The organism is Fundidesulfovibrio magnetotacticus (genome assembly GCF_013019105.1).
GTDB lineage: Bacteria > Desulfobacterota > Desulfovibrionia > Desulfovibrionales > Desulfovibrionaceae > Fundidesulfovibrio > Fundidesulfovibrio magnetotacticus.
Map to the genome: position 1 here is coordinate 112,188 of NZ_BLTE01000001.1, position 53,757 is coordinate 165,944.

The 53,757-nt window shown below is 65.1% G+C and carries 61 protein-coding genes and 1 other RNA gene (2 of these 62 running past the window's edge); 52 read left to right on the forward strand and 10 right to left on the reverse strand.

What is annotated here, in order from left to right:
• Positions 1-269, reverse strand: the beginning of a protein-coding gene (locus NNJEOMEG_RS00480; RefSeq protein WP_173080256.1) for an efflux RND transporter periplasmic adaptor subunit. 931 nt of this gene lie to the left of the window's left edge; only the first 269 of its 1,200 coding nucleotides appear in the window; the start codon lies at positions 267-269; the stop codon falls past the left edge of the window.
• 166 nt (positions 270-435) lie between these two features.
• Here NNJEOMEG_RS00480 and NNJEOMEG_RS00485 point away from each other — a divergent pair, with 166 nt between their 5' ends.
• From NNJEOMEG_RS00485 to NNJEOMEG_RS00495, 3 genes are read left to right on the forward strand one after another with little or no spacing between them, the layout of a single operon-like run.
• Positions 436-1,734, forward strand: coding sequence for a M23 family metallopeptidase (locus tag NNJEOMEG_RS00485; protein ID WP_173080258.1), 1,299 nt, complete (start codon positions 436-438; stop codon positions 1,732-1,734).
• A gap of 58 nt (positions 1,735-1,792) precedes the next feature.
• Entirely contained in the window at positions 1,793-2,782 is a 990-nt protein-coding gene (locus tag NNJEOMEG_RS00490) for a zinc-dependent alcohol dehydrogenase family protein (protein WP_173080260.1), read from the forward strand.
• A gap of 56 nt (positions 2,783-2,838) precedes the next feature.
• Positions 2,839-3,252: a hypothetical protein gene (locus NNJEOMEG_RS00495; protein WP_173080262.1), complete on the forward strand. Its 414-nt coding sequence runs from the start codon at positions 2,839-2,841 to the stop codon at positions 3,250-3,252.
• 254 nt (positions 3,253-3,506) lie between these two features.
• Here the strand turns inward: NNJEOMEG_RS00495 and NNJEOMEG_RS00500 are convergent, their stop codons facing one another.
• Both NNJEOMEG_RS00500 and NNJEOMEG_RS00505 read right to left on the reverse strand, forming a co-directional pair.
• A complete protein-coding gene (locus NNJEOMEG_RS00500) occupies positions 3,507-5,171 on the reverse strand; it encodes an AMP-binding protein (RefSeq protein WP_173080264.1) in 1,665 nt (554 codons plus the stop codon).
• A gap of 13 nt (positions 5,172-5,184) precedes the next feature.
• Positions 5,185-5,745 (reverse strand): helix-turn-helix domain-containing protein, encoded by a 561-nt coding sequence (locus NNJEOMEG_RS00505; RefSeq protein ID WP_173080266.1) that lies wholly within the window; start codon positions 5,743-5,745, stop codon positions 5,185-5,187.
• Between the two features lie 127 nt (positions 5,746-5,872).
• Between NNJEOMEG_RS00505 and ssrA the strand changes: the two genes are divergently transcribed.
• The 23 genes from ssrA (at position 5,873) to NNJEOMEG_RS00615 (ending at position 24,726) form a co-directional block, all read left to right on the forward strand.
• Positions 5,873-6,223, forward strand: a transfer-messenger RNA (tmRNA) gene (ssrA, locus tag NNJEOMEG_RS00510).
• Between the two features lie 519 nt (positions 6,224-6,742).
• Positions 6,743-8,269, forward strand: coding sequence for an AAA family ATPase (locus NNJEOMEG_RS00515; RefSeq protein WP_173080268.1), 1,527 nt, complete (start codon positions 6,743-6,745; stop codon positions 8,267-8,269).
• Between the two features lie 271 nt (positions 8,270-8,540).
• Positions 8,541-9,692 (forward strand): EAL and HDOD domain-containing protein, encoded by a 1,152-nt coding sequence (locus tag NNJEOMEG_RS00520; RefSeq protein ID WP_173080270.1) that lies wholly within the window; start codon positions 8,541-8,543, stop codon positions 9,690-9,692.
• Positions 9,693-9,803: 111 nt separating this feature from the next.
• Positions 9,804-9,989: a hypothetical protein gene (locus tag NNJEOMEG_RS00525; protein WP_173080272.1), complete on the forward strand. Its 186-nt coding sequence runs from the start codon at positions 9,804-9,806 to the stop codon at positions 9,987-9,989.
• Positions 9,982-10,782, forward strand: a complete 801-nt coding sequence (gene mamA, locus NNJEOMEG_RS00530) for a magnetosome protein MamA (protein WP_173080274.1) — start codon at positions 9,982-9,984, stop codon at positions 10,780-10,782. Before NNJEOMEG_RS00525 ends, mamA begins: the two co-directional genes overlap by 8 nt.
• Before the next feature lie 52 nt (positions 10,783-10,834).
• Positions 10,835-11,767, forward strand: coding sequence for a hypothetical protein (locus NNJEOMEG_RS00535; RefSeq protein ID WP_173080276.1), 933 nt, complete (start codon positions 10,835-10,837; stop codon positions 11,765-11,767).
• 42 nt (positions 11,768-11,809) lie between these two features.
• Positions 11,810-12,145 (forward strand): hypothetical protein, encoded by a 336-nt coding sequence (locus NNJEOMEG_RS00540; protein WP_173080278.1) that lies wholly within the window; start codon positions 11,810-11,812, stop codon positions 12,143-12,145.
• Positions 12,146-12,184: 39 nt separating this feature from the next.
• The gene (locus NNJEOMEG_RS00545; protein WP_173080279.1) at positions 12,185-12,916 is read left to right on the forward strand and encodes a LemA family protein; all 732 of its coding nucleotides are present in this window, start codon (positions 12,185-12,187) and stop codon (positions 12,914-12,916) included.
• Between the two features lie 17 nt (positions 12,917-12,933).
• Entirely contained in the window at positions 12,934-13,434 is a 501-nt protein-coding gene (locus NNJEOMEG_RS00550) for a hypothetical protein (protein ID WP_173080280.1), read from the forward strand.
• A 13-nt stretch (positions 13,435-13,447) separates the two neighbouring features.
• Positions 13,448-13,576, forward strand: a complete 129-nt coding sequence (locus tag NNJEOMEG_RS20840) for a hypothetical protein (protein WP_268885667.1) — start codon at positions 13,448-13,450, stop codon at positions 13,574-13,576.
• Entirely contained in the window at positions 13,576-14,460 is an 885-nt protein-coding gene (locus NNJEOMEG_RS00555; RefSeq protein ID WP_173080281.1) for a cation diffusion facilitator family transporter, read from the forward strand. The genes NNJEOMEG_RS20840 and NNJEOMEG_RS00555 overlap by 1 nt, the downstream gene beginning before the upstream one ends.
• Positions 14,461-14,464: 4 nt before the next feature.
• Entirely contained in the window at positions 14,465-15,676 is a 1,212-nt protein-coding gene (locus tag NNJEOMEG_RS00560; RefSeq protein ID WP_173080282.1) for a magnetochrome domain-containing protein, read from the forward strand.
• 31 nt (positions 15,677-15,707) lie between these two features.
• Positions 15,708-17,351 carry a PDZ domain-containing protein gene (locus NNJEOMEG_RS00565; protein WP_173080283.1) on the forward strand — a complete coding sequence of 548 codons (1,644 nt, stop codon included), beginning with the start codon at positions 15,708-15,710 and terminating at the stop codon, positions 17,349-17,351.
• Between the two features lie 2 nt (positions 17,352-17,353).
• Complete coding sequence (locus NNJEOMEG_RS00570; RefSeq protein WP_173080285.1) at positions 17,354-19,543, forward strand: TSUP family transporter; 2,190 nt, start codon at positions 17,354-17,356, stop codon at positions 19,541-19,543.
• The gene (locus NNJEOMEG_RS00575; RefSeq protein WP_173080287.1) at positions 19,540-20,421 is read left to right on the forward strand and encodes a S1C family serine protease; all 882 of its coding nucleotides are present in this window, start codon (positions 19,540-19,542) and stop codon (positions 20,419-20,421) included. The genes NNJEOMEG_RS00570 and NNJEOMEG_RS00575 overlap by 4 nt, the downstream gene beginning before the upstream one ends.
• Before the next feature lie 214 nt (positions 20,422-20,635).
• Entirely contained in the window at positions 20,636-21,097 is a 462-nt protein-coding gene (locus NNJEOMEG_RS00580; protein ID WP_173080289.1) for a hypothetical protein, read from the forward strand.
• A gap of 70 nt (positions 21,098-21,167) precedes the next feature.
• Entirely contained in the window at positions 21,168-22,016 is an 849-nt protein-coding gene (locus NNJEOMEG_RS00585; protein ID WP_173080291.1) for a 4Fe-4S binding protein, read from the forward strand.
• The gene (locus NNJEOMEG_RS00590; protein ID WP_173080293.1) at positions 21,997-22,398 is read left to right on the forward strand and encodes an OadG family protein; all 402 of its coding nucleotides are present in this window, start codon (positions 21,997-21,999) and stop codon (positions 22,396-22,398) included. The genes NNJEOMEG_RS00585 and NNJEOMEG_RS00590 overlap by 20 nt, the downstream gene beginning before the upstream one ends.
• A 95-nt stretch (positions 22,399-22,493) precedes the next feature.
• The gene (locus NNJEOMEG_RS00595) at positions 22,494-22,766 is read left to right on the forward strand and encodes a lipopolysaccharide assembly protein LapA domain-containing protein (RefSeq protein ID WP_173080295.1); all 273 of its coding nucleotides are present in this window, start codon (positions 22,494-22,496) and stop codon (positions 22,764-22,766) included.
• A 5-nt stretch (positions 22,767-22,771) separates the two neighbouring features.
• A complete protein-coding gene (locus NNJEOMEG_RS00600; protein ID WP_173080297.1) occupies positions 22,772-23,698 on the forward strand; it encodes a cation diffusion facilitator family transporter in 927 nt (308 codons plus the stop codon).
• Complete coding sequence (locus NNJEOMEG_RS00605; RefSeq protein ID WP_173080299.1) at positions 23,695-24,096, forward strand: hypothetical protein; 402 nt, start codon at positions 23,695-23,697, stop codon at positions 24,094-24,096. The genes NNJEOMEG_RS00600 and NNJEOMEG_RS00605 overlap by 4 nt, the downstream gene beginning before the upstream one ends.
• 3 nt (positions 24,097-24,099) lie before the next feature.
• Positions 24,100-24,453: a hypothetical protein gene (locus tag NNJEOMEG_RS00610; RefSeq protein WP_173080301.1), complete on the forward strand. Its 354-nt coding sequence runs from the start codon at positions 24,100-24,102 to the stop codon at positions 24,451-24,453.
• 6 nt (positions 24,454-24,459) lie between these two features.
• The gene (locus NNJEOMEG_RS00615) at positions 24,460-24,726 is read left to right on the forward strand and encodes a hypothetical protein (protein WP_173080303.1); all 267 of its coding nucleotides are present in this window, start codon (positions 24,460-24,462) and stop codon (positions 24,724-24,726) included.
• Here the strand turns inward: NNJEOMEG_RS00615 and NNJEOMEG_RS21125 are convergent.
• Positions 24,695-25,120, reverse strand: a complete 426-nt coding sequence (locus tag NNJEOMEG_RS21125; RefSeq protein WP_173080304.1) for a 4Fe-4S binding protein — start codon at positions 25,118-25,120, stop codon at positions 24,695-24,697. The genes NNJEOMEG_RS00615 and NNJEOMEG_RS21125 overlap by 32 nt on opposite strands.
• A 92-nt stretch (positions 25,121-25,212) precedes the next feature.
• Here NNJEOMEG_RS21125 and NNJEOMEG_RS00625 point away from each other — a divergent pair, with 92 nt between their 5' ends.
• From NNJEOMEG_RS00625 to NNJEOMEG_RS00705, 17 genes are all read left to right on the forward strand, one after another.
• Positions 25,213-27,138 carry a FeoB small GTPase domain-containing protein gene (locus NNJEOMEG_RS00625; RefSeq protein WP_173080305.1) on the forward strand — a complete coding sequence of 642 codons (1,926 nt, stop codon included), beginning with the start codon at positions 25,213-25,215 and terminating at the stop codon, positions 27,136-27,138.
• A gap of 1 nt (position 27,139) precedes the next feature.
• Positions 27,140-27,871, forward strand: coding sequence for a metal-dependent transcriptional regulator (locus NNJEOMEG_RS00630; RefSeq protein ID WP_173080306.1), 732 nt, complete (start codon positions 27,140-27,142; stop codon positions 27,869-27,871).
• 43 nt (positions 27,872-27,914) lie between these two features.
• Complete coding sequence (locus tag NNJEOMEG_RS00635; RefSeq protein ID WP_173080307.1) at positions 27,915-28,469, forward strand: hypothetical protein; 555 nt, start codon at positions 27,915-27,917, stop codon at positions 28,467-28,469.
• A gap of 24 nt (positions 28,470-28,493) precedes the next feature.
• Positions 28,494-29,549, forward strand: coding sequence for a MamK family actin-like protein (gene mamK, locus NNJEOMEG_RS00640; RefSeq protein WP_173080308.1), 1,056 nt, complete (start codon positions 28,494-28,496; stop codon positions 29,547-29,549).
• Between the two features lie 46 nt (positions 29,550-29,595).
• Positions 29,596-29,937, forward strand: coding sequence for a hypothetical protein (locus NNJEOMEG_RS00645; RefSeq protein ID WP_173080309.1), 342 nt, complete (start codon positions 29,596-29,598; stop codon positions 29,935-29,937).
• Positions 29,938-30,035: 98 nt separating this feature from the next.
• Complete coding sequence (locus NNJEOMEG_RS00650; RefSeq protein ID WP_173080311.1) at positions 30,036-30,929, forward strand: hypothetical protein; 894 nt, start codon at positions 30,036-30,038, stop codon at positions 30,927-30,929.
• A 9-nt stretch (positions 30,930-30,938) separates the two neighbouring features.
• Entirely contained in the window at positions 30,939-31,985 is a 1,047-nt protein-coding gene (locus tag NNJEOMEG_RS00655) for a coiled-coil domain-containing protein (protein WP_173080313.1), read from the forward strand.
• Positions 31,982-33,136: a coiled-coil domain-containing protein gene (locus NNJEOMEG_RS00660; RefSeq protein ID WP_173080315.1), complete on the forward strand. Its 1,155-nt coding sequence runs from the start codon at positions 31,982-31,984 to the stop codon at positions 33,134-33,136. The genes NNJEOMEG_RS00655 and NNJEOMEG_RS00660 overlap by 4 nt, the downstream gene beginning before the upstream one ends.
• A gap of 78 nt (positions 33,137-33,214) precedes the next feature.
• Complete coding sequence (locus tag NNJEOMEG_RS00665) at positions 33,215-34,753, forward strand: HEAT repeat domain-containing protein (protein ID WP_217270457.1); 1,539 nt, start codon at positions 33,215-33,217, stop codon at positions 34,751-34,753.
• Complete coding sequence (locus NNJEOMEG_RS00670) at positions 34,750-35,331, forward strand: hypothetical protein (RefSeq protein ID WP_173080319.1); 582 nt, start codon at positions 34,750-34,752, stop codon at positions 35,329-35,331. The genes NNJEOMEG_RS00665 and NNJEOMEG_RS00670 overlap by 4 nt, the downstream gene beginning before the upstream one ends.
• Positions 35,318-36,022, forward strand: coding sequence for a hypothetical protein (locus tag NNJEOMEG_RS00675; protein ID WP_173080321.1), 705 nt, complete (start codon positions 35,318-35,320; stop codon positions 36,020-36,022). Before NNJEOMEG_RS00670 ends, NNJEOMEG_RS00675 begins: the two co-directional genes overlap by 14 nt.
• Positions 36,023-36,061: 39 nt before the next feature.
• On the forward strand, positions 36,062-36,568 hold the full coding sequence (locus tag NNJEOMEG_RS00680) for a hypothetical protein (RefSeq protein ID WP_173080323.1): 507 nt from the start codon (positions 36,062-36,064) through the stop codon (positions 36,566-36,568).
• 45 nt (positions 36,569-36,613) lie between these two features.
• Positions 36,614-37,804, forward strand: coding sequence for a disk-shape morphogenesis protein volactin (locus NNJEOMEG_RS00685; protein ID WP_235956779.1), 1,191 nt, complete (start codon positions 36,614-36,616; stop codon positions 37,802-37,804).
• A gap of 80 nt (positions 37,805-37,884) precedes the next feature.
• On the forward strand, positions 37,885-38,370 hold the full coding sequence (locus NNJEOMEG_RS00690; RefSeq protein ID WP_173080325.1) for a hypothetical protein: 486 nt from the start codon (positions 37,885-37,887) through the stop codon (positions 38,368-38,370).
• Positions 38,371-38,374: 4 nt separating this feature from the next.
• Entirely contained in the window at positions 38,375-39,289 is a 915-nt protein-coding gene (locus tag NNJEOMEG_RS00695; RefSeq protein ID WP_173080327.1) for a nucleotide-binding protein, read from the forward strand.
• Between the two features lie 35 nt (positions 39,290-39,324).
• Entirely contained in the window at positions 39,325-39,843 is a 519-nt protein-coding gene (locus tag NNJEOMEG_RS00700; RefSeq protein WP_173080329.1) for a hypothetical protein, read from the forward strand.
• Positions 39,844-39,867: 24 nt separating this feature from the next.
• Positions 39,868-41,514 carry an OmpA family protein gene (locus NNJEOMEG_RS00705; RefSeq protein ID WP_173080331.1) on the forward strand — a complete coding sequence of 549 codons (1,647 nt, stop codon included), beginning with the start codon at positions 39,868-39,870 and terminating at the stop codon, positions 41,512-41,514.
• A 73-nt stretch (positions 41,515-41,587) separates the two neighbouring features.
• Here NNJEOMEG_RS00705 and NNJEOMEG_RS00710 read toward each other — a convergent pair whose 3' ends face one another.
• The 3 genes from NNJEOMEG_RS00710 to NNJEOMEG_RS00720 all read right to left on the reverse strand — a co-directional run bounded on the left by NNJEOMEG_RS00710 (position 41,588) and on the right by NNJEOMEG_RS00720 (position 45,349).
• Complete coding sequence (locus NNJEOMEG_RS00710; RefSeq protein WP_173080333.1) at positions 41,588-42,418, reverse strand: EcsC family protein; 831 nt, start codon at positions 42,416-42,418, stop codon at positions 41,588-41,590.
• Positions 42,419-42,440: 22 nt separating this feature from the next.
• Complete coding sequence (locus NNJEOMEG_RS00715; RefSeq protein ID WP_173080335.1) at positions 42,441-43,337, reverse strand: sulfite exporter TauE/SafE family protein; 897 nt, start codon at positions 43,335-43,337, stop codon at positions 42,441-42,443.
• Between the two features lie 86 nt (positions 43,338-43,423).
• The gene (locus tag NNJEOMEG_RS00720; protein WP_173080337.1) at positions 43,424-45,349 is read right to left on the reverse strand and encodes a potassium transporter Kup; all 1,926 of its coding nucleotides are present in this window, start codon (positions 45,347-45,349) and stop codon (positions 43,424-43,426) included.
• A 480-nt stretch (positions 45,350-45,829) separates the two neighbouring features.
• On the opposite strand from NNJEOMEG_RS00720, the gene NNJEOMEG_RS00725 reads away from it, so the two are divergent.
• The 8 genes from NNJEOMEG_RS00725 (at position 45,830) to NNJEOMEG_RS00760 (ending at position 50,661) form a co-directional block, all read left to right on the forward strand.
• Entirely contained in the window at positions 45,830-46,036 is a 207-nt protein-coding gene (locus NNJEOMEG_RS00725) for a hypothetical protein (protein WP_173080339.1), read from the forward strand.
• Between the two features lie 146 nt (positions 46,037-46,182).
• Positions 46,183-46,620, forward strand: coding sequence for a hypothetical protein (locus NNJEOMEG_RS00730; protein ID WP_173080341.1), 438 nt, complete (start codon positions 46,183-46,185; stop codon positions 46,618-46,620).
• A 96-nt stretch (positions 46,621-46,716) separates the two neighbouring features.
• On the forward strand, positions 46,717-46,971 hold the full coding sequence (locus tag NNJEOMEG_RS00735; RefSeq protein WP_173080343.1) for a hypothetical protein: 255 nt from the start codon (positions 46,717-46,719) through the stop codon (positions 46,969-46,971).
• A 150-nt stretch (positions 46,972-47,121) separates the two neighbouring features.
• Complete coding sequence (locus NNJEOMEG_RS00740; protein ID WP_308464624.1) at positions 47,122-48,507, forward strand: sigma-54 interaction domain-containing protein; 1,386 nt, start codon at positions 47,122-47,124, stop codon at positions 48,505-48,507.
• Between the two features lie 186 nt (positions 48,508-48,693).
• On the forward strand, positions 48,694-49,068 hold the full coding sequence (locus NNJEOMEG_RS00745) for a hypothetical protein (protein WP_173080345.1): 375 nt from the start codon (positions 48,694-48,696) through the stop codon (positions 49,066-49,068).
• A 9-nt stretch (positions 49,069-49,077) separates the two neighbouring features.
• Positions 49,078-49,293, forward strand: coding sequence for a hypothetical protein (locus NNJEOMEG_RS00750; RefSeq protein ID WP_173080347.1), 216 nt, complete (start codon positions 49,078-49,080; stop codon positions 49,291-49,293).
• A gap of 59 nt (positions 49,294-49,352) precedes the next feature.
• Positions 49,353-50,222 (forward strand): hypothetical protein, encoded by an 870-nt coding sequence (locus NNJEOMEG_RS00755; protein WP_173080349.1) that lies wholly within the window; start codon positions 49,353-49,355, stop codon positions 50,220-50,222.
• Between the two features lie 40 nt (positions 50,223-50,262).
• Entirely contained in the window at positions 50,263-50,661 is a 399-nt protein-coding gene (locus tag NNJEOMEG_RS00760; RefSeq protein WP_173080351.1) for a hypothetical protein, read from the forward strand.
• Between the two features lie 247 nt (positions 50,662-50,908).
• Here the strand turns inward: NNJEOMEG_RS00760 and NNJEOMEG_RS00765 are convergent, their stop codons facing one another.
• The 3 genes from NNJEOMEG_RS00765 to NNJEOMEG_RS20845 all read right to left on the reverse strand — a co-directional run bounded on the left by NNJEOMEG_RS00765 (position 50,909) and on the right by NNJEOMEG_RS20845 (position 52,519).
• Positions 50,909-51,346 (reverse strand): phosphatase PAP2 family protein, encoded by a 438-nt coding sequence (locus NNJEOMEG_RS00765; protein ID WP_173080353.1) that lies wholly within the window; start codon positions 51,344-51,346, stop codon positions 50,909-50,911.
• 80 nt (positions 51,347-51,426) lie between these two features.
• The gene (locus NNJEOMEG_RS00770; protein ID WP_173080355.1) at positions 51,427-52,266 is read right to left on the reverse strand and encodes a hypothetical protein; all 840 of its coding nucleotides are present in this window, start codon (positions 52,264-52,266) and stop codon (positions 51,427-51,429) included.
• A 118-nt stretch (positions 52,267-52,384) separates the two neighbouring features.
• On the reverse strand, positions 52,385-52,519 hold the full coding sequence (locus NNJEOMEG_RS20845; protein WP_268885668.1) for a hypothetical protein: 135 nt from the start codon (positions 52,517-52,519) through the stop codon (positions 52,385-52,387).
• A 738-nt stretch (positions 52,520-53,257) separates the two neighbouring features.
• On the opposite strand from NNJEOMEG_RS20845, the gene NNJEOMEG_RS00775 reads away from it, so the two are divergent.
• Positions 53,258-53,757, forward strand: the 5' end (the start) of a protein-coding gene (locus NNJEOMEG_RS00775; protein WP_173080357.1) for a tyrosine-type recombinase/integrase. The gene runs 730 nt beyond the window's last position; the window shows 500 of its 1,230 coding nt (coding positions 1-500); its start codon is at positions 53,258-53,260; its stop codon lies beyond the right edge, outside the window.

Consider the following 53,757-nt stretch of genomic DNA (forward strand, 5'->3'; position numbering starts at 1 on the left):
GCCAGCTGCTGGCCCTCGCGCACCCAGTCGCCCTCGGCGAAGTGCATGGCCAGGAGCTTGCCCGTCACCTGGGGGGTCACGGTCACGGTGCGCATGGCCGTCACGTGTCCCACGCCGCGCACCGCGAGGGGGGCGTCCGCCAGCTCGGCCCGGACCACGCCCACGGGGGCGGGACGCTGGGGCGGGGCCACCTTCTTCCTGTCGCACCCGGCAAGGCAGGCCAGGCACAGCGTCAGGGCCAGCAGCAGGGGCAGGACGGTTCTGGGCATGCGTTCCCTCCGGCGGACAATGCACCGGGAATTATCCCCTTTCGCACACGGCGTCCAGAAGCGCGGCCCCGCACTTGTGGTTCGCGCCCGCGCGGGCTACAAGACGCGCAAAGAAGCGGCCCCGGGGGGCCGCATCGCAAGCCGGAGCACCGGAACCTCTTCGCTTATGGGCAAACTGATCTCTCTCCTGCTGTTGATCGTCCTCGTCGGCCTGGGCGTCGGCGCCTATCTTTTCACGCGCGACATGGCCGCCCCTGAAGTCTCCCTCACGCCGGAGCGCGCGGCCACGGGGGCCAAACGCGAGTTCACCCTCCAGGCCAGGGACCAGGCCTCGGGCATCAAGACCGTGAAAGTCTCCGTGCTCCAGGCCCAGAAGGAGACCACCGTTCTCCAGAAAACCTTCGACCCGGCCCCCGCCGAGGTCCGCGAGGCGTTCACCCTGGAGCAGGCCGGGCTGCGCGAGGGCCAGTTCGACATCATCGTGGTTGTCACGGACAAGTCGGTGTTCAACTTCGGGGCGGGCAACACCACGCGCGTCACGCGCACCATGGCGCTCGACAACCGCGCCCCCGTGATCTCCGTGCTCTCCCAGGCGCACCACATCAAGCAGGGCGGCGCGTGCGGCGTGGTCTACCAGGTGAACAAGGACGTGGAGCGCTCCGGCGTCTTCGTGGGCGATCGCTTCTACCCCGGCTACAAGCTGCCCAGCGGCAACTACGCCTGCATCTTCGGCTTCCCCTGGAACATGGACATCAAGGCCTTCCAGCCCAGGCTCTACGCCGAGGACCAGGCGGGCAACGAGCGCGCCATCAGCTTCCGCTTCAACGCCAAGCCCACCAAGTTCAAGCACGACTCCATCAACATCGGGGACGACTTCCTGCAATCCAAGATGCCGCAGTTCGAGGCCATCTACCCCGACATCAAGGACCCGATACAGCTCTACGTGAAGGTCAACCGCGACCTGCGCAAGGAGAACGTGGCCAAGCTGGGCGAGTTTGCCAGGAACTCCGCGCCCCAGATGCTCTGGGAGGGCGTGTTCCTGCGCCTGCCCAACGCCGCGCCGCGCGCGGGCTTCGGCGACGGCCGCACCTACCTCTACAAGAACCAGAAGATCGACGAGGAAACCCACCTGGGCGTGGACCTGGCCTCCCTGGAGAACGCCCAGGTGCCCGCCGCCAACTCCGGCCGGGTGATCTACACGGGCTTCTTCGGCATCTACGGCAACGCCGTGATCATCGACCACGGTTGGGGCCTGCAGTCCATCTACTCGCACCTCTCCCAGATCACCGCCAAAGAGGGCGACACGGTGCGCAAGGGCGACATCATCGGCAACACCGGGGCCACGGGCCTCGCCGCCGGCGACCACCTGCACTTCGGCCTGATCCTGGGCGGCATCGAGATCCAGCCCATCGAATGGTGGGACCCCCATTGGATCAAGGACAACATCACCGACAAGTTTCAATAGCCTTCCCAGAAGGCCTCCCGGATGGTATGGATGCGCATCCATACGTCCGGGAGGCTTCATGCGCGCCCAGCTCCTCAAATCCTTCGGCGACACGCCGGACTTCCAGGCCGCCGACATCCCCGTCCCCGCCGTCACCCCGGGCCACGTGCTCGTGAGGGTGGCCGCCTCGGGCGTGAACCCCATCGACCTCAAAATCCGCAAGCTCCGGCCCGCCTTCGCCCCCCAGCTGCCCGCCGTGCTGGGCATGGACATGGCCGGCGTGGTGGAGGCCGTGGGCGACGGCGTTGCCGACTTCGCCCCCGGCGACGCCGTGTTCGGCTGCGTGGGCGGCGTGGCCGGGCTCCAGGGCACACTGGCGGAATACGTGTCGGCCGACGCCCGGCTGTTGGCGCGCAAGCCCGCCTGCCTCTCCATGGTCCAGGCCGCCGCCCTGCCCCTGGTGACCATCACCGCCTGGCTGGCCCTCTTCGACCGCGCCCGCATCCAGCCCGGCCAGCGCGTGCTCATCCACGCCGGAGCGGGCGGCGTGGGCCACGTGGCCGTGCAACTGGCCCGCGCCTTCGGGGCGCGGGTGGCCGCCACCGTCTCCGGGCCGGAGAAGGCCGCCCTGGCCGAGCGCTTCGGCGCCCAGGACATCGTGGATTACCGCCGGGAATCCGTGGAAGCCTGCGTGGAGCGCCTCACCGGCGGCCAGGGGTTCGACGCCGTGTTCGACACCGTGGGCGGCAAAACCCTGGACGACTCCCTGCGCGCGGCGCGCGCCGGGGGGACCGTGGTCTCCATCAACACGCGCTCCACCCATGACCTTTCGCCCCTGCACGCCAAGGGGCTCACGCTTTCGGTGGTGTTCATGCTCCTGCCCCTGGTCACGGGTCAGGGCCGGGAACGCCACGGGGAGATCCTTCGCCGGGCGGCCGCCCTGGCCGAGGAAGGAAAGCTCACGCCGCTTCTGGCCGCCCGGCGCTTCCACCTGGAGGAAGCGGCCCAGGCCCACGACTACCTGGACTCGGGCCAGGCCGTGGGCAAGGTGGTGGTGGAGGTGGCCTGAAACGGCCCGGCGGCCCCGGCGCATCGCGAACGACACCCCAAACCACGGAGACCCCCATGAGACTTCTCGCCACGGCAGCGCTTTTCGCCCTTCTCCTGGCCGCCCCGGCCCTGGCCCAGCAGCCCGGCCCCATCCCCAACCTGGTGGGCACGTGGGAGGCCGGCCCCTTCGAACTGCATCACAAGAGCCACGGTTTCATCATGAACAAGGGGCAGTCGGCCAAACTGGTGGTCACGGCACAGGAGGGCCGGGTGTTCCACGGCTCGGTGGAATGGGGCAACAAGGCGCCGGGCAAGGACACCTTCTCCGGCGTGATCGACAAGGACAACGTCACCTTCTACCTCGCCGGGCACGAAGAAGGACTGCGCCTGGGCAAGCTCGACGGCCCGGACGCCTTCACGTTCTACTACCTCGTCCCCGGCGGGAAGAACCCCAGGGCCGGATTCGTGGAATACAAACGCAAGAAGTAACGAAACCGGGGCCGCCGGAAACCCCGGCGGTCCCGGCATCGGAGCGACACCCCCGGCACGGGCCGGACGGCCCGTCTCATGCCGGGCATGGGAATGCGCGCCCCCGGCGCTCCGGGGACACCCCCGCCAACCGCGCCGCCGTGGGAGACCAAGCCCTCACGCAGGCAGGCCGCGCATCGGGCCTGCCATGTCCCGCGCGCCGCGCCGGAGCGCATTGCTGAACGGGCAGCGCCATCGTCCGCCGCACCGGGCTGCTAGAGCGTGGGCTCCGACGTCTTGCCCTCGTCCTTGGCGCGGATCTCGGCGCGTTTGATCTTGCCGCTGATGGTCTTTGGCAGCTCGGCCACGAACTCCACCACGCGGGGATACTTGTAGGGCGCGGTGACGCGCTTCACATGGTCCTGCAGCTCCTTGACCAGGGCGGGCGACGGCGAGTAGCCGGAGGCCAGCACCACGGTGGCCTTCACGGCCTGGCCGCGCTCGGCGTCGGGCACGCCGGTGACGGCGGCCTCCACCACGGCCTCGTGGGTGATGAGCGCGCTTTCCACCTCGAAAGGACCGATGCGGTAGCCGCTGGACTTGATGAGGTCGTCGTTGCGGCCCAGGAACCAGAAGTAGCCGTCCTCGTCCATCCAGGCCTTGTCGCCGGTGTGGTAGTAGCCGCCGAACATCACGGAGGCGGTCTTCTCGGGTTCGTAGAGGTAGCCGTCGAAGAGTCCCACGGTCTTGCCGTCGCCCAGGCGGATGCAGATCTCGCCCTCGTCGCCCGGGGCGCAGACGCGGCCCTTCACGTCCAGGAGCACGATGTCCCATCCCGGGCAGGGTTTGCCGATGGACCCGGGCTTCACGGGCATGTTGGGGAAGGCCGCGATCTGGAGGGTGGTCTCGGTCTGGCCGTAGCCCTCGAAGATGGTCAGGCCGGTGGCCTTTTTCCATGCGTGGAACACGCCCTCGTTGAGCAGTTCGCCCGCCGTGGTGCAGTGGCGCAGTCTGGAGAGGTCCCAGTCGGCCAGATTCTCGCGGATGAGAAAGCGGTAGATGGTGGGGGGGGCGCAGAAGGTGGTCACGCCGTGCTTGCTGATCACGTCCAGCAGCTCGGCGGGCACGAACTTGCCCCGGTAGTCCCAGGTGAAGACGCAGGCCCCGGCCATCCACTGGCCGAAGAACTTGCCCCAGATGGACTTGCCCCAGCCGGTGTCGGCCACGGTGAGGTGCAGGTCGCCGGGGCGCAGGTCGTGCCAGTGGACGCCGGTGGTGATGTGCCCCAGAGGGTAGTTGTGGTTGTGCACCACCATCTTGGGCATGCCCGTGGTGCCCGAGGAGAAGAAGATGAAGGACACGTCTTCTCCGCCTGCCGCGCGTTCAGGGCGGGGAAAGGCGTCGGGGTGCGCGTTCTCCAGGGCCTCCCAGGCCAGCCAGCGGCCCTCGGCGGAGCGTGCGCCCACGCGAACGAAGCACTTGAGCGAGGGGCAGGCGGCGGCCACGGCGTCCACGCGCTCCATGAAGTCCTCTTCCACCACGCAGGCTTTGATGCCGGCCTTGTTCACCCGGTATTCCACGTCGTGGGCGGTGAGCAGATGCGGCGAGGGCACGGGCACGGCCCCCACCTTTTGCAGGGCCAGCACGGCCAGCCAGAACTCCACGCGCCGCTGGAGCACGATCATCACCTTGTCGCCCTTGCCCAGCCCCATGGCCTTGAAGGCGTGCGCCATGCGCGAGGAGCCCTTGCTGAAGAAGGCCAGGTTCAGTTCGCGTCGGGCGCCGTCTGGCCCCACGTGCACCATGGCGGGGCGTTCAGGGTCCTGGGCGGCCTGGGCGTCGAGGAAGTCGAAGGCGAAGTTGTAGGCCGGGGGCACGTTGACGGCGTAGTTGGCGCGGAAGTCCTCGAAGGTGTCGAAGCGTTGGTATTGGGGCAGCATGACCTTGTCCTCGTTAGTTGATCACGTCGAGAAAGAGGGCTTCCTTGCCGTCGAGTCCGCGCATGGCGTGGGGAATGGTGGAGCTGAAATAGAGGCTGTCGTGCGGGTTCATCACCACCACGTCCTTGCCCAGGAGCAGCTCCAGGCGGCCTTCCAGGAGGTAGATGAACTCCTCGCCCGCATGGTGGTTGAACTCCAGCTCCTCGCGCTCGCGGGGCGGCACCGTGACCAGGAAGGGCTCCATGGAGGGGCGGTTGAAGCGGTAGGCCAGGGCCTGGTACTTGTAGGCCTTGCGCCGCGTGACGGCGAGGCCCTGGTTCTTCTTCACCAGGCAGTATTGGTGGAGCTTGGCCTCCGAGCCCGTGATGAGGGCCGTGAGGTCCACGCCGGTGGCCTTGGCCAGGGCGTAGAGGTAGCTGACGGGCACTTCTCCCGATCCGGACTCGTAGTTGGTGATTTCCTCGGGGGTGCAGCCGACGCGCTTGGCGAGCTCATCCGGCGTGATGTCGAGGGCGTCCCGGAGATCCTTGATGCGCCGGGAGATGTCGCGGTCGAAGGTCGAAGGCAGGCTCATGGTGCTCCTCCTTGTGGTGCTCGGAGGGGGGTTAGCGCAAAACAGTCACAATTTCGAGTTTTTTCGTCCGCGATCCCCCTTGCGCCAGAGGCGGCTGGTCTTATAAGAAGGGGCGTGACACATCCCTGGGGGCGCACCGGTTTCGACGGGGATAGTGACGTCAAGGTTGCAGGCCGAGGTTCCGCGTGGCCTCGTTAAAAACGCGGAAACAAGATAATCGCCAACGATTACGACTACGCCCTGGCCGCTTAAGGCCAGCCTCCGTCCGGCCCACGCCTGGTAAGCTGGAACCGGGGGACACCCCATCAGGCTGGCGCGCTCCGTTGTCCGTTGAGGCGCGCGCGAGAACCTAAACGGTCTGGGATCGGGATGCCCGTTAGGGAGGCACGTCCGAGCCGAGATCAAATCCCTTACTAAGCCTGTAGACGCTTTGCCCGAGCGTTCTCGGACGGGGGTTCGACTCCCCCCGCCTCCACCACCAACAAGTCCGGAGCAGTCCGGCAACGTTCCAATCCCCCAGGTACTCTTGAAGAAGGCGGCTCCGGTGGGCCGCCTTCGTTCGTTTTGGGGCGTAAAGTCCGAGGACGCCCGCCTTTGCGCCGACGCTGCGGCGCGTTACGCGGGCGTCCGCGGAAAGGGCATGCTTGCAACACTCCGCACCGCGACGAAGCTCGCCGCCCGACGGCCCGGGGCATCGCCTCCGCCAGTGACCCATGACAGGGAAGACGCTGGACCGTTGCGGCACGACACTGCTACAGGTCGCCCGAGAAGTTACGGGAAACGCTCCTTGCAGACCCCGGCAAGGCGGTTTGCTACTGGCGGCGAACTGTCCAATAACGCCGGTCCGCTCCATCGTCGTCCAACGCGGCCGCAACGGACTCGTCAGGTCGATTCTCGGATCGTGTCCCGCCCTCCTCCCCGGTTCGCCAGGGGGGACGGCCGCATCGGATGCAGCTCCTGTTGCTCCCCCCCGGCGATCGTGAGGTAACATAACACAATGCGCGATTTTCGTCTCGACATCTATGATCTCGACTCCAAACGCCTGGAATCCCTTCCGGTAAGCCACCGGGACGTGGACCGCATCCGGGAGCAGGCGAGCGACGAGCCGGTCTCACCACTTCTCGCCAGCTGGATTGAAAACCTGCTCGACCAGGCCGGATATCGCCTGGACGGCAAGGCCCAGCTGATGGAAGCGGCGCGGCTCATACTCGGTCAGGACGCCCGCACGCTCCAGCTGAGGGCGCGCCGCAAAACCGCCGCGCAGCGCCCGCCGGAGCGCGAAGCAGCCCCCCCCGTAAGCGTGCTGCGCTGCAAGGACCCCGCACAGGAGGCCAGGCGTTTGGCCCGCGAACTTGCCGCCCAGGGGCACGTGCCGGTCTTCTGGAACATGCGGGCAGGCCTGCGCTTCGAGCTGGACTACGCCGCGCCGGAAACCGGCGGTCAGGATACGCCGGTGCTTACGGATCTCGCCGACCTGCTCTCGTTCATCCTGCGTGCACCCAACCGGAGGTTGGCCTACATCCTGGAGGACTACCAGGAAGCCCTTGACGCGGCGGACGCGGCGGGACGCGCCAAGACGAACCGACTGCTGGAAGAGGTTCGCACGGCGCTTGCCGACCGCGATGAAAAGGTGGTGGCCCTGGTGCGGGAAGCGCCCCCCGCGCCCGTCTTCGCACCGTCGGCTGAGTTGTCGCCTGGTCCGGAAGTCGCGCCCGGGGGCTCGCTGCTCGCCCGCCACGCCGTCAACCTCACCGACCCGCGACGCCTGGCCCAGGCCAAGCCCGTGATCGCCATGGAGGCCTACATCCGCAGGGCGGCCCAGATCCTCATACAGATGGAGACCAACAACCCGCTCCTGGTGGGGCATCCCGGCGTGGGCAAGACCGCCGTGGCCGAGGGACTCGCCCGGCTCATGGCCCAGGACGACTGCCCCCCGAGGCTCAAAGGCCGCAGCCTGTACAGCCTTTCCCTGGCGAGCCTCATCGCGGGAACCCGCTACCGGGGCGACCTGGAAGACAGGGTGGACGCCCTGCTCCGCGAAGTGACCGCCAACAAGGACCGCGTCATCGTCTTCATCGATGAAATCCACACGCTGATGAACGCGGGCGCGTCCGAAGGCGGGCTCGGCCTTTCCGAAACGCTGAAACCGGCACTGGCCAGGGGCGACTTCCCCTGCATGGGCGCCACCACGCGCGAAGGCGCTGCCCTCCTGGCGGAGGACCCCGCATTGGCCCGCCGATTCAAGCTTATCGCCGTTTCCGAGCCGGACCGGGACACGGCCGTGGCCATCGTCACGGGCGTTGCCGCCTGTTTCGAACGTCACCACGGACTGTCCATCGCACCCGGCGCGTTGGCGGCGGCCGTCGACCTGAGCATCTCGGGACTTGCCGATGCATTCCTACCAGGAAAGGCGGTTTCTCTCCTCGATGGAGCGGCGGCTTACTGCGCGATGTGCGGCTCCGGGCATGTCACGGAAGAAGACATCGCGGAAGAATTGAGAAGAATAATCAGCTTCAGGATGTGATGTGCCCAGCACAGACCTACTCGATACAGATTCTCTTCGCGCATCAAAAGCAATCAAAGGGTGGATATAACGCATATCGATTGACAATAATAATTTTCCTTACTAGTTTGCACTTCATGAAGGTCACACCGGTGGTTGTTCAGCCGGCCAATCCGATGGAAGGCGTACTCCCATGTTGTATCCGACCGAGCACTCCGACAATCAGGAAGCGATCTGGGTAACCACTCCGGTCTTCTCATCTTCCCGGAAGGTTTGCGGCAGGAAGTTGCACATGCTGGTGCCACAAAGCGCGTGCGCCCCGGGAAATGCCACAGGCATGGACCTCGCGCCCTCGGCGGCGCAACCCTCCAGGGGCAACGGCGGTGTGGGCGGCAACCAGTTGACCATTGTGGACATCCCCTTCCCGCTCCTGGACGATGGACTCCTGGCTGAACTCCCACCAGCGGACACCGTGCTCAGCCTGAGGCCGGACGACGCGACATCCACGGAAACGCTTGCCCGCGCGAGGGCGGCCAAGGCTCGCGGCTTCCGCTTCATGCTCTCTCGCTGCAGACGCGAGACCAAAGTTGGCGCGTTCATTCCCCTGTGCGAGTTTCTGAGCATCGACTTCGCCAGCGACCACGGCATCAACCTCGACATCGTCAAGGCGCTCAAGCGCTACAGTCTCACGGCGGCCGCAAGCAACCTCGCCTCCTGGGAGGAATTCGATCTTGCCGTTCGCTGCGGGTTCGACCTTTTCGGCGGGTCGTTCTTCCACAAGGTGGAGCTGGGAAGCAACAAGGTGAAAACCCTTCCGCAGGTCAAGCTCAACCTCATGCGGCAGCTCTCCAAGAGCATTGACGAGATCGACATCAACGAGGTCATCAAGACCGTATCGCTTGATGCCAATCTGTGCATCCAATTGTTGCGCATGGTGAACTCCGCCGCCTTTTCCTTGCCATCACCTGTTGACTCCATCAGCCACGCTGTCCGGGTGCTCGGCATGGCGGCTTTGAAGCAGTGGATCAGCGTCGCCATGCTCTCCGAGCTGGATTCCAGCGACAAGGGGCAGGAGTTGATGTTCCGCGCACTGCACCGCGCCACCTTCCTGAGCCAGCTCTCGCAGGCAGGAGCCCTGCAGGGCATGGACACCGACCGGCTCTTTCTGTTAGGCATGTTGTCTTGCGCCGATGCGCTTTTTGGCGTGGAAATGGTGGATTTGACGACAGAACTCCAATTGCCTGAAGACTTGTCCGACGCTCTTTGCGCAAAGCAGCAGTCGGAATGGGCCTGGGTCGTCTCCATGCTTCAGGCGATTGAAGACAACAGACCCGAAGAAGCGCGACGGCATGTGGTGTTCAGGGGGCTTGACCCCATGCTGACCGCGCGACTCTACATGTCATCCTGTCGTCTCGTGGACTGCATGCTCAAGGGACTTGCCTAGAATGATGCCCCCCCCCCGCATTGCAGCAGGCTTACAGCACGACAAGGTTGCGTACGCCGTACAGTTGATAACCACTATCAAGCTTGACCTAAACAACACAGGAGGACCATAATGGTTCACATCATTCTGGGGCTTTTGCTCATGGCGCTGGGCGTCTGGGGCCTCTATGACGAGTATTATTACGTTGTGGACTTCCTGAAGGGCAGCATCCCGTTGGCACTGATGGCGGGCGGACTCCTTGCCGCACTGGCGGGGTTCGTGCCGGTCAAGCAAGAGGAGGAATTGTGCGATGAGTAAGGGCGATCGCAGCAAGAGCGAGTTTCCCGAAGAGGATATTCTCGAGGACGTGGCCGAACCCGTGGAGGCGGCCGACGAGGACGAACAGCCCGAGCCCCCCAAGAAGGGCAAGGCAAAGCCGAAGAAACCGCGCCGCGAGGAAGAATCCGGCGTGGGAGAATCGCCCAGCCTGTACCTGCATTCCGCGCTGCTCCTGAGCGGCAGGCTGCTCAACAGGATGCTCAACTGGTACAACAGCATCTTCAGCCTGACCCCCAAGGACAAGGCCAAGATGTACCGGAACCTGAGCCGCCGCGCCATCGTTGCCGGCGAGCCCTCCGAGGCCATCCGCTACCTGAAGGAGTGGGCCAAGAACGATCGAACCGACGTGGAACCCGTCTATCAGATGGGCGTGGCGCTCTCCATGATGGGCGACTACGCGCGGGCCACCGGCGCTTTCGACAAGGTGCTCAAGCTGCGCCCCAACCACGTCATGGCCGCCTACCGCAAGAGCGCGGTGCTGCTCAAACTCAAGAAGTTCCCCGAAGCCGCCGAGAACCTCGAGCGCGTGGTGGAGGCCATGGCCGACGACGCCCGCGCCTATTATCTGCTCGGCCTGGCCTACGAGGGCATGGGCAACCTGGAGAAGGGCGTGGCCGCCATGAGCAAGGCCGTGGAACTGGACCCGGAAGAGATCAAGTACCACCAGCACCTGGGCTTCATGAACGTCCGCCGCGACGACCACAAGACGGCGGCGGAGCACTTCACCAAGGTCATGGAGCTGGAGCGCGAGCACAACGGGGAAGAGTCCTGATCCGGACGAGACCCGTCTTGCCATGAAGATACGCTTTTTGGGAGCGGCGTTCTTGGTCGCGGCTTGGTGGGTGGCGGCAATCGCGGCCGAACCCGTCTACTACGACCCGACGATCAAGAACATCATCAGTAAAGACTGCAGCCGTTGTCACTCCGGGCCTCTGCGCAACCTCATGGACTACTCCAGCGTGAAGGCCTACGCGGACAGCGGCATGCTGGAGGCCATGCTCGTGGGACTGATGCGACAATTCGCCGGCGCGGACGGCCCCGTGATCCTGGACTGGATCGCGGCGGGAGCCCCCAAGGCGCCGCCGAAACCGGCGTCGGGGGCCGTCGCCGCCGCCGCAACGCAGGTCTACTACGAGCCGACCATCCGCGACATCATCCGCAAGGACTGCCTGCGCTGCCACACCGGCGGAACAAGGGACCTGCGGGACTGGGACAGCGTTCGGGCCTATGCGCAAAACGGCATGCTGGAGGCCATGGTGTTGGGCTCCATGCGCCGCTTCGCCAACCAGGATGCGGACATCATCCTGCAATGGCTGCGCAACGGCGCCCCGGAGAATCCCCCGAGGGCGGGGCGCGCCGCCCCCGCCGTGGCCGCAGCAACGCAACCGCTGCCCCAGGGACAGGGCCTCGCGCCCGCGCCGCCCTGCCCCCCGGGAGCCGGTCCGGGCAACGCGCCCGGCGGCGGTCTGGGCCAGGGGCACGGCCCCGGCGGCGGGGCCGGAAGACATCCGGGAGCGGCCCCCGTCGCCCCAGGTCAGCTGACTTACGAGGGGACCATCCAGGGGCTTCTGGCGCAGGACTGCATGCGCTGCCACCTGGGTCCGTTCCGGAAGATGACGACCTACGAAGACGTGAAAATGTATGTGGACAACGGCCTGTTCGAGGCGCTGGTCATGCCTGGCGGCCAGATGCACCGCTTCGCGGGCCCCAATACGAGAATCTACCTGGCCTGGGTGCGCGCGGGCGCGCCGAGATAGTGCGGTTGATTCATCCCAGCAGATGAAGGGCGAGAGGAAACCATGAGAATCCCCCACATCGTATGCGGCCTGCTTGCTTTCGCGGTCGGCCTGTTCCTGACCTACCTTTGGAGCCCGCTCGTCGTGGGCGTGTTCAAGGGGGCCGTGCAGCCCATCGCGCTGATCATCGGCCTGCTCGCGCTGCTCTCGGTGGTCTTCGACAAGACCCAGTACAAGAAGATCAACCTCGTGGCGGCCGTTCTGCTTCTGGCGGTGGGTGGATACGGGCTCTACGACGAATGGATCGCCACGAAGGATTTCTGCATCGGCTTTGCGCCCGTGCTTCTCGTGGGATTCGGTCTTCTGGCCGTCATGCACGGGATCCGGAACCACAAATAATTCGCGAGACACTCCATGGGTTCCAACCGCATATCCCGGATGATCGTGAAAGCGTACGGCAAGAAATTCAATCTTGTCCAGCGCACCGAGCCATCCTCCAACAACTTCCAGCACTACTGGGACATGCTGGTTGAGCGCATCCCGCAGCTTGCGAACTACAAGTTTCAGATCATACTCGCCCTCACCTGCGGATCGCTGCTGCTGGCCTGCATCATCTACTTCAACATGCTCACCACCGCCGACCACGCCTGGCAACGCAGCGCGGGACAGGTTGAAGTGTTCATGCAGCGTCGCAACGACATTTCCATCAACCTCTCCAAGGCCGTGCAGGGTTACTCCGCCTACGAGCGGACGGTGATGACCGAGGTCGTCAAACTGCGCAGCCTGATCCGCCCCGGCGACCTCAAAAGCGGCAAACTGGACGATGTGCTCAAAGGCATGCGGGAAAACCAGGCCGCGGTCGGCAAGGACCCGGTCGCGGGCAAGGACGCCGCCGCCCTCATGGGCAGCATGGTCGGCCTGTTCGCGGTGGCTGAACAATACCCGGACCTGAAACTCTCCGCCAACTTCCAGAGCCTTATGGCCGCCCTCATCGAAGTCGAGAAGGACCTCGCCCAGGAGCGCGTCAAGCTCAACGAGGCCATCTTCGCCTACGCCGAACTGACGGACCACTTCCCTTCGCGCTATTTCGCGGCGCTCTTCGGCTTCAAGGCCCCCGATTATTTCAAGGCAACTCAGGACGCCAGGGCGCTTAACCCCGTGCAGTTCTAAGACAACTCGAAAGCACCATGTCGGAAGACACCTACCTTGACAGCCTCCCCATCTTCGGATGGGGCCCCATCCGCAAGAGGCTGGCCTATCTCGGCGTGTTCCTCTTCCTGTGCACGGTGTACGCGGTCAATTCCGACTACAACTTCGCTACGGGGAGCGGCAACCTGAGCATGGTGCTGTTTCTCGCGGCCAACGTGTACTTTCCGGTCAAGCGGATCGTTTTGCATTACAGGCTGAAGGGCACCCAGGAGATCATGCGCCAGCTTCTGATTTATCACATCTGGCTCAACACTTTCTCCTTCCTGGCTGCATGCGTGCATTGCTATGTTGCCCTGTGGGGCAACTTCTGGCTGATGGTTGCACTTTCACTTATGGGATTCCTGACTTTTTTTGGCTTTCTCATGTGGATCAAGTATCAGCCGAACAGAATGAAGAAAGGCATTTACATTTTGCATACGCAGCAGTTCCTGTTCTTCATCATGATTTTTGCAATGCTCAAAGGGCATTACGTCGTCTAACGAGGAGAAGTCCATGGCGCTTATACACACCATAGGCATCCTGATCGGCCTTGGCACGTTGGTGGCCTCCGTGATTTTGTACAGGGGCGCCCACAACCTGGAGCAATCCATCCGGGACGAACTGAGCGACGTGGACGAGTAATGAAGTACAAAGCCTGCGAGCGTTGCTTCCGTTCCGTCGGAATGGTGAACATCATCGGAAACGTGATGATGATCGTGCTGAAGGCCTACCTTGGTGTGGTAGGCGGCAGCAAAGGTCTCATCGCGGACGCCATCCATTCCGTGGCGGACCTTTTGGCTACCTTCGTCATGATCATCGGCATGCGCCTTTCGGCTCAAAAGCCCGACGAGGACTATCCGGACGGCTACGGCAAGACCGAATACATGATCGCGATCTGCATCTATCTGTTCCTTTTCGTGATCGGCCTCTACATCATGCACGACGGCTACGTGACCATCATCGAAAAGAAGATCGTGCACCCGTGCTGGTTCGCGCTCTGGGGCGCTTTCTTCGCCATCGCCATCAACGAGTTGATGTTCCGCCAGAGCGTCTGCGCCGGAACACAGGCGGGCAGCCCTTCCATGATCGCCAAGGCCTGGGAGAGCCGCTCGGACGTTTACGCCTCCATCGCCGTGCTCATCGGCATCCTCGGGGCCATGATGGGCTTTTCCTGGATGGACCCTCTGGCTGCGCTGATCGTTGGCGTTGTCATCATCAAACTGTGCATCGAGTCCATCTACGAATCCGTGCTGAAGCTCATGGACCAGGCGGCAGAGGGCGACGAACCCGACGAGGCCAGGGCCGCCATCGAGAAGGAACTGCCCGAGGCGGCGTTGCACAAGCTCGTGGCGCGAGAACTCGGCCCCGTGCTCGACATGAGAATCTGGCTGGCCATCGACCCCGCCATGACCATGGAAGAGGCCGAAGCCCTCAAGGCCAAGGCCGAACGGGTGATCCGGGCCGCCGTCAAACGCAACAAGATGAAGCTTTCCGTCAATCTGGTTCCCGCCGGGAGCGAAGGGTAGAGTCATGAAGCAATATGAAAATGATTTCTGCATGAAGCAGTTCAAGCCCGCCATCGCCGTCATGGCCGCGCTCGTCATCGTGATTGTCGGCTGGACGCTGTGGAGGCTATGCCCTGGCTCGTTCATCACCTACACTCCCGTTCCCGCCGGGAAGCAGCAGCCCGCACTGGCGGCCGCCAAGACCCCCATGGGACCGCCCATCGACGTCAACACCAAGATGACCCACGCCGATTGGGGCAACTGCAACAAATGCCATGTCACCACCGGCGCCGCGGGTCCCGTCTCCAAGGTGATGACCGGGCCTCCCGTCATCATTTCGCAGAAGGCCACCCACAAGTACTGGGGCAACTGCATGCTCTGCCACAAGGTGACAGACGGCTGGCAGGCCAACGGCAAGTGGATCGAGCCCAAGGCGGCCCCCGGCGCCGCCGCCAAGGCCGCAGGCCTTCCCTGGATGACCGCCGAGTCGCTGGGCCTGAGCGTGCAGCCCGTAACCGGGGCCATGATGGCCAAGTTCAGCCTTGCCAAGGAGGACGCCCTGCTCGTGCTCGACGTGGCCCCCGGTTCGCTGGCCGAAAAGGCCGACTTTAAGCCCGGCGACGAGATCGTGCGGGTGGGCAAGTCCCCCACGGCCACCGTGTCCGCCTTTGAAGCCGCGCTCAACGACTTCGGCGCTGGCGACGACGTGAAGTTCGCGGTCTACACCGGCAAGAAATCGCGCAACATCATCATCACCCTGCCCAAGAACCTCGATCCGCTTTTCAACCAGCCCTCGGCGCAGGCGAAGGCCGTGTCCCCCCAGGCCGGCCTCGCCGGGACGCCCTCTGCCATCGTGGCCCTGGCGGTGAACGGCTCCACATTGGATTCGCCCGTGGCGCAGCAGTTCGACAACGCGCCCTTCTTCGTGCTGGTGGACCAGGTGAACCGTTCCTACCGGTTCGAGGCCAACCCCAACACGGGCCTTGCGGGACGCGGCGTTCAAACCAGTCAGCTCATGGCCAACCTGAAGGCGGGCGGCGTCATCGCGGGCGGATTCAGCCCGGACGCCACGGCGACGTTGGGCAACCTGCGTATCGTCACCTACCCCGGCGTCACCGGCACGGCCCGACAGGTGATCGAACTCTACCAGGCGGGTGCGCTGCGCGCCGCCCAAATCCCTCAGGTCGCCCCGGCGCCTTCCGCTGGCGCTTCCGGCCGCACGGTTACCTTGTACTAGCCAGGACGAAGCCGTTGCAGGAGATGGTCTCATGACAGACAGAGAAAGCCAGGAACCTCGGCACAACGCCGCGGACCCCCGAGAAATGCAGAAGGCGTTTCTCTGGGCGGGCGCGTTGATGTTCGTCTGCATACTGGCAATGCTTGTGATTCTCTTGAAGTTCACAGGCGTCGGTGCGCCCGGGAGCAAAAGCGGCGAAGACGGAACCGAGCTCAGACTGGCCGCGCAGGCAGCCGGACAGGCGCAGCCCGCACACCAGATCATCACCCTCCCGTCCGGCCTGGGCAATCAGCAGATGCAGCTCATCGACACGCCCCTACCCTCGGGCTTTGGCAACCAGCAGATGCAACTCATCGCCCAAAGCGGCGTGTACCTTGGCCTGGGCCTTTCCGACCTGCAGCCTACGCCCGGTCAGCAGTCTCCCGGCGGGGCTTACGTCACGACCGTCATCCCCGGCTCGCCGGGCCAGAAGGCCGGCATCGAGGTCGGCGACGTGCTGCTCTCCATCGACCGCACCGCGCTCATGACCCCGGCGGATCTCGGCGGCATCCTCTCCGGAAAGCGCGCGGGCGACGTGATCAAGGCTGTCTACTCGCGCAACGGCGTCATCACGAGCGCCCACATCACCCTTGCCAACGTTCCCCTCGGGGCCTCGGTGGGCGACCCCGGCGATTCGGTGTGGCTGGGCGCAGACATCCAGAACATCGACGCGATCATACGCATCCAGTTCAACCTTCCCGACGCTAACGGCGTCATCGTAAGCTACGTGGCGCCGCGGTCTCCGGCCGAAACGGCCGGCCTCGCCACGGGCGACGTCATCAAACGCATAGGCGAGACGCGCATCAGCGACGTCAAGCAGCTCTCCGGAATCATCGCCAAGAGCGCACCGGGCCAGCAACTGCGCATGGTGGTCGAACGCGGCGCAAAGCCCATGAACGTCACCGTGACCTTGTCGCGGCGGCCTCCCCCGCCTGCGGTGGTGCCCATGGTCGCCCCGCCGGACATCACCATCGAGGCCACCTGGATCGGCATGGGCACGGCGGAACTCACCGGCAAGGACGTTTCGGCCCTGGGGCTCCCCCCCGGCACCAAGGGCATCCTGGTCACCGACGTGGAAGGCCGGGCCATGGCCGCTGGTTTCCAGAGCGGCGACGTGATCCTGGCGGTCAACAACGTGCCCACCCCGACCATGGACGCCTTCGTCGGCGCGGCCAGCCAGCAAGCCGGCGCCGTGGCGGAGATACTTCGCGCGGGAAAGCACATGTTCCTTTCCGTGCCGCCTCCGGGCTTCACGGCGCAGGGCACGCAGCTCAACGCCGGAACCAACCAGAAGTTCCAGCAGGTCGCGGCCACGCGACCGGCCATGGTGGGCGTGCTGGTCCAGCACAAGACCGTGGACTCGGCCGTGGGCTCCGAAGGCGTGAGCAACGGCCTCATCATCGTGGACGAGGCCAGGCGCACCTACGCCATCGTGGAGCTCAAGCGCGACAGCATGCTGCCCCCCCTGCTGCAGCAGCTGGGCGTGGCGGCGCTCATCTGCGCCGACGTGACGCCCCAGACGGCCAACGTGCTGAACAGCTCGCGCATCGCCGTGTACAGCGGGGTTTCAGGAACCGTTCTCGGCGCCGTCAACCTCTACGAGCAGCAGGGCCTGGTCCCCTACGGCGGCAAATAGGAATGTCCGCCCGGGTTTTCGTTTTCCTGCTGCTTGCGGCGTGGCTCGCTGCCGCGTCGGCGCACGCGGCCCCGGGCGGCAAGCCTGGCAACCTCGCGGAGCTGCAGGACGCCATCACGCGAAGCGTGGCGGCCAACAAGGACTCCGTCGTCAGCGTCAAGGCCCGCAAAAAGGCCGCGACCCAGGGCGGAGGCGAAATCTGGTACGAAAGCATAGGAACGGGTGTCGTAGTGGACGAGCGCGGTTACATCCTGACAAACTCCCACGTCGTGCGCGGCGGGGAGGGCATCCTTGCGGGCTTCTGGCGGCAAGGGGCTCAGGAGGTTGCCGCAGTGATCGTGGACGAAGACCCCCAGCTGGACCTGGCGCTGCTGCGCGTCACCCCGCCCGTCGACCTGCGCAAGGCCGTGTTCGGCGATTCCACCCGCCTCGCCCAGGGTGACTGGGTGGTGGCCCTGGGCTGCCCGCTCGGATACGAATTCTCGGCAAGCTTCGGCATCATAAGCGCCCTGCAGCGCGACCTGAGCATCGACGGCGTGGCCTACAGGAACATGCTCCAGACCGACGCCGACATCAACCAGGGCAACAGCGGCGGCCCGCTCCTCGATCTGAACGGCAGGATCGCCGGCATCAACGTGGCCATCTACTCGCCCGACAACGCCTATACGGGCGTGGGCTTCGTCATCCCCGCCAACAAGGCCCGCAATTTCGTCTCGCAGACCGTGGGCGTGGTTTCAGCCATCCCCGCAGCGCAGGTGACCCCCGCCCTCCCGGCCATGCCTGCGCCTGTCCTGCCCCAGGTTCAACCGAATCCTCAGAGGCTGTCGGCGCAGCCCGACCAATCGGTTGCGCAGCTTCCGTCGGCGCAAGCAACGCCTGAAGCACCCGCTCCCGCCACGACGCCGCAGCCGGGCGGAGCCCCGGGCCAATGGACCGCACTGCCCGCCGCGCAGACCGCTGTCGCGCAGCCGCAGACAGGCGCGGCTTCCACGCCGAGCCCCACGGCGCAGGACCAGTGGACCCCGCTGCCCGACGCCCAGCAGGGCCCGAGCCAATCCACGGTCCAGCAGGCTCCGGCGCCTGCTGCACCCCTGCAGCAGGCGGCCGCGCAGGCTCCCGCCGCCCCGGCGGCCGACCCGGCCAAGCTCCTGCCCCTGGACGTGACCAAAAAGATGCCCAAGGACGCCACCCACAAGGACTACCCTCCTTGCGCCACCTGCCACGTGGTCACCAAGAAAAGCGTGGTGAACATCAACAAGCCCATGCCGCATCCGCAGCTCGGCTCCTGCTCCACCTGCCACGACATCATCCAGGAAAAAGTGGCCCAAGGCCCCGTGACCGTAGCCTGGGAACGGGTGATCGAGCGCGTTCCCGCGGCATCGTGGGTTCCCGCATCGCACGTGTCCGCCTGCCTGTGGCTTCTCCTGGCCGCTCTGGCCGCCATGGCCATCCGGCTCGACCCCGGCCTCCTGGGTGTTCCGACGCTTCTTCTCATGGGCTACGACGTGGTCACTGCCATCCAGGCGGGTCTCGCGCTGTCGGCCGCGACCGGCCTGGTCGCCATGCTGCGCTCAGGCGTGAAGGGCATGATCGACCTGCGCCTGATCGGAGCCGTTGCTCCGCTGGCCATCTTGTTCGCCTTCGCAGGCGGCATCGGCCTTCGCTTCCTGCCCGGGCAGACCATCCCGATGGCTCTTGCGGCCGTGCTCATGGCGACCGCGCTCCTGCAACTCTCCGACTTGCGCCTGGCCTCTGCACTGGCCGGGAAGGACGCGGGCGGGCTGGCTTGGCGCAAAACGTGCGACGGCCACGAATACGCCGTCGGCCTGGGCATGTGCGCTCTCATCACCATGCCTGCGGCACTGGCGGGCGCCATGACCGGCACCGGGGGAGTCTGGCTGTTCATGCCGCTCTTCGTCACGGTGTTCAGAACGCCGATGCCCATGGCTGAGGCCGCAAGCTCGGTTCTCGCCGTGTGCGTGGGCCTCGCGGGCTTGCTCGGCGCGTCCATCGGCACGGCGCAGCCCTCCTTGCCCTTGCTTGGGGCGGTGGCCTGCGCCGCGGCCACAGGGGCGCTGGCGGGCCTTGTTTCAGGCACCTTCCGGCATGGCCGGGCCGCGCGCCTGTGCGGCTTCACCCTGCTCGTTTTCGCCGCGCTTGGCCTCACGGCGCGGATCATGGGTTACCTATGAAGCCACTTCGCAACAATACCGTCCGAAATCTCTTCTGGCCCGGCCTCTTCATGCTGGCGCTGCTGGTTTCCATGCTCGCCAGCAACATCGCGGTGTTTCAAAACGCGCCACCACTGCTGCCCACCCCCGCGGCACCCATCCAGATGTCGGCCGGAACCGCCCCGCAGCAGGCCATGCCGCAGGTCCAGGTCCCAGCGCCACAGCTTGAGGCCCACCGCGCGGTGCAGGAGGACGTCAGCCAGGTCATCGCGGCAGTCATGCCCGCCGTCGTCAGCGTGAGCAGACCCGGACAGGCGCAGGACGCGCAACCCGCGGGGCCGGTCACCTACCTGACGCCCGGCGGCAACCCGGCCGCTCCGGCTGGCTCCGGCATCGTGGTGGACGAGCGCGGCTACGTGCTGACCACGTTCCAGTCGGTGGGCAAGGCGAGCGTGGTCAAGGTGACTGTCTTCTCCGGCTCGCAAAAGGAGTACCTGGCCGATGTCGTGGGCATCGACTCCACTTGCGACCTGGCGCTTCTGAAGGTTCGCGCCAACAAGATGTTCGCCGCCGTGCCCCTCGGCAACTCCGACGCCGTAAACGTGGGCGACATCGTTTTCGCCGTGGGCAATCCCTTCGGCTTCACTGGAACGGTGACCATGGGCATCGTCAGCAGCGCCAGCCGCCAGGTGACCATCCAGGGCGTTCGCTACCCCGACCTGATCCAGACCGACGCGGCCATCAACGACGGCAACAACGGCGGCCCTCTCATCAACATCAGGGGCGAGGTCGTCGGGGTGAACATGGCGACGCTCATGCCGGACCACAAGTACTCCGGAATCGGCTTCGCCGCCCCCATCAACAATGCTGCCAACCTTCTCTCGGGAAGGACTCGCTGAGGACTGGCCATGGCGCGAAGGACACTGTTCATCATCGCCGCGACGGCAAGCCTGACCCTGCTGTTTCTCGGCGCCTGGCGCGGTGAATTCAGGGAGATCTGGTTCAACGGTTCAACCCTCTGACTGGCCTGTCTCGGACTGGGCTAGTCCGAAAACAGGCGGAAGCGAGCGCAACCGATCCCCGAGAGGGGAAAGACAACGAGGATACGGTCATATGGGAATCCTGAAAGAAATTGAAAGCACGGTGAAGAACCTGGAAGCCTACCTGGGCGTGAAAACGTCCACTCTGGCCGCCTTCGGCGGTTCGGTGGCCCTGGTGGCCCTGGTCTCCACCGCTGCCTACTGGGGCGTGTACGGATTCGGCCACTGGAAGAACGAAATGAGCGTGGCCAACAAGATCATGCTGGCGGCAACTGCCCAGCCCCTGGCCGGACAGCCCGTCCCGGGGCGGCCCGCTCCCCAGGCAGGCCAGACCGCCCTGCAGGCCGCGCCCTCCCAGGCCGGACAATATGTCTGCAACACGCACGGCGTGGTTGGCCTGCCCCGCGTGGGCGCCAACGGTCAGCCCGTGTGCCCCATTTGCGGACAGACCATGCAGTTCCGCTGCCTGCCCACCGCAGGCGCCCAGCAACCCTCTCCTCCCGCAGCCGCAACGGTAGCTGCGTGGGCTGGCTGAGGCGGTCCTGCCGGCCAGGTTGGCCAGCAAACCACCGTTCGCTAGTTTCTTTTGTTGATGTGAGGAAAGCATGCAGTTGCCGCAGTTACGAACGTTCATCCAGGCCGCCAGCGCCATTTTGAGCAACGGATACGTTGGCTCCCTGGTCACGCGCTACGTGAACACCAATCAATTGAAAGGTGTATGCGTTCCGTATCTCAACTGCTATGCATGCCCGTCTGCTCTGTATTCGTGTCCGATCGGCACGCTGCAACATTTCATGGCCATACGTAGCGTGCCCTACATGTTGCTCGGCATGATCGGGCTGGTGGGAGCCATCACCGGACGCATGGCCTGCGGTTGGGCCTGCCCGTTCGGCTTCTTCCAAGAGTTGCTGCACCGCTTCCCATCGCCCAAATTCCAGATTCCCCGCGCATTCAGGCACGTGAAGTGGGCCGTGCTGGCCGTGACCGTGCTTTTCGTGCCATGGCTCACGGCCTCGACGCTCTTTTGCAAGCTCTGCCCGGCGGGTGGCCTCCTTGCCGCGGTGCCCTGGGTGGCGTGGAATCCCGTCAATCCGTTCACCGGCGCACCGGTCTTGCCTGTGGCGCCCGACATCCAGTATGTAGCGGTCGTACTCGGCGTGGCGGCGTTCCTGGTTGCGTTCGTGTTCGTGAAACGCATATTCTGCAAGATGTTCTGCCCTATGGGAGCGATTCTCGCGCTGTTCAACAGCATAAGTTTCGTCAGGCTCGAAATGTCGCCCGACTGCGACGACTGCTCCGCCTGCAACGCGAGTTGCCCCATGGACCTGGACGTGCCAGTGGAGCTCAACTCCACAGAGTGCATCCGCTGTTTCGAATGCACCAAGTGCGGCCATGTAAAGATTGTCACTTCGCTCAACGCCCGGAGCCGGTCGGATGCAGAAATCGTATCGTAGCGTGCCCGGCGGCCAGAACACCTTCATAGCGATCGGGGTCGTGTTCCTGATTCTTCTGGCCGTGGTCTTCTTCGTGCTGCACAAGAGCACCAGCAAGCCGCAAAGCCCGCAGGCCATGGTCGCCGCGGCGGTGTCGGATTGGTTCTCGCCAGCGCCCAGGGAGTGGCAACCGGGCATGGGGCCTCAGCCGCTCATCTACCATCCCGCGGCGCAGCAGCAGCTGGTGTGGGAGCCCCTCCCCGGTTCGCCGCAGGCTCAGAAACCCAAATTCGAGACAGGATGGCGGGCCTTGCCCGGCCAGCAGCCTGCCGCGCCGAACGTGCCCGGAACGCCTGGGACGCCAGGAAACGGGATACGTGCCTACACGGGCCCGGTGCAATGAAGACAGGAGCTCTGGTCGCGCACAGCGCCTACGCGGTTCATGCGGCGTGAGCCGAGCAGTTTTCGAGAAGAGCGCATTGATCGACGGAGACAAAGATGCTGAGAACCGTTTTGACAGTCTTAGCCACCGTACTCGGTGTGCTATTCACCCTGAACAACTTCGACCACGTCCAGGTGCATTTGCTCATGGGCAAGGCCGTGGAGATCAGGGTGATTTTTCTCATCTTCATCTCCTTCGGCCTGGGCTTCATCGTGAGGCATTTCATAGGCATTTCGCGGGAGGAAGAGCTGAAGCGGCGTCTCTTGCTCATGCGGAGCAGGAAGAAGAAGGACTCCTCCGGCGACAACCTGTTTGACGAATTCGAGTAGCCATCATGAAAGATTCGTATTGCTCCGTTTGCATGCAAAAAGCCGCCTGGTACTCCATCTGGGCAAGCCTCCTCCTCGCGCTGCTGCAGACGCTTGTCGGCTTCGTTGCCGGGAGCACGGCATGCCTTGCCATCGCCATACAATCTGTATCGAACATTATCTCGTCGTTTAGCATCATCATCACCCAGAAGGTGACCGCCAAGGAAGCAGACGAGCATTTTCCATTCGGTTACGGCAAGGCTGAATACATCGCCGCGGGATTCACCTGCATCATCTTTGCCGTGGTCACGCTTGCCATAACCTGGATAGCCGTGAAACAGTTCATGAACGCCCCTGCGGCGCTCATGGACTTCTCCCCTTTCCTGGTTGCGGTCGCCTCCATCATCGGAAACGAGATATTGTACCATTACCTGCGCTGCGTGGCCGTCCACGCCAAGAGCCCCGCCATCATGGCCAACGCCATGGCCAACCGCGCCGACTCCTACGCGGCGGGCGTGGTGGCCGTGTGTTCGCTTGGCGCTTGGTGGGGTCTGCCCAGGCTCGACGCGGTGGCCACGCTGGTGGTGGCGCTGCTCATCGGCCGCGTACTCTACAAGGTGTTCCTCGACGCCTTGGCCGGCCTCCTCGACAAGTCGGTCAACGGAGCGTATGAACATAAAATCTACGAACTCGCCCACGGCGTGCCCGGCGTGGGGCTCGTGAACTCACTCAAGACCCATCGCACGGGGCGCAAGGTCAAAGCCGAACTCGAAATCCTCGTGGAGCGTTCCAAGACGGTCCAGGAGGCGTACGCCATAGCCGAAGGTGTACGCACGAAGCTTGCGGCTTCGCTTGCTGACCTCGATGATGTCGTTGTCGTATTCAAAACCGGAAAACTCGGCGCTTGCTGTAAATCTGCCGGAAGCTCCCAGCCGGCAGGGGAGATGATATGAGTTCCAAAGCCGATTGCCTCAACTGCGCCATCAGGGGTTACAGCCCCGAGGTTTGCGCCCTGCATCTGCGCATGGCCAAAGGCGGCGAGGACATGGACGCAACGACCAAAACCTGCGGCTCGTGCGCGCAGGGCAATTCCAGGAACCACCTGGGCAAAACCCTTGCCGCCGGCGCCTGCGTGGGCATGGTGGCCTCGGTGGCGGGGCTCGGCGCGGCGGTGGCGGTGGGCGTCAAGGGCGTCATCGAAACCGTGCTGGCCGCCAAGCTCGTAGCGGGAATGGGCATTGCCGGAGCCGCCACTTCGGCCGCCATCAAAAACAAAGCGGACAAGCAGGACGGCAAGGGCAACGGCCACCTGGGCTATTCGGTGCCGATTCTCTACGTCAAGGAGGAATAAGCCATGAACGACTTCACCTCTGATTACGAAGCCAGGAAGAATGAAATCCGCCTCCGCAACGGCTCTGCCTCCTTCAAACGGGCAAAGCGCTGCGACGACGATCTCATCCCGCTCGACGACCTCGAAAAACCACGCCAGGTGGGGGTCATGGACGTGCTCAACCTCGGCTCCAAAGTCGTCATCGGCACGGGCGTCGGCCTGCTGGCCGGCGTGGCCACCATCGCCATCGTGGCCAGCGCGGGCGAACTCATCCTCGCCGGCGCCGTGACCAAAGTCGCGGGAGTGGTCGGCGGGGCCATGGGTCTGTCGCTGGGCCTTGGCTCAATGAAGAAGAAAACCCCCGCGCGGGTGGAGTAGCCCCCTATGCGTACGGTTCTCGCGCGCGGCGCGGGCGCGAAATGCAAGCAGTGCGACACGGCCATGGACATCATCCAGGCCGACAAGTTCGACAAGAAGTGGGCCTACGGCACCATCGCCTTCGGCGCGCTGTTCACGCTTTTCGGCGGCCTGTTTCTGGGGATCATCATCGTTGTTGCAGGAATCTACATGGCGGGCGCCAAGGAGACCATCAGCTGCTGCACGCGTTGCGGCTACTACTTCAAGACCCGCTACGGGGACCTTGATCCGTGATGGTTATGGCGTTCATGATGCACAATTTTTTGCACTCACCACAACCGAGACATCTTTCCGGGTCGACACGACATGCAGCGCCTACAAGCAGACCACCTCTTTTGTATAGGATGGCTTCCTGTGGGCAGTGCAAGAGACACGTTTTACATGCTGCGCAAATGTTAGGTTCAATTTGAGCAATTCTCTTGATCTTTTTCCCCTTCGCCGGGGGCCTGATCCCGTTGGGGTCTTCGATTGCACCTTTCGGACAGGAACTGAAGCACGTTCCGCATTCTGTGCAGAACAGGCTCTCGATGTGATGCTGCTGCTTGCGCTCTCCACTAATGGCGTGTTCAGGGCATTTTTTCGCGCAAGCGCCGCAGCCGACGCAGTCGGATGTGATCGTGTAGGGCATGATGACCGTATGTCGTCGAATTGCTTGGATGAAGCGAGAAGAATTGTTCTTTCGTCTACTTGGTATTCTTATTCATGGATGTCGGATTGTCAATGAGCAATGCAACACAAGCCAGACGGGCGGTCATCCTGGGCCTGCCCAACAGCGGCAAGAGCCATCTTTTCACACGCCTGACGGGACGCTATGCCGAAGTGGCCAATGCACCCCTCACCACCATCGATCTCAACGAAGCACCAATCACAGGTGAGGGAAGGTATTCGACCCTCGTCGACACACCGGGCATCTACACACTCTTTGGAGACGACGACAGCCTTGGCTGCATCCGCAAAGCACTCAGTTCTCCTCGCCCCGACGTCATCCTTTTCTGTATCGACGCCAACAGGCTCAAGCAGTCGCTGGGCCTCGCCCTTGAGGTCGCAACGCTGGGCCTGCCCACCGTGTATTCGTTGAACATGCTCGACGAAGCGAGCCGTAACGGCCTCCACATCGACATTGAGGCCCTCAAACGTACGCTGCAGGCCCCCGTGGCCACGATTTCCGGCAAAAACGGCAACGGAATCGCCGGACTTCTCGACAGGGCCAGATCCGCCGTCCCCGACGGCGTGCGGCACACCCGCTCACTGCGCCAGGCGCTCTCGACCGTCCTCGAGGCCATGCCGTCGGGCGTCGCCTACCCCGAAGCCGAAGCGCACGCCCTGTTGCTGTCCGGCACGGGCGGTTGCCGCTTCGGGTGTTCTCCTGGAGTGAACCCGGACGAACCGCTGCGGCAGACCCTCGGGGACGTCAGGCGTACCATGCGCGGAGACCCAGGCGTCAAACTTCGCGCGGCCTGGCACGCCTGGCTGGATGGTTGTTTCAAACGCGTCGCGCGCAGGAGCCCCCCGCCAGCAAACGCCGCCCTGAGCCATCTTGGGCACCTTTGCCGCTCGGTGACGGCCGGGCCGCTCATATTGATAATGATTCTGTATATTACCTTCAAGTTAGTGGTGGACGGCGCCAATGCCATTGCCGAGGCAATGAACAACCACCTCTGGCAACCGGTGCACGATGCCCTTCAAGCTGTTCTGCCCACGGGATTCTGGACCGAGCTTCTGATCGGGGATTACGGCATGCTCTCCATGGGCGTGGCGAATGCATTGCTTACGGTCGTGCCCATCCTTACTGTTTTCTACTTTATTTTCAACACACTGGAAGAGATCGGCTACCTTCCGAACCTCTCGGTGCTCACGCGCAGGCTCCTGGGCAAGCTTGGGCTCGGCAGCAGCGCCATCATGCCGCTTGTCCTGGGCTTCGGATGCAAGACCATGGCCACCCTCACCGCAAAGACGATCGCGTCGCCCAGAGAGCGGTTCATCACCATCTTCCTTGTCGCCTTCGCCATTCCCTGCGCCGGCCAGATGGGGCTCAACATGAGCATCGTCGGCAGGATGGGATGGGGCGCCTTCATCATTTCCAGCGTGTGGCTTCTTGCCGTCGAACTGCTGGCCGGACTGGGGCTCAACCGGTTCCTGAAGCAAAAGGAAACCCTTGATCCCTTCATTCTGCAACTCCCCCCCATTCGGGTTCCTTCACTTGCCGTCATCGCCAAAAAGACGTTCATGAAGGTCTGGACCTTCATCAAGGAATCCCTCGGGGTTTTCATTCTCGCAGCGCTGTTTCTGTTCAGCATCGATGCCGTGGGCATTCTCGACAAACTCAAGACCTGGCTCGCCCCGGTACTGGAGCATGCTTTGGGTCTCCCCGCCTCCATGGTGGACGCTCTCATCCTGCTGCTTGCACGGCATGAAGCTGCCGCCGCGCTCATCATCGATCTGATTCGCAAGGGTGAGTTGAACTACAATCAAAGCATCGTCGCCGTCACCCTGACGACCATGTTTGCACCATGCTTTGCGAACGTAATGGCGATATCGAAAGTATTGAGCGTGCGCGATGCGGCTTTGATTTTCATGGCCGTCAACATTTGCGCCCTCGCCGCTTCTGCTTCGCTCAATACGCTCTTGCGTCTCTTCGGAGGATGACATGCACGCCCAGGATGAATGCCTTGAAAAGCTTTGGATAATGTGCGAAAAAGGTGAAGACGACCTTGACACGTTCGTGCGTATGATGGGTTCCGATTACATTGAGGGCATGCTGTCAGATTTGCAAGCGGCGGGTTTGGCATCAATCACCCAAAGCGGTCGACGCATCTCCCTGACCAAAAGCGGGTCGGAACGGGCAAAACACATCATCCGCGCGCACCGGATCGGAGAACGGCTTCTCTACGATGTTTTTGGAGGCAACTTCGAGGACGGCGCATGCGAATTCGAACACACCCACTCGACAGAGCTTGTGGATGGGCTTTGCACGCTGCTTGGGCATCCCACCAAGTGCCCGCACGGCAATCCCATTCCACCGGGCAACTGCTGCAACAACTTCACCACGGCAGTACGTCATGCCGTCGCGCCGTTGAAGGCGATTGCGATCGGTGAAATGGCCAAGGTCGCCTACATCGACTGCCGCGATAACCGCTGCCTCTTCAAACTCAACGGTTTCCAGATCCGCCCCGGGGTGGAAATCACCTTGAGGCAGCTTGCACCTTGCGTCGTCGTGGAGTGCGAGGGTTCGAGCGTGGCGCTTGACGACACCATCGCGGATTCCATCCGCGTATGGACGAGCAACGGCAACGGGCATGTGGCCGAAACAGAGCACGCCCCGCCCAAGCGGAAACGCAGCCTGCTGCGCAGGATCGGGTCCCGGTTGGCGGGCCGCTAGGTTCCGGCCGGGTATTACGTCAACGAGCATCATGGGGGCAGACATGACGCATTGCCAGGATGTCGACACCGACTTCGGAGGATACTCCCGGGCGCTGGCCGCCTACACCGGCATGAAGGCCGGAAGCTATTTCGTGCGAAGCGGCCGCTTCGTGGGGCGCGGCACCCGGGAATCGGCCGCGGCCCTGGCCCAGGCCGGCAAGCTGATGCTGGCCTCCGTGGAATACGGGGGCATGGTTTCGGCCAGCCTGGTCAAGCGTGGCGGCCAGGCCACGGGCGATTGCGTCTGCCGCCTGTTCACGCCGGTAGCCAACGCGGCCACGGCTCCATTCCGGGCAATCCACAACACGGTGGGGCGCATGTTTTCATCCGAATCAAAGGCACAGGATTCCAAGACCCTGCACGAAATCGTCGAACGGCTCTCCCGGATCGAAGAGCGCCTGGGCAGGATCGAGGAGCAGGGCGTCCGCGCTGTCGTCGCCCCCGTCCGCGCCGAAGCGCCGAAGCCGGAGACCAAGAAGCTCAGCAAGGACCGGCAGGCCTTCCTGCGCGCCCTGGTGAACGAGAATCTGGCCATCCGCAAAGAATCAGGCAAGTGACGCTATCCCCAAGGAGTTGAGGCTATGAGCAACCTGAAAGTTTTGAACGTCGGAATCGACCTGGGGACGTCGCGCAGCGTGATCGCCTGCGACAACGGCGTCAGGACGTTCGTGCCGAGTTACGTGGGCTACCCCAAGGACATGGTTTCGCGCAAGCTCATCGGCAAGGACGTGGTGTTCGGCCTGGACGCGCTGAAAAACCGGCTGGCCCTGGACGTGCGCAGACCCTTCGAAAAGGGCATGATCAAATATTCCAACATGCAGGACGTGAACGCCGCCGAGTTCGAGACCTACAAGAAAGTGGCGCACGACCTGCTGAGCCACCTCATCGACCTCGTGAAGGCCGAGGAGAACGGCCCCGTGTCCGTGCGGGCGGTGCTCGGCGCGCCCGCGCTGGCAAGCACGCAGAACAAGAAGCTCCTCGTGGAGATCGCGCGCGACATCGTCGACGACGTGCTCATCGCCTCCGAGCCCTTCGCCGTGGCCTACGGCCTGGGCATCCTGAGCAACGCCCTCATCGTGGACATCGGAGCGGGCACCATCGACCTGTGCCGCATGCAGGGCTCCATCCCCACCGAGGACGACCAGATCACCCTCACCCGCGCGGGCGACCACATCGACGAAGTGTTCATGCGCGAGATCAAGCTGCGCCATCCCGAGGTGGACATCACCCTCAACATGGTCAAGCAGATCAAGGAAAACAACTCCACCATCTCCGACAAGGGCGAGTGCGTGGTGGCCATGCTGCCCATCAAAGGCAAGCCGACCCCCGTGGACGTGACCGAAGAACTCCTGATCGCCTGCCGCTCCATCGTTCCCGACGTTGTCGAGGCCATCCGTGTGCTCATCGCCTCCTTCGATCCCGAATTCCAGAGCCTGATGAAGGAGAACGTCATCCTTGCGGGCGGCGGCAGCCAGATCGGCGGCCTGGCTCGCGAAATCGAGAAGTTCATGCAGGAAAACCTGGGCTACGGGAAGGTCATCAAGGCCGAGGAGCCACTGTTCGCCGGCGCTAACGGCGGTCTCATGCTCTGCAAGGACATGCCCAACGAATTCTGGGACGAGCTCAAGAACAAGTAGCAACCGGCCCTTCGCGGCCGCCAAAGAGCCTACAAAGGAGAACGACATGCAGGATTCGACCAAGTACCACACCCTGGAGCATCTGGGCGATATCGTCGTGGAGAGGATCGAGGCTGCCCTGGAGTGGCTCCAGCGCTCCACCAAAGGCGTCTCCCTGACCTATCGCATCCATTGCATGGAAAAGGACCGCGAGGCCTCCTACGCGCGCATCGGCAGGCGCACCGTGTCCCTGCGCAAGCGCCAGCCCGCCAATGAACTCTTCAGCGACGAAGACATGGCGAGCCTCCTGGCCGAATTCGACGAAGTGGACGCCGAGCTCTCCCGCGCCAAGGCCGAGCGTGAGGCCAGGCTCTACCCCAACTACGCCGCCCAGGAACAGGCCGTCTAGGCGGTTCGCCCACCAGCGGCTGAGCGCGTTGGCGGACCGAGACCCACTGGAGCCCCGAGGACACGATGCCCGATGCAACGTTGACGAACGGAAAGCTGTTGCTGGCGACCGACAGCAGTGAGCTTCTGGACAGGCTGATCGGCCTTCTGGCCCCCTGCGCCGTGCTGGACACGGCCCTCGGGGTCCGGGAGGCCGCCGCCCTGGCCGAAAACGAGCGCTACGACGCCGCCGTATGGGCCTTCCCCCCGGGGGACGGGCTCGCGGCGCGCCTGGCGGCATTGGCCCACGACGGAGGCTCGGGGCAGGACGCGGCCGCGCTCGCGGAGATCCGGCGCATCCTGGAGGCCCACGCGCGCGACATGTTCGGCGCGCCCGCCCAGCCGGACATCCAGAGCGACGCCGACGACCTCGCCACCCGGATTGGCGCGCTCGTGGAAGAGAAGGTGGGCCAGTCCCTGGAAGCCCTCATCCAGGCCGAGCAGGAGGCGGAGCGCTTCGAGAAGGGGCTGCGGGAAGCCATCGCCCAGGCCGAAGCGGCCAGACAGGAGACCGAAGCGGAACGCGCGGCGGCCCAGCGCGCCCGGGCCGAGTCCGAACGGCTGGCACGCGAACTCGAGGCGCAGCGCAAGGCCATGGACGAAGCCGCGGCCGGCAACGAGCAGGCCCAGGCCTCCCTGCGGGAGGCCCTGCGCGCCAGCCGCTCCGACCTCGATGCCGCGCTGCGCTCGGCCCACGAGCAACAGGCCGGCATCCTGAGCGCTCGCCAGGAGGCCGAGGAACTGCGCCGCAAGTTCGCCCAGGCCGAAGCGGAGAAGAAAAGCCTGCGTGAAGCGGCGGACACGCTGCGCGCCGAACTGGCCGTGCGAGGCCGCGAGGCCGAAGCGGCGCTCTCCAGGGCCGTCGGGGAACGGGATGCGCTGCGCAGGCAGCTTTCCGAGGCACAATCGCGCCTGGACGCCCTCCAGGCCCAGTGGGAACAAATCGTACGGTAGGACGCGCCCGTGAAGCCAGAACAGCCACTCCCCCCGGACGACTCCCTGCGCGAGCGCTGCCAGACGCTGCGCGACGCCCTGTCCGAACTGCGCTCGACGCTCGAACTGTTGCGCGGCCGCACCGACGGGTTCCGGGAGAAAATCCGCGGGGCGAACCGCGAGCGGGCGGTGGCCAAGCGGGAAATCAGCCTCCTGCGAGACGGCATCTTCCAGGTGAGCGCCGTGCTGCGCGGCGTGGAGGCACGCTTCGCGCATCTGAAGCCGCGCCTGGCCGAAGCCACCAGCGAGCGCGAGGCGCTGCTCGAGAGCCGCGCCTCCCTGGCCGGGCGGCTCAAGGAATTGCGGACGGGCCACGAGGCCGCGCGGGAGCGCCTGGACAGCCTGCGCGCCCGCATGGATGCCGACGGGGCGGCCGTGGCCCTGCTCGAACCCCAGGTGGCCGCCTGCAAGGCCCGGTTTCCCTCGGGCCTGGACGACGGACAGTTCCGCTCGGAACGTTTTCTGGAAGAAGCCATGGCCCTGCTCCGGCGTGAGGAGGAGGCACGGCGCGAGATGTCCCTGGCGCTCGAGGAGAACGGCGAAATCGCGCGCGCCAAAGAAGACCTCGGCCGCCGCGTCGAGGAGGCCGGGCGGATTGTGGAGCGGGAGTTCGCCTGCAAAACGTTCCTGCAGAGGCGCTCGGAGTTGAACGCCGTGCACGGCAGGCTGGAAGAAGTCCTGGTCAGGACCGAGTCCTCGGTCGAACAGACATGGGAGAACGCCGCCATGCGCAGGCAGGCCATCCAGGACATCCGCCGGAGCATCCAGGAATTGCGCGCGGTCGAGCAGGGCAAGTCCCAGGCCGTGGCAGCCTTTCTGGCGCTCAAGGAGGCCACCGACATGGAGAAGTTCATGCAGGAGAAGGCGCAGGCCGAGGCGGAGGAGGCCCGCGCGGGGCTGGATGCCCTTCTGCGGCATCATGCCGTGCTCCAGCGCCGGCGCATGCTCTCGCAAAAGATGCTGGCCGCGATCCGGGACGCGTCGGGTCCAGCGCCTGACGCAGCGGAGGCCATGTGAAATTTTCCAACGACAGGGTGCTGCGCGTCCTTGAGGACGTCAAGGCGCGGATGGCCCTGCGCGACGAACGCGCGAAGCTCGCGGCCGAGGCCTGGCAACTTTCCCGGGAAGTGGAATACCTCTCCGATCAGGTGGAGGTCCAGCTCGCGGAACACGCGGCCCTGGCGGCCCAGGCCAGGGACATCGACGGCGAGCTGGAGGAACTGCGCGCGGCCGTGCTCCGCCTGCGCGGGGAACATGCGGCGCTGCCCGGGCACGCCGATGCCCAGGCTCTGGAACAGGGCGTTCGGGAGAAGTACGAGGCCCTGCCCGCCATCGAAAGCGAGATCGAGGCGTTGCGCGTCGAAACGGAGGCCATGCGGGGTGAGATCGCCGGGCTGGAGGCGCATGCGCTGGAGACCGACACCCTCCTCCGGGAACTCGAGCCGCAGGCGGATCGCCTCGCCGCGCGCCGGGAACGCCTCGGCGAGGAAAGGGCTCTGCTGTCCGGCGTGTGCGAGGCCCTCGACTCCTGGATCTCCAGCGCGCCCCAGGATGGGACGGCCCCCCTCTCCGACAGCTCCGCCTCGGCATTTCTGGAAGAGCTTGCCCGGCGCGCCGACTCCCGGGAGCGGGAGCTCGCCGGACTGCGTTCCGCCAACCAGGCCCTGACTCTGGAAAAGGAGAAGCTCGCCCGGCAGCTTGAGGCGCTTAAACGCCAGATTACGGGGAGCGCAACGAACCTCGCGGACCAGAACCTGGATGCCCTGGAGCGGGACGTCGCGACATTGCTCGACAGGAACAAGGAGCTGCGCGAACACCTCCAGGCCGCACGGGTGAGCGAACTCAAGGAGGCCAAGGAAACCCTGGCCACCGAGGAGGCCGAATTCGCCGCCGCCCAGAAGGACCTGCTCCAGGCCCGCCTGCGCATGGACGACATCGAGGAAGCCTCGCGCGAGCTCTATGCGCGAGACGACCCCGCCGCCGTGCTCCTCGGCCTGCAGGCCGAGACCCTGGCAATCCAAAGACATCGCCGGGCGACGTCCGGCGTTGCCGAAGCCATGACGCTCGCCGCGCGGCATGCCGCGCAAACCAACGAAACGCTCGAGGCGCAGATCGAAAGGCTGCGCTCGGCCATAAGCGCCCTCGGAATCGCCGCCTACGGAGCGTAGCGGCAGGCCCAGGCGTGAACACGGACCAGGACGGCCGGCGCGCATTTCGCCCGAGCCATCCCAACCAAGGAGAAGACGATGACCTCGACGCAAAGACATGGTGTCCTCGGTGGCGTCGCTTTTGTCTTGAACACCACCGGCAGGGGCGTCGCCAAAGGGCTTGAGGCCGCGACGGGCCTCTTCGGGTCTTTCGGCAGCGTGTTCGATGGCGCGGCCGGCATGGTGAAGGGTTTCAGCCTGCCCAAGATCTCGCTGCCCGGCTCTGCGGCCGCCGCAGTTCGCAAGCGCATCAAGGAGTGCGAGGCCGTCATCCAGGAGCGCTACCTGGAAATCGGCAGGCAGAGCGCCAGCGGCGACACCGACGACGCCCAGCGCAAGGACGCCATCCTCAAGCTGATCGAGGACGTGCGCGAATTCGAGCGCGAAATCAGCCGTCTGCGCGGCGGCCTGGCCGAAATGGACAGGCGCGAGGCCGCCCAGCCCGCCCCCTGCAAGCGCCCTGCCCGCAAGGCGATGAGCCAGGCCCAGGCCCAGAAGGAACTGGCCCTGGCCATCCGCATGGCCCTGGACGGCGGGTCCTTCGCGGACAGCTCCGCCAAGGCGATGTTCAAGAAGGTGGCCGAAGATCTGCTGGACGAAGAGCCCGAGGTGCGCATCCTGGCCGCATCGGAACTCGGCAAGATGGGCGGCCCCGGCAGCGTGGGCGTGCTGGTCGCCGCGGCGCGCCTGGGCGACCCCGACCTCACCATGGAGGCCCTGAACGCCCTGAGCGGCGTGGACGATCCTGCCGCCCTGGACGTGTTCAAGGATTCCACCACGCACCCCAAATTCGGCGTGCGCCTGATCAGCCTGCGCGGGGTTTACAAGATGGCCCCCGAGGACGAAGCGGCCCCGGTGCTCATCGGATCGCTCTCCGACGAACACCCCGAGGTGCGCCGCACCGTGGCCGCCTACCTGGGCTGGAAGGACTTCCCCGGCGCGGTGACCGCCCTGCTCCAGTGCCTGCGCGACGAAGACGCCAACGTGCGCAAGAGCGTGGTGGGGGCCTTGGCCGCCCTGCGCGACGAGACCGCCGTGCCCGGCCTCATCCAGACCCTGGCCGACGAGAGCCTGGAGATTCGCGAAAAGGCTCTGGAAGCCATCCGGGGAATCACCGGCAAGTCCGTGCAGTTCGACCTCTCCGCCACCGGCGCGGAGCAGGACCGCGCCATCGCCTCCTTGCTGGAGAAATGGGCCGGCCAGTCCATCGCGTCCGAAGAAGCCGCCCCCCCCGCCCCGCCCGTGGCGGAAGCGGCCCCCGCTAGTCCTGAGGCGGCGTCCGAACCCGTCCAGGAGGTCCCGGCGGCCGATCCCATCCAGGCCGAAACCGTCTCCGAAGCCGTCGCCCCTGCTCAGGAAGCCCGCCCCGAACCCGTCGCCCAGCAGGAATTCGGCCTCCCCGAGCCCGTCGAATGGGACGGCGCGGCCCCGGGCGGCGCAGTTTCCGTCGATCCGGACACCATCAAGGACCTCAACAAGGCCGACCTCATGGCCCTGTGCGAGAAGCTGGGCATCGAGTGCGATCCCAAGCTGAACAAGGCCGAAATCCGGAAGCTGCTCCTCGGGAACGCGGGATGAACGCCCAGGAGATCAACGGCCCCGACGACCTTCCACTTTCCGGCGATGCCGGGGGCTCGACAGCCCCCGGCCCGTCCGGGGAGTCGGGCCAACCGGACCCGGCTGTCCTGGCGGCCGAGCTCAAGGCCGTGCGCCTGCTCCTGGAAGAGCGCAACCGCGAACTCTCAGCCCTGATGGCCAAGGAGGACGCCCTGCGCCGCGAACTTCGGGAGAAACGCTCCGCCGAGCACGCGGCCATGGAGGAACTCGCGTTCCTGACCCGCGAGCAGGCGCGCCAGGACAACGCCTGGCAAGCCGCCTCCGCCGAGCTCGAGGACAACGTGCTGGAGATCGAAAAAGGGGCTCGCCGCCTGGAGTTCGCTCGAGGGGAACTGGAAGCGCTGGACCGTCAGCTGGAATCCCGGATCGGCGACCTGCCGGAGCTTGTCAGCTGCAAGAACGACCTGGAAGACAGGATCAGCCAGGCCACGGCGCAGTTCGGCGACATCATGGAGCGACTGAGCAGCGCCGCCAAGGGCTTCAAACTCTCCTACTACCAGAGACGAAGCCAACTGCGGGGGAAACATGCCGCCTATTGACACCAGCATCAAGGAACACCTGAACGCCCTGCTCGACAGGGGCAAGGGAGCGGGCGCAGCCAAGGCCCCGGCCGCCTCCCCGGTCTCCACGGCGCTGCAGCGCGACGGCGCCTCCGTCGATTTCGAGAATGTGATCGCGGAGATGCTGGGCGCCATTCAGGACATGGAAACCCAGCTCTCCTCAGTCCTTGAAATCAACACGCTGCTCGAGACCGACCTGAACCAGGCCAAGGAGCGCATCCGCGAACTGCGACAGGAACGCGAGAAACTCCTCTCCACCATCGCGCGCCTTGAGGAGGAGATGCCCTCCAAGCGCGAGTTGCAGATGGTCATCGACCAGTTGATCGAGGAGCGCAGCGACGCCGAAATCACCATCCGCGACCTGCGACGCCGCGACGAGCAGGTGGGGGCGGTTCTCAAGGGCCTGCAGGACGCACAACGCGCCCTGGAAGACTCCCGCGCGCAGTTGCAGAGCGAACTCGCCGCCGTCGAAGTCCGCCTCGAAGCGGCCCTCAAGGATTGCGGCAAGCTCGAAACCAGGAACCGGGCGCTGGAAGAAAAGAACGCCGCCAACGCCGCCGCCATCAAGGAGCTGGAAGCAGACCTGCGCATGGCCCTGGACGAAAGATTCCGCCTTTCCATCGAACTCGACGAAACACGCCGGGCCCTGGCCGCCATGCAGGGGCGCTAGCCCGGCCCGGCGAAAGCACAAGGAAACGAGGTCAACCCCATGTCCGGCGAGCACGAGCCCAGCCTGAACGGCCGCACGGAACGGTTTCTCCCCGAGGCCGCCACGCTCCTGCGCGAGATCGAACGCTCCCGCGAGGTGCTGGCCGACCTCGACGCCGCAGCCAGCGCCTGCGCGGACAGGATCGCCGCGCTGCGTGACGAATCCCGCCGCGTCGACCGCAATCTGGGCCTGCTCGGCGAGCGCCGGAACGCCCTGATGGAAGCCATCGGCGAGGCCCGCCGCCGCGCGTGCGACGCCCGGGCCGAAGCGCAGGCCAGCTCCGCGCTCAAGGCGGCCATTCTCTCCGACCTGCGGGAGTTGCAGGCCGAGCGGGAGCGGGTTGTCGCCAAGCTCGCGTCCATCAAGGACGGCCTCAAGCGCATCGAGTCTGAAAAAACCGGCATCATGCCCGTGGGCAAGCGGCAATCCGAACTGCTGGGCAAGGCCCACTCCCTGATCAAGGAAGCCCACAACCGCATGGAGCTTTCCATCATCCTGAACAAGTAATCCCGGAGCGGCCCAGCGCCGCTCCCTGCCCAGGAGGATCCGTCCATGGCCGACAACAACGACTCCGAGAACATCTTCGAGCGCAAGGACCGCCTTGCCGACGCCGAATCGACCGTGGGTGCCCCGGTGAATTGGGGGTCGTCCGTTCCTGGCGACCAGAGCCTCGAAGCGGCCATCGCCGCCTCGCAGAAGCCCTCGGTGAACCAGCACATCGACGGCATCGACCAGGCCGAGCGCCCCAGCGGCCCCGTGGGCCTCGACGTGGGCACCAGCCGCATCGTGGCCGCGCAGAACATGCGCAACCACATCCACATCACCGAGCAGGTGAACGCCTTCTTCACCATCCCCATCTCGAAATTTTCCAGGCGCATCCTGCAAAACCACGAGATCATGTTCTTCGAGCGCGGCGACCAGTTCTGCATCGTGGGCTCGTCGGCCGACAACTTCGCCAACACCTTCAACACCAGCTCCCGAAGGCCCATCCAGGGCGGCCTCCTGAGCCCGGCCGAGAAGGACGGCATCAGCGTCGTCCAGGCCGTGGTCAACACCCTCATCCAGAAGCCCAAACGCTTCGGCGAAACCATCTGCTACGGCATCCCCGGCGAACCGGTGGACGGGCAGGCGGCGGCAGGGAAAGTGACCTACCACGAGCAGGTCATCAAGATGTTCCTGCAAAACCTCGGCTACACGCCCATCTCCATCAACGAAGGCATGGCCACCGTGCTCTCCGAACTCGGGCAGGACGACTACACCGGCATCGGCATCAGCATGGGCGGCGGCATGTGCAACGTGTGCCTCTCCTACCTGTCTTTCCCGGTGATCACATTCAGCATCCAGGCCGCTGGCGACTACATCGACACCATGACCGGCCAGGCCGTGGGCGAGCCCGCCACCAAGATCAAGTTCATCAAGGAAGAGGAACTCGACCTCTCCCGCGAAGCGGGCGACATGGTGCAGACCGCCCTGCACATCTACTACGACGCCGTCATCCACAAGCTCCTGCACAGCCTGCAGCGCGTGCTGGCCGCGTCCGACAAGCTGCCCAAGATCGCCAAGCCCATTCCCATCGTGCTCTCGGGCGGCACGGCCATGCCCAAGGGCTGCGTGAACAAGTTCCGCAAGGTGCTCGACACCGTTTCGCTGCCCATCGCCGTCTCCGACGTGCGCCTGGCGGCGGACCCCCTGCACACCACCGCGCGCGGCGCGCTCATCATGGCCATGAGCGAGTCCGCCTAGGACGCGAAACCCGGCCGCGCCTTCACGCCCGAAGGCGCGGCCCTTCCCGAACCAACCACGCAATGGACACAGGCTCCCCGATGCCCAGGCCGACCCATGTGGCCGTGTTTTCCCCTGACTTCGTGCGCGGCAACGTTCTCCTGCGACGCATCGCCAGGGACAACGCGGATGCGGCCCTGCACGACGCCCTGACCCCGCTGCGCAAGTCCCTGCGGGATGCCCGGCCCCGTGTCGTGGTTTTCGACGCCTCCGCCGCCTCGCCGGGCGAGCTGCGCGCCCTGCCCGAACTCTGCCATGAGCTTCCTCCCGGCTGCGAAGTCGTGGTGCTCGGCGCGTTGCCCGAAGGCTTCGGCCTCCCGGAAATGCGCGGGGTTGCCGCCGTCCTTCCGGGGGCGCTCGACCCGGAAGCCGTCGCCCTGGCGGTAAGCCACGTCTGCGCGCGCCCGGCGCCGACCGCGCGGCCCCCGGAAGCTGCGGAGCCTCCCTCCACCGGCACGGAACAACTGCGCGACGCGCCCGTTCGAGAAATCGAAGCCGACCTGCTGGCCTTCCTCAAACTGGATTAACGCCGTGACAGCACCCACACCAGCGATCATTGCCGTCATCGGACCCAAAGGCGGGGTCGGCAAGAGCACCATTTCGGCCAATCTGGCCATCTGCCTGGCGCGCACGGGGGCGCGCGTCATCGCCGTGGACCTCGACCTCGGTTCTGCCAATCTCAACGTCCTGTTCGGGCTCAGGAACGTGCCCTGCACGCTGGACGATTTCCTGATGGGCAAGATTCCCGAACTGGATCAGGCCGTCCTTCCCACCGGCATCGAGGGGCTTTCGCTCATTTCCGGAGGCAACGTCCCCGGCATCGCCAGCCTTCCCTACCAGCGCAAGATCAAGCTCATGCGCCACCTGCGCAAACTCCCGTGCGACTATCTCCTGCTGGACCTCGCCGCGGGCGTCACCAACAACGTGGTCGATTTCGCCCTCATGGCCGGGAAAAGCCTCCTCGTCACCACGCCCGACGTGCCCTCGCTCATGAGCCTCTACAGCTTCCTGAAAACCATGGTGTTCCGAAGAATGGCGCTGTACCTCAAGCAAGCCGGGGCCACGGAGATCCTCGCGCTGCTTGAAATGGCCAAGGACGCCGAAAGCCACCCGGAGCTCAAAACCTTCGAGGCCCTGCTCGAACGCGCCCGTGCGGTGGACCCGCAGAATGTCGAGAAGATGCGCCGCGTCAACGCGCGTTTCGCGCCCGTCACGCTGGTCAACAGGGCCTCGGGCGAGGCCGGGATCAAGGCCGGGGCCACCATCAACAAGCTGATGGAAAAATTTCTGAGCATCACCGTGCACGACATCATGACCGTGCGTGAAGACCCCGCCGTGACCAGGGCGGCCATGAAACTCAGGCCCGTGCTGATCGAGGAGCCCGGCTGCCCCTTCGGCAAGGACCTGCAAAGGGCTGCCGCGTTCATCGTGAACAAGGGGCTGTGACTGTTAAAAGCCTGAACCAGCATGCGCGAGGGGCCATGGAAGAAGACCACGCCACCGCACCATCGGAACATGAGTCGACACGTCAACCCGAGACGGCCTTGATTTCCGGCATCGTGTCCCGTCTTGCAGGCCAGAACCAGAGGCTGGCCCTGTTGATGGAACAGTTCGCCGTTGCGGAAGCCCAACGCCGGATGGTCTTTGAAGAGCGCATCTTCGAGCTGCGCTCCGTGGCCAGGCAGGCCCTCGATGAAAAGGATCGGCTCGAGCACGCCTCGGCCCGGTCCAAGGCCGAGCTGGCAGCCATGAGCGCCCAGGCCGCGCGCTTCGCCGACCGCGCCTCCCAATGCCAGGAGCGACTTGATGCGGCCCAGCGCGAGGTGGAAGTGCTCAAGCGGGAGCTCAACTCCTGCCGCGACAGGCTTGCCGATTCGGAGCGCGCGCGCCACGAGGCGCAGGACGCCCTGCGCTCCCAGCGGGAGGTCAACCAGGAGCTCAAACGCGACCTGGACCGCCTCCAGCGCCAATGGCAGCAGATCATCGACCGGGACAGATAACCCCACGCCCGTACGGGAGGCGACATGTCGGCAACGGCGCCCAACGAACACGACGGCCCCGGGAATTTCTCCATATCCGGTCTTTCACGGCTCGCCGAGTCTCAGGAGCGGGTCCTTTCCCTGCTGGAGGCCACGGCTTCGCGGCTGGCCATGGTGGAGTTCGCCCCGGCCGCACCGGCCACGGACGAAGAGAAGGAACGGCTCCGCCAGGAGACGGAAACACTTGCCGCCGCCCTGGAGCAGGAGCGTCTGAGCGCCGCGCGGGACAAAGACGAGGCGCGGGAGCTGCTGCGCCAGGCCGAGCAGGCGCTGGAGCAGGCTGCCCTGGCGACGCAAGAGGAACGACGCCTGGCCGCTGAGCTGGCCCGGGAGCTCGAAGCGGCGCGCTCCATGCTCGAAGAGGCTCGCGCCGACGCGCTGCGGGCGCAGGGAGATCTGGATGCCCTGCGCGGGGAAATGAAACGCCTGGAAGACGATTTGTCACGGTCCGCGCCGATTCCCGAGAGCGAGGAGGCCAAGGCAGCTGAAAAGGCCCTGCTCGAAGAGTGCTCGCGCCTGGAATCCTCCCTTGAAGAGGAGCGGCGACGCGGTGAGCAGGCGCAGGCCCTGATAAGCACGCTGGCCGCCGAACGCGACGAGGCGCGGGAACGGCTCGCGCTGGCCGAGGAACGCGCCCGCTCCGCTGAGACGCGCGTCCAGGAGTTTGGACGGCAGACACAGCAGCTGGAGGCGCGGGGACAAGAGCTGGAGGCGCTGCGGCTGGAACTGGAAGCGAGGCTGGCCGAAGCGTTGGCCGCTGGAGAACGGGCGACGCCTGTCTCCTCCAACGCGGACCAGGAGCAAACGTCTCACCGCACGGACGCCGCAGACGCTTCCGGCGTGCGCTTCTGGAAAAGCTGCTGTCTGGGCCTGATGCTCGTGCTCGTGGTGGCTCTTTCCGCCCTCTGGGGGGACAGTGACCGTCAGAAACCACCGTCGGCGGTCCAGCGTTCCGCGCCCGGCGAAGCCGCGCGGTCGCCTGGCGCGGACGACAAGGAACGCCCCGCGCCGCCCCGGCAGCACGCCATCGGGGAGGCCGTGCGGCCGGAACAGCCCGGCGAGCCCCGGGCCAAAGCGGAGCAGCAGACGTCGCCCCCTGCCCCTGCCGCGCCCGTTGCGTCCGGCGCGCCCGCTCCCGCGCCGCCGACGGTCCCGGCTCCTCCCGGGAAGGAAATCCTCTCCGCCGCCGCACCCGAGACCGCGCCGACAACCGGCCCTCCTCCTGCAGCTGCCCCTGCCCTTTTGCCCCAAGCGACGGCCGCAAAGCCCGAGGCCGCTGGGCCAGACCAGTTCAGCCTGCCCTTCCCTCCCGCCGCCGACGTTCTGAGCCCGGCCCAGAACAAGGACATCGCGGAACTGGTCAAAAAGGTCCTGGCCAAGCCACGCAAGGTCGTGCTCGTGCTGGGCTATGCCGACGCCCAGCCGCTGCGTGGAGTGCTCGCCAAGCGCTACCCGGACAACGTGGCCCTGGCCCAGGCCAGGGCTCTGGCCGTGGCCCGGGCCCTGGTGGCGGGCGGCGTTCCCGAGAAGCTGGTGACGGCCTGCGGAGTGGGCGCCGTACGCCCGTTGTCCTCCGGCCAGCCCGCGGCGGGCGGCCTGCTGGCCCGTCGGGCCGACGTGCTGGCCTGGTGAGGCTTAGGGCGATCAGGTGCGACGCTGGGGAGCTCCGGGCCGACTATCCGGGAACGCCCCCGGCCGTGTGGGGTCAGTCCAGGGAGGCCACGGCGGACCGAACCGCCTGAGCGCCCCACTCCCGCTCAAGGCGGCGGATCATGAAGTGTCCGCGCGCCGTGCGCTGGTAGTGGTCCAGGAAGATGGCGTTGAGGGCGGCCCCGCCGATGGCCCCGGCCAGGGGGAGCGACTGCGCCAGGAACTTCTCCTCCAGCATCACTCCGAAACGTGGGGCGATGAACTCGACCATGCGCACAAGGGAGGGGCGTAGCGTGTTGCGCTGCGCGCCCGCCGCCATGTAGGTCAGGGCGGTGCGCACCTCCTGCGCGAAGAGCGAGCGAGTGGTGAAGTAACTGGCCAGAACGGGTTCGTCCGGGGCGTGATCGCCTTCCAGCCCGAAAACCTCGATGCAGGCCAGGCGTGCCTCGACGCGGCGCAGGTCCTCCCCGTGGTGCCTGGCCAGGGCGGCGATGGAGCGCAGCATGATCGAGGTCGAGACCGTTATTTCCACGGGAAGCGAAGCCAGGCCTCCGAAGCCGCCGATCCCTCCCGAAAGCATCACGCCCCATTTGTGCAGGCGCGACTGATCGCTGCGCGCCTCCTCGTTCATGGTGTGGGAAATGACGTATTCGGAGAGCTTGAGCAGCGCACCGCGCGCCCCCTTGGCAATGGCGTCGCGCGCCTTGCGGGGCAGAAGGGCGTAGGCTTGGTCCACGGGCGTTCCAAGCGTGGTGAGGAAACGGTGGGACAGGCTGCGGTGCTCTAGCAGCGACCGGGCCGTGCGCAACTGCTCCATGGCCTGGGCGTCCAACGCCTCGCCCGGTCCCTTCCCGGACGCTACGGTGCGGACCGGTGGCGAATCCATAGGCGTGCGCGGTCTCCAGGAATCAGTAGTTGAAGAACATCAGCTTCACGCTGAGCACGATGAACACCGGAATGAGCAGGCGCAGCAACGTCTTGTCGCTGAAGCGCGGCGAGAGACGCGCCCCGATCTGTGCGCCCACGATGGTTCCAGCGGCCAGGCTCAGGGCCGTCTTGTAGGGCAGCGTGGTCGAATACATGAGGGCGATCAGGGTGAAGCCGGAGTTGATGGCGGTGATGTAGTGCGAAGTGGCCGTGGCGATGTGCACGGGAAACTTGAGGATGTATACAAGCGCGGGAACCTGCATGAGCCCGCCGCCGATGCCGAGGAACGTGGAAAGCGCGCCGATAAGCGCCGTCACCGCCATGCCCAACGGCTCGTCCACGGTGTAGGCGAAGGTGTTTCCCTGGCGGTCGACGATGCGCCTGGATGCGGGCTTGCGCACTTCGTCGTCGGCCTCGGAGATGAACTCCGCTCCGAAGCTCAGGCGCGGCTTTCTGCCGCGCCGACGCAATTGTTTGAGTCCGCCGAAGAAGGGGCTGCTGCTGCGCGCGTCGGCGCTCACCGGCTTGGCGTAGATGTACAGGGCCAGAAGCAGCAGGAAGAACCCGAACAGGAACGAGAACACGTTCATGTGGATCCAGTGGATGGCCATGACGCTCGCGATGCCGCCCGGTATGGCCACAAGACCGAACTTGGTGCCGCTGGACATGTCCACCCGCCACTCGCGCATGTAGGCGATGGTGCCGGAGAGGGTGTTGCAAAAGATCGCGAGCACGGAGACGGCCACGAGCGTTGGCGTGTCGTAATGGTAGAACATGGCCAACACGGGCACGATGAGCGGCCCGCCGCCGATGCCCGCCAGCGTGCCGTAACACCCGACGAACAGCCCGAACAGGACCAAAGCGGCGATTTCAAGCATGGACCAGACCTCGTCTCCAATCCTGGAAGCGTCGTTGCGCGTCGTTTTTGAGGCGAACGCATGCGCCCGAGCTTTCCGTAAAAAGCCTACTCCACATCGCCAGCCTCGGTGATCACGCGGGCTGCGGGGATGCCGAAAGAAGTGAACGCCGGGGGCTCCCCGCGAAAGAGCAGTCCGCCAACGGCGTCGAGAACATTCTCCCAGGGGCCATGCCCGGCCTTGGGGCGGCTCTGGCCTCCCAGGTAATAGACAAGGGCAGGGTCGTGCGGCACGCCGTGGCTCTCGGCCTCGTCGAGCAGCTCCGGCACGTTCGGGTGCTCCATGAATCCGTAGCGGGCCACGATCTGATGGACGCCCAGACCCAGGTGTCGCACGGCCAGACGCTTGCCCGCCTCCACCGTGGGGTCGCCGGTCCTGCGCAGGCACACGATCACGACGTTCTCATGCAGCACCCCGCGCTCCCCGAGAATATCCACCAGGGACTTCGGGGTGTTGGCCGCCTCGACGCCCAAAAAGACCGCCGTGCCGGGAGCGCGTGCGAGCGCGATCTCGCCCAGGCGTCTCATGAACGTCTCAAGCGGGATGGAGCCCCTCGAAAGCGTCAGACGCCAATTGCCGTCCTGATGGCGCTTGCTGGCCAGCATGCACAGCATGGCCGCGCAGGCCGCCAGCAGGACGAACCAGCCGCCGCTGACAACCTTGAGGAGGTTCGTGCCGAAAAAAAGCAGGTCCAGGATGAGGAATCCCGAGACCAGCGAGGCGGCGATCCACAGGGGCCACTTCCAGTTGCGGGTGATGACGAAGAAGTACAGACAGGTGGTCACCACCATGGTGCCCGTGACCGCGAGGCCGAACGCGCCGGCCATGTTGGCCGACTCGCGGAAGGCGAACACAAGGAGAACGCTCGCGCACATCATGATGGTGTTGATGGCCGGTATGTAGATCTGGCCCGGAATGATCCAGGAAGTCCGCATGACGCGCATCCTGGGCAGATAGTCGAGCAGGATGGCGTGGCGGGCGAGGGAGAACACCCCCGAAATCATGGCCTGCGAGGCGCAAATGGTGGCCATGGAGGCGAGCAGCACCATGGGGATGCGCAGCGCGCCGGGCACGATGCCGTAGAACGGGTTGGAGGCGATGGCCGGGTCGAGCAGAAGCCCGGCCCCCTGACCGAAATAGTTGAGCGTGAGGGCGGGAAGCACGACCGAGAACCACGACACCCGGATGGGTTGCGCGCCGAAATGGCCCATGTCGGCATACAGGGCCTCGCATCCGGTGATGCACAGCACCACCGACCCGAGGACCGCGAACCCGGAAAGGCCGTGGCGGAACAGGAAATCCAGGGCGTGGTGCGGGGCCAGCGCCGCCAGCACCTCGGGCGCGCGCGCGATCTGTCCGATGCCGAGCAGGGCGATGGCGGCGAACCACGTGAGCATCACGGGGCCGAACAGCCGTCCGATGCCTCCCGTGCCGCGGCGCTGCAGGGCGTAAAGTCCCACAAGGATGGCCGCGGTGAGCGGCAACACCGCCGGACGCGCCACGTCGGTGGCGTACCCCAGGCCCTCCACCGCCGAAAGCACCGAGATGGCGGGCGTGATCATGCCGTCGCCGAAAAACAGCGCCGCGCCCGCAAGCGTGCACAGCACGATGAGCTTCATGGAACGGGCCGAGAAATGGTTGCCGTCCTTGCGCAGCAGGTTGAACAGCGCGAACAGCCCGCCCTCGCCCTTGTGGTCGGCGCGCATGATGAACAGCACGTATTTGAGAGTGACCACCAGCATGAGCGACCAGAACACCAGCGACAGCACGCCCAGGATGTTGGTCTCGCTCGGCGCGAAAGCTCCGTCGTGGAAGCAGGCCTTGATGGCGTAGAGCGGGCTTGTCCCTATGTCGCCGAAAACGACGCCCAGCGCGCCCAGGGCCAGGGCTGGGGTGAGCGCGCCAAGATCATGGCCCGCATGGCCGCCCACGACCCCAAGGGGGTCGCGCGCCGCCGGGTGCAGGCCGCGCATGGCGTAATTGCGCAGGAACCCGTCGACAAGAGGGTCGTTTGAAGGGGCTTGCCCGCGCGGAAGCCGCGCGCCGGAGGGGGGCGTCTTGGACATGTTCAACGAGTGTCGGCGTTCCCTGCCCTCCTGCAGCGATGGCTGCGGCAGGCCAGAAGCGTTCGTGCTATTTTTCTTTTTTCATTACCTAATTTTCTCCAGCAGTCAAGAATGCGCACGCCGGGCAAAGCGCTGGACTAGACGTGCCGGCATGCGCTTTTTGCCTTGCGCCCTCACGACGTAGTGTTTCGCCAGGGCGTGACAATGCGCTTTGGTCTGATTACCATGCTTCATGCCGGAACCATCTGACCATTCTCCAGCACATCTCCGCATCAAGGCGGGCGACATGCCTGCCTGGCGCAGTTGCCGCAACACGCTTCATGCACAACCCGAACTTCCCCGGCGGCGTACGCTTGCCTTCCCGCCCAGGATGCCTATGGTAGCTCCATGAAAACAAACACCCTTCCATTTCTGGCGTTTCTTGGCGTCGAAAGCTGCCTGGGCCTCGTCATCCTTCTCAAGGTTGCCCCCGCCGCCATCAAGACGGGAAGCGTCCTGGCCGTCGCGGGAGCCATCGGAGCGGCCGTTCCCTGGAGCCTTGTGGCCGCGACCGGCCTGGCCGTCTGGCGATTCGCGGCGTCACGCCGTGACTGACGCCCGACACTCCTGATTTCCCCGGGCAAAACACCTTTTCAGACAAAGGGGGTGGTGTTTCCCCTAAATGATATTGACATTGATTCTCAATCCCACTAGAAGGCGGCCATCCCCATCGGGGAGAATTTCCATCCCGGAGGTTCCTGATGTTTCTTCAAGGCTCTTACCCCCCTGGCCTGGACAACCCGGCCGCCGCCTTCCAACATATGCCCCCCAACGCCCCGGTCCACCGCTTCGACATGGCCTCCTACGAAGCCCGCAAGGAGCAGATTCGCCAGCGGGCCTCCCTGCGGCGCGAGGCGGAAGCGGGCCCGACCGACCAGGCCCGGGAGGTCTTCCAGGCCGCCCTCAGAATCAGGAACGGGCGCAGCGCCAGGCGGCGCAGTATCGCCCTGGGAGTGTCCCTGGCCATCGGCGCGGCGGTGGTGCTTGCCCACCCCGCCACGCGCGGCGCGGCCATGGCCCTGGGGCGCACCCTGGGCGCGGCTCTCCCCGGAGGCATCGTCGGAGCGCTCGCGGACCACGTTTCCGTGCCCATCGTATCCAAAGGCCTGGCCCTGGCCGGTTTCGCCACGCCGTTGTAGAGGATCCGCAAGCACATGGCATCGCTTCACGTTCTCGAAAGGCCGACGGGGGCTCTTCCCGCGGCCCGCCGGTACGCGCCGCTGGACCTCGCGCCGGTGGTTTCACGCCCGGAATCCGCACCCCGGACCACCGCGCTCCCCGAGCAGGCGGTCCAGCCCCGGGGCGTCACCCGAAGGCAATGGCGCTCGGTCGCCAAGACCGCCCTGGGCGTGGGCCTGGGCGCGCTCGCCCTGACGGGCTTCGGCGGAAGCCGCGCCCTGAAGGTCCACACAGCCCTGGGCTTGGCCTTCGTGGCGCTGAGCCTCTGGCACGTCTCACTCTACAAGCCCCACAAGAAGAACTGCGCCTGACCCCTGGCGCACCCGCCCCATCCCTCCTGCACGTCGCGGCCTCCCTGCCCGGGGGGGCCGCGTCGCGCGCCGTGCACGCCCCCAGCAATTCCGCCCGCTTCAGTACGGTTTGCCGCTTCCCCGCGCCGTATTCCGTTGGACGGCGCATTCATGCTACCTACCCCAGGGCGCATGCTCGCTCCCATCAAGGAATACACCATGACCTTTCCCGGCCACATCCATTGCGACTCAATCATGGACAGCCTTGCCGACGGGGTTTTCACCGTCGACAAGGACTGGACCATCACCTTCTTCAACCGCGCTGCGGCGAACATCACCGGCATACCGGTCGAGCAGGCGGTCGGACGCAAATGCCGCGACGTGTTCCACTCCTCCATTTGCGACGGAGCTTGCGCCCTCAAGACGTGCATGGAGCAGAACCTCTCCATGACCAACAAATCCATCCACATCGTCGGGCCGGACGGGAAGCGCATCCCGCTGTCCATCAGCGCCTCGCCCCTCAGAGACAAGGACGGACGTCTCATCGGCGGCGTCGAAACGTTCCGCGACCTTTCGGACATCTCGCTCATGCGCCGCCAGTTGCAGGGAGAGCGCACCCTGGAGGACATCATCACCCGCAGCCGGGGCATGACCCGCGTGCTGGACATCCTTCCGCGCATCGCCGCAAGCCGGACCTCGGTGCTGCTGCTTGGTGAATCCGGCACGGGAAAGGAGTTGGTCGCCAGGGCCATCCACAACATGAGCCCCCGCAAGAACGGGCCTTTCGTCACCGTCAACTGCGGCGCGCTGCCCGAAACGCTCATGGAATCTGAGCTGTTCGGCTACAAGAAGGGCGCCTTCACCGACGCCAAAACCGATCACAAGGGGAAATTCCAGGCCGCCCACAAGGGAACGATCCTGCTCGACGAACTGGGCGACCTGCCCTACCGCCTGCAGGTGAAGCTGTTGCGCGTGCTGCAGGACATGATCGTGGAGCCCCTGGGCTCGTCCAACGCCGTTGCAGTGGACGTGCGGGTCATCGCTGCTACGAACCTTGACCTCGAAGCCATGGCCGCCGCGGGCCAGTTCCGCCAGGATCTCTTCTACAGGCTCAACGTGGCGAGAATCGCGCTGCCGTCCCTGCGCGAACGCCCTGAAGACATCCCCTTGCTGGCCAGACATTTCATCGAACACTTCAACGCCGTCCAGGCCAGCCAGGTGGAGGGGCTCTCGGAAGACGTCACCTTCCTGCTGTTGCGCCACAACTATCCCGGCAACGTCAGGGAACTGCGCAACATCCTGGAATACGCCACGCTTCTGCAGCACAAGGGATTCATCCAGGTCGAGCATCTGCCGGAGTATCTCCATCCCGACCCGCAGCAGCCGACGCTGACCCGCCCCGGCATGACCCTGCGGGAGATCAAGCGCCAGGCCGCGCTGCAAAGCATCAAGCGCAACGGTGGACGCAAGATGGCGGCATGCCGCGAACTCGGCATCAGCAAGGACACCCTTCGCAGGATTCTCGGAGACGAACAGGCCCCACCTCAAGGCGCATAACGCGCCCGCCAGCGCATCAGACTGGACGTATTACGCGCCACCAATCCGCCCATCAAGCGCCAACCCCCTCTAATTCCAAGCAGGACGACCTGGCCCAATCCATGCATTAGGATGAATTCGCCTCGCAACTGCGCAGGCGACGGAACTCTCCGGCTCCGTCAACCACAACGACAGGATTTGGGCATCATGCTGGGCGAATCGTGGAGGATGTTCGAGGGCGCATCAGGAATCAGGGCGAAGCCGCTTCTGTATTTCTTTCTTGCGGCAGCCGGGGCGGCCCTGACTGCGACCGGAATCTACTGGGCCGTCTACGGCTACAAGCATTGGAACGGAGAAATGGCCGTGGCCGGGCGCATCCTGACCGCGGCGGCTTCCGTGCCGGTCCGCGCGCCCGCGCCTGCCGCAGGCACGGGCCAGTACGTGTGCCCCGTGCACGGCGCCGTGGGCATGCCCCGCTTCGACGCGGCCGGATTGCCGCGCTGCCCCGTCGGCGGGGAGGCCATGCAGTTTCGCGGCGCCGTGGTTGCGGGGGCTACCCCTGCGGCGTTCGCAGGCGGCTGAGGAGGCGGCATGACTGGCCCGTCGGGCCAGACGACCCCAAACTCCTTCCGGCAGGTCGCGGCTGCTTCGCCCGCTCCCCAACTGGGCCAGAACGCCCAGGAGACCATGATCGACGCCACTCAGAACGGGAAAACCGCCAAGCCCGCCCCTGGCGGACAGGCCATGGGCCAGAACGCCAGGGAAACCATGCTGGATGCCGCCCAGGCAGCGTTCACGGGGGGCTGAGCCCGCCCCTAGACGGCCAGTTGGCCGTCTGAACTTGATGACAAACCCCGAAGCGGGGTTTGTGGGATACGCTTACGGGCGGCAAAGCCGCCCTGCTCCAGGCTGCGCTTCGCGCAGGGCTGCTGAAAAAGCCGCAAAGCCGACTTTATCAGCAGCCGCAGACGGCCAGTTGGCCGTCTGAGCCCTGCCGTGATGGAAAATCGGCCGCCCCGGTGCAAACGATCGCGCATGCGGCCAAGGATGGCGGCCCCGGGGCCGACCAGAGCGAAAAGGCGACGCGCCCTGCGTCGACACACCAGCCGCGAGCCGTAATGGCCCGCGCATGCGTAAAGGAAAGCCGCGTGGCGCAGCATGTTCGAGGCCGCAGGCCGATGTCGTTCTTCAGCAACTCCTTCCTGCTTGTCTTCCTGATCGTTTCGGGCGCGCTCATGTCCATTTCGCTCATGATGTCGTCGAACGTGGGCGACAGCACGCCGCAAGCGGAGCTGGCGGCGGCGATGCGCCGCAAGCCGGGCTGGGTTCCCCTGCCCGGCAACCTTGGCCTGAAAACGGCTGCCGCGAGCAAAGTCTACTACGACCCCACCATCCGGGACATCATCCTTGCGGACTGTTCCTCCTGCCACGGTGGGGCCGTGCGCAACCTAATGGATTACGACAACCTGAACGCCTATGCGCAAAGCGGCATGCTCGAAGCCATGATCCAAGGTCCCATGGCCCAGTTCGCCGGAGCGGACGCATCAACCATTCTCGACTGGGTCGCCGCAGGCGCGCCGGAACATCCCGCAGGGGCAGCCGGAACGGCCCCCGCCGCCTGGCGCAGCCAGACCAGCCATCCGGGGGCCGTGCCGCATCAGGCGGGGCGGACGCCTGCTGGCGGCCAATCCGCCGCGACTCCGGGCGCCTCCACCGGCTGGCGGGCCCTCCCTTGAGGCTCGCCCTTCCCTTTCACCCTTCCAATCAAAGACGTACATGAAATATCCTTCCATCTGCAAGAGTTGCGCGTACCAGGGATACAGTCCCGAGATTTGCGCCCTGCACCGCAAGCACCTCCAGAAACAGTCGGGCGAATGTGCGCGCGCGCCGCGCCCCGTCAAAGGCCGTTACGTCAGCGGAACGACGTTCGTGGCCGGAGTGTGCGCGGGCGTGCTGACCTCCGTGGTGGGCCTCTCGGTGGCCTGTCTGGCAGGGGTCAAGGCGCTGTGCGGCACGGCGGCTTCGGCCAAGCTGGTCACCGGCGCAGGCGCGGCAGGCGGCGTGACCGGTATGACGCTCAAAAAACGCCCGGCGCGCAGCAGCGCGAAAGGCACTTCGGTTGCTCCGCGGCACGGGTTTGACGACGAAGGGGAATTCCCCTGCCCTCCCCTGTGAGGGTCCTTGGGCGTAGGACGTCTCGACGCACGCCCCCATCCTTCGGGAAAACGCAACCGGGAGGTTCCCATGCATGTGATGCTCATCCTGGCTGCCGCCGTGGTGGCATACCTGCTCTTTCGCAAGCTGTTCTGATCTGCGCGGCCGAAGACGCCGGGATTCAAGAAGGGTATGGACGCTCCTTGCGGCTCTCGGGGCTGCCCCAAGTGCCGCCCCTGGCAAGCGGGCTCGTTCCGACGCAGCGGCGCTAGCCCAGCACCCGCATGAACGCGGCGGCCACCACGGACGCCGCCGCCAACCCCAGGGCCGCTCCGGCGAGCACATCCGTGAAGTGGTGCCTGAGCAGATAGACCCTGCTTATCCCGACAAGAACGGCCAGGAAATACGCCGGGAGCGCCGCGCCGTCGATGCAGGCTGCGGCAGTGGCAGCAGCCATCCAGGCCCTGGCGGCGTGGTGCGAGGGAAAGGAGTACAGGTCCCAGGCCGCCCAGGCCCGAGGCTTCCTGGGCGAAGGCCTCGCCCGCCTGAAAAGACGGCGAAGGGCCACGATGACGGGCAGCATGCATGCCTCGCCCGCGAGACAGCGCTGGGCCGCCTCGCCAAGATGCTCCCGGCCGAACAGGGCAAGCGTCGCGCACAGGGGCAGGAACACGCTTGCGGACCCTGCGACGCTCGCGAAGCGCATGGCCGCGTCCAGCCATGGGCGGCGCAAACGATCGAGCAAGGTCAGAACCGCATCATCCAGGGCGGCGACGCCCCGCACGGCTAACGTCGCCCCCTGCCCGGCCTGCCGGTGAACACGCCTGCCTCGGTCAGCGCGTCCAGCAGTTCCCGGTCGAAGGCATGATACTTCAAATACGACGGGAAACCGCCGCGCCGCACGCCCTCCACGCACAGGAACAGGGCCTGTTCCTTCGACGCCCCGGACCAGTCGAGCCCGTTTGCGGCCACGGCCCCGCGGATATTCTCCATGTGGCGGAACCCTCCGGGCGGTCTGAGCTTGATCCGGCAGCGGTCCTGCACGACCTCGGCATCGCCCCCGACCAGGGCGAAAGCCCTGTCTCCGATGCGCTTGAGCAGTTCGAAGTCGAGAATTTCGAGGAGATACGCGCCCCGCTTTCGGCTGAGCACCCGCTCCATGGAGTCGGCGACCGGCTCGTCGAGGTAGATGACGGCGTCGAAGGCGTCGATGTCCTGCGTTCGGATCAGGCGGTGATGTTCAAACACAGCTCCCGGACGTGAGAAATCAAGCGGGCGGTCGAGGTCGTGGTGGTCGAGGCAGATGGCGTTCATGCACAGCGCCTGCGCCAGAGCGGCGGCCAGGCTGCTTTTCCCGCTGCCCGGAGGCCCGTCCACGCCCAGGCGGCACGGCACGAGCCCGTGTCGGCGGAAGAGCTCCGCCAAGGCCCGGGCCGTCTGGACGGCCTGCACCGGGAGGGGCGCAGCCCCTTCGCAGGCTGGCGCGAGCCTGCCGAGCAGATGGTCGGCGTAGGCCCGCACCCCCGGCCTGCGCAGGCAATTCTTCAGGAACGACAGGCCCACTCCGACGCCCAACGCGGAAAGGCCCCCCATGCCGGAGACGAGCTTCAGCACATCCTTGGCCATATTTCCCATGCCAGCCTCGGGGTGTTGCGACTGCAAGAGACGAAACCACCTGCTTCACATATCCCATGGATGCGCCGCGCAGTCCGCAGCGACGGCCGGGAAGCAGGCCCGGGGGCCATCACCAGCAGCCGCAGTCGCGGAAAAACAGAAAATTCAGGGCAGTCGCAACCAGAACCACCGCAAACAACGCAAATAGCCACTTGTTGCTGACACGCGAAACAGGAGCGCAACGCAAGGGCGTGAGCTTTTTCATGCCCCCTACTCGCATGAATGCATTTTCGAGTCCAGGAAATCATTGCCGCAAGGATTCCCCAGGCGCTTGACCCTTGGCAAACTATTGCGAAAGTCCATCATCGGCTATCTATTCTTCGCGATGAAAGAGACTCGCATGATTCGGCAGCATGGATTCCCTGCATCCAGGACGGTAGCCAAGAGAGCCGGTGAGCCGTGCCCCTGGCGTCAGGGAACAGCAAACCGGACGTTGGCCCAGCCCCCGGGTGCCACCATCAAGAATTGAGTGGTCCGAAAAGAGCCGAGCAGGTCATTTGCGGATTGGACGCATGGAATCAAGCCGAGGATTCCTCGGGTCATGACCACACCGGTTACCGCCAAGCGGACCGGTAAAGCAGGAGCCCCAGGAGGGGGCGGCATTGCCAAAAGACAAGGCCGCCCCCTCCAAAAAATTCCGGGAAAATTTTCCTTTCCGGGACTGGATCGGTTTTGAGGCAAAAAGAAAGGGTTGCTGGCGGGACTAATATCCACCTGCAACCCATTGATATTCTTTGTGGAGCCAGCGAGGGGACTCGAACCCCTGACCTGCTGATTACGAATCAGCCTATCTATGCTTCACCCCACATCACGGGACTTCGCAAAAAGCGTTGACTACAGCCATTTCAAGGCCTAAATCTCTTCACGGGACTTCACCAGAAAACATCCCATTTCATCGTATTTTGGGGGACAGATGGGGGACAGGGCGAAGGGAGGGTGCAACATGGGCCACCAGTGGGGCCAGACCAAACACGAAGGCGTCAGGTACCGTGAGCACCCGACCCGCAAGCACGGTGTCAGGCCTGACCAGTATTTCGCCATCCGCTACCGCGTGAACGGCAAGCGCCGGGAAGAAGGCCTTGGATGGGCAAGCCAGGGGTGGACGGCACAGAAAGCGGCCCTGGAGTTGGCCAAGCTCAAGGAGGCACACAGAACCGGCCAGGGAGCCTTCACGCTTTCCGAAAGGCGTGAACAGGCCTTGGAACAGCGGCAAGCCGAGGAAGAGGCCAAGGCCCAACAAGAGCGCGAGGGCGTGACCTTCGGCGCGGTCTTCCTGGGAACCTACCTGGAGCACGCCCAGGGCAACAAGAAGCCCAATTCCATCCGCACTGAAAAGACCCTCTTCGAAACCTGGATCAAGCCCACCATTGGCAGCGCTCCGCTCAAGGACGTGGCCCCCTTCCACCTGGAGAAGATCAAGAAGACGATGCGTACGGCCGGACG

Bases quoted from the DNA above. Each gene is read 5' to 3' on its own strand.
- NNJEOMEG_RS00485 (WP_173080258.1), top strand. From the start codon at position 436: ATGGGCAAACTGATCTCTCTCCTGCTGTTGATCGTCCTCGTCGGCCTG.
- NNJEOMEG_RS00490 (WP_173080260.1), top strand. From the start codon at position 1,793: ATGCGCGCCCAGCTCCTCAAATCCTTCGGCGACACGCCGGACTTCCAG.
- NNJEOMEG_RS00495 (WP_173080262.1), top strand. From the start codon at position 2,839: ATGAGACTTCTCGCCACGGCAGCGCTTTTCGCCCTTCTCCTGGCCGCC.
- NNJEOMEG_RS00500 (WP_173080264.1), bottom strand. From the start codon at position 5,171: ATGCTGCCCCAATACCAACGCTTCGACACCTTCGAGGACTTCCGCGCC.
- NNJEOMEG_RS00505 (WP_173080266.1), bottom strand. From the start codon at position 5,745: ATGAGCCTGCCTTCGACCTTCGACCGCGACATCTCCCGGCGCATCAAG.
- NNJEOMEG_RS00515 (WP_173080268.1), top strand. From the start codon at position 6,743: ATGCGCGATTTTCGTCTCGACATCTATGATCTCGACTCCAAACGCCTG.
- NNJEOMEG_RS00520 (WP_173080270.1), top strand. From the start codon at position 8,541: ATGCTGGTGCCACAAAGCGCGTGCGCCCCGGGAAATGCCACAGGCATG.
- NNJEOMEG_RS00525 (WP_173080272.1), top strand. From the start codon at position 9,804: ATGGTTCACATCATTCTGGGGCTTTTGCTCATGGCGCTGGGCGTCTGG.
- mamA (WP_173080274.1), top strand. From the start codon at position 9,982: ATGAGTAAGGGCGATCGCAGCAAGAGCGAGTTTCCCGAAGAGGATATT.
- NNJEOMEG_RS00540 (WP_173080278.1), top strand. From the start codon at position 11,810: ATGAGAATCCCCCACATCGTATGCGGCCTGCTTGCTTTCGCGGTCGGC.
- NNJEOMEG_RS00545 (WP_173080279.1), top strand. From the start codon at position 12,185: ATGATCGTGAAAGCGTACGGCAAGAAATTCAATCTTGTCCAGCGCACC.
- NNJEOMEG_RS00550 (WP_173080280.1), top strand. From the start codon at position 12,934: ATGTCGGAAGACACCTACCTTGACAGCCTCCCCATCTTCGGATGGGGC.
- NNJEOMEG_RS20840 (WP_268885667.1), top strand. From the start codon at position 13,448: ATGGCGCTTATACACACCATAGGCATCCTGATCGGCCTTGGCACGTTG.
- NNJEOMEG_RS00555 (WP_173080281.1), top strand. From the start codon at position 13,576: ATGAAGTACAAAGCCTGCGAGCGTTGCTTCCGTTCCGTCGGAATGGTG.
- NNJEOMEG_RS00560 (WP_173080282.1), top strand. From the start codon at position 14,465: ATGAAGCAATATGAAAATGATTTCTGCATGAAGCAGTTCAAGCCCGCC.
- NNJEOMEG_RS00565 (WP_173080283.1), top strand. From the start codon at position 15,708: ATGACAGACAGAGAAAGCCAGGAACCTCGGCACAACGCCGCGGACCCC.
- NNJEOMEG_RS00570 (WP_173080285.1), top strand. From the start codon at position 17,354: ATGTCCGCCCGGGTTTTCGTTTTCCTGCTGCTTGCGGCGTGGCTCGCT.
- NNJEOMEG_RS00575 (WP_173080287.1), top strand. From the start codon at position 19,540: ATGAAGCCACTTCGCAACAATACCGTCCGAAATCTCTTCTGGCCCGGC.
- NNJEOMEG_RS00580 (WP_173080289.1), top strand. From the start codon at position 20,636: ATGGGAATCCTGAAAGAAATTGAAAGCACGGTGAAGAACCTGGAAGCC.
- NNJEOMEG_RS00585 (WP_173080291.1), top strand. From the start codon at position 21,168: ATGCAGTTGCCGCAGTTACGAACGTTCATCCAGGCCGCCAGCGCCATT.
- NNJEOMEG_RS00590 (WP_173080293.1), top strand. From the start codon at position 21,997: ATGCAGAAATCGTATCGTAGCGTGCCCGGCGGCCAGAACACCTTCATA.
- NNJEOMEG_RS00595 (WP_173080295.1), top strand. From the start codon at position 22,494: ATGCTGAGAACCGTTTTGACAGTCTTAGCCACCGTACTCGGTGTGCTA.
- NNJEOMEG_RS00600 (WP_173080297.1), top strand. From the start codon at position 22,772: ATGAAAGATTCGTATTGCTCCGTTTGCATGCAAAAAGCCGCCTGGTAC.
- NNJEOMEG_RS00605 (WP_173080299.1), top strand. From the start codon at position 23,695: ATGAGTTCCAAAGCCGATTGCCTCAACTGCGCCATCAGGGGTTACAGC.
- NNJEOMEG_RS00610 (WP_173080301.1), top strand. From the start codon at position 24,100: ATGAACGACTTCACCTCTGATTACGAAGCCAGGAAGAATGAAATCCGC.
- NNJEOMEG_RS00615 (WP_173080303.1), top strand. From the start codon at position 24,460: ATGCGTACGGTTCTCGCGCGCGGCGCGGGCGCGAAATGCAAGCAGTGC.
- NNJEOMEG_RS21125 (WP_173080304.1), bottom strand. From the start codon at position 25,120: ATGCCCTACACGATCACATCCGACTGCGTCGGCTGCGGCGCTTGCGCG.
- NNJEOMEG_RS00625 (WP_173080305.1), top strand. From the start codon at position 25,213: ATGAGCAATGCAACACAAGCCAGACGGGCGGTCATCCTGGGCCTGCCC.
- NNJEOMEG_RS00630 (WP_173080306.1), top strand. From the start codon at position 27,140: ATGCACGCCCAGGATGAATGCCTTGAAAAGCTTTGGATAATGTGCGAA.
- NNJEOMEG_RS00635 (WP_173080307.1), top strand. From the start codon at position 27,915: ATGACGCATTGCCAGGATGTCGACACCGACTTCGGAGGATACTCCCGG.
- mamK (WP_173080308.1), top strand. From the start codon at position 28,494: ATGAGCAACCTGAAAGTTTTGAACGTCGGAATCGACCTGGGGACGTCG.
- NNJEOMEG_RS00645 (WP_173080309.1), top strand. From the start codon at position 29,596: ATGCAGGATTCGACCAAGTACCACACCCTGGAGCATCTGGGCGATATC.
- NNJEOMEG_RS00665 (WP_217270457.1), top strand. From the start codon at position 33,215: ATGACCTCGACGCAAAGACATGGTGTCCTCGGTGGCGTCGCTTTTGTC.
- NNJEOMEG_RS00670 (WP_173080319.1), top strand. From the start codon at position 34,750: ATGAACGCCCAGGAGATCAACGGCCCCGACGACCTTCCACTTTCCGGC.
- NNJEOMEG_RS00675 (WP_173080321.1), top strand. From the start codon at position 35,318: ATGCCGCCTATTGACACCAGCATCAAGGAACACCTGAACGCCCTGCTC.
- NNJEOMEG_RS00680 (WP_173080323.1), top strand. From the start codon at position 36,062: ATGTCCGGCGAGCACGAGCCCAGCCTGAACGGCCGCACGGAACGGTTT.
- NNJEOMEG_RS00685 (WP_235956779.1), top strand. From the start codon at position 36,614: ATGGCCGACAACAACGACTCCGAGAACATCTTCGAGCGCAAGGACCGC.
- NNJEOMEG_RS00690 (WP_173080325.1), top strand. From the start codon at position 37,885: ATGCCCAGGCCGACCCATGTGGCCGTGTTTTCCCCTGACTTCGTGCGC.
- NNJEOMEG_RS00700 (WP_173080329.1), top strand. From the start codon at position 39,325: ATGGAAGAAGACCACGCCACCGCACCATCGGAACATGAGTCGACACGT.
- NNJEOMEG_RS00705 (WP_173080331.1), top strand. From the start codon at position 39,868: ATGTCGGCAACGGCGCCCAACGAACACGACGGCCCCGGGAATTTCTCC.
- NNJEOMEG_RS00710 (WP_173080333.1), bottom strand. From the start codon at position 42,418: ATGGATTCGCCACCGGTCCGCACCGTAGCGTCCGGGAAGGGACCGGGC.
- NNJEOMEG_RS00715 (WP_173080335.1), bottom strand. From the start codon at position 43,337: ATGCTTGAAATCGCCGCTTTGGTCCTGTTCGGGCTGTTCGTCGGGTGT.
- NNJEOMEG_RS00720 (WP_173080337.1), bottom strand. From the start codon at position 45,349: ATGCGCGGCCTGCACCCGGCGGCGCGCGACCCCCTTGGGGTCGTGGGC.
- NNJEOMEG_RS00725 (WP_173080339.1), top strand. From the start codon at position 45,830: ATGAAAACAAACACCCTTCCATTTCTGGCGTTTCTTGGCGTCGAAAGC.
- NNJEOMEG_RS00730 (WP_173080341.1), top strand. From the start codon at position 46,183: ATGTTTCTTCAAGGCTCTTACCCCCCTGGCCTGGACAACCCGGCCGCC.
- NNJEOMEG_RS00740 (WP_308464624.1), top strand. From the start codon at position 47,122: ATGCTACCTACCCCAGGGCGCATGCTCGCTCCCATCAAGGAATACACC.
- NNJEOMEG_RS00745 (WP_173080345.1), top strand. From the start codon at position 48,694: ATGCTGGGCGAATCGTGGAGGATGTTCGAGGGCGCATCAGGAATCAGG.
- NNJEOMEG_RS00750 (WP_173080347.1), top strand. From the start codon at position 49,078: ATGACTGGCCCGTCGGGCCAGACGACCCCAAACTCCTTCCGGCAGGTC.
- NNJEOMEG_RS00760 (WP_173080351.1), top strand. From the start codon at position 50,263: ATGAAATATCCTTCCATCTGCAAGAGTTGCGCGTACCAGGGATACAGT.
- NNJEOMEG_RS00765 (WP_173080353.1), bottom strand. From the start codon at position 51,346: ATGCGCTTCGCGAGCGTCGCAGGGTCCGCAAGCGTGTTCCTGCCCCTG.
- NNJEOMEG_RS00770 (WP_173080355.1), bottom strand. From the start codon at position 52,266: ATGGCCAAGGATGTGCTGAAGCTCGTCTCCGGCATGGGGGGCCTTTCC.
- NNJEOMEG_RS20845 (WP_268885668.1), bottom strand. From the start codon at position 52,519: ATGAAAAAGCTCACGCCCTTGCGTTGCGCTCCTGTTTCGCGTGTCAGC.